The sequence below is a fragment of the Actinoplanes sp. NPDC049548 genome (assembly GCF_040676695.1).
Taxonomy (GTDB): domain Bacteria; phylum Actinomycetota; class Actinomycetes; order Mycobacteriales; family Micromonosporaceae; genus Actinoplanes.
Genome location: NZ_JBFAPM010000014.1, coordinates 1 through 55,505, shown reverse-complemented (window position 1 = coordinate 55,505; position 55,505 = coordinate 1). Strand labels below are relative to the sequence as shown.

Annotated in this window: 56 protein-coding genes, 3 tRNA genes and 1 pseudogene (1 of these 60 running past the window's edge); 31 read left to right on the top strand and 29 right to left on the bottom strand. The window is 70.9% G+C overall.

Going from position 1 to position 55,505, the window contains the following annotated elements; genetic code table 11:
- Together fbaA and AB0J80_RS25715 are read left to right on the top strand one after the other, a co-directional pair.
- Window positions 1-950: the 3' portion of a class II fructose-bisphosphate aldolase gene (gene fbaA, locus AB0J80_RS25720; RefSeq protein WP_364709562.1), read on the top strand. 76 nt of this gene lie to the left of the window's left edge; only the last 950 of its 1,026 coding nucleotides appear in the window; its start codon lies off the left edge, out of view; the stop codon is at window positions 948-950.
- Between the two features lie 69 nt (window positions 951-1,019).
- Window positions 1,020-1,586, top strand: coding sequence for a hypothetical protein (locus AB0J80_RS25715; protein ID WP_364709560.1), 567 nt, complete (start codon window positions 1,020-1,022; stop codon window positions 1,584-1,586).
- 6 nt (window positions 1,587-1,592) lie between these two features.
- On the opposite strand, the gene AB0J80_RS25710 is transcribed toward AB0J80_RS25715, so the two are convergent.
- Window positions 1,593-1,892 (bottom strand): hypothetical protein, encoded by a 300-nt coding sequence (locus AB0J80_RS25710; RefSeq protein WP_364709557.1) that lies wholly within the window; start codon window positions 1,890-1,892, stop codon window positions 1,593-1,595.
- Window positions 1,893-1,968: 76 nt separating this feature from the next.
- Here AB0J80_RS25710 and AB0J80_RS25705 point away from each other — a divergent pair, with 76 nt between their 5' ends.
- The gene (locus tag AB0J80_RS25705; protein WP_364709555.1) at window positions 1,969-2,733 is read left to right on the top strand and encodes an RNA ligase family protein; all 765 of its coding nucleotides are present in this window, start codon (window positions 1,969-1,971) and stop codon (window positions 2,731-2,733) included.
- Here the strand turns inward: AB0J80_RS25705 and AB0J80_RS25700 are convergent.
- Window positions 2,711-3,901 carry a hypothetical protein gene (locus tag AB0J80_RS25700; protein WP_364709553.1) on the bottom strand — a complete coding sequence of 397 codons (1,191 nt, stop codon included), beginning with the start codon at window positions 3,899-3,901 and terminating at the stop codon, window positions 2,711-2,713. The two genes, AB0J80_RS25705 and AB0J80_RS25700, sit on opposite strands and share 23 nt — an antisense overlap.
- 18 nt (window positions 3,902-3,919) lie before the next feature.
- Here AB0J80_RS25700 and AB0J80_RS25695 point away from each other — a divergent pair, with 18 nt between their 5' ends.
- Both AB0J80_RS25695 and AB0J80_RS25690 read left to right on the top strand, forming a co-directional pair.
- Complete coding sequence (locus AB0J80_RS25695) at window positions 3,920-4,921, top strand: ADP-ribosylglycohydrolase family protein (protein WP_364709550.1); 1,002 nt, start codon at window positions 3,920-3,922, stop codon at window positions 4,919-4,921.
- A gap of 8 nt (window positions 4,922-4,929) precedes the next feature.
- Window positions 4,930-5,352, top strand: coding sequence for a DUF3151 domain-containing protein (locus AB0J80_RS25690; RefSeq protein ID WP_364709548.1), 423 nt, complete (start codon window positions 4,930-4,932; stop codon window positions 5,350-5,352).
- 164 nt (window positions 5,353-5,516) lie between these two features.
- On the opposite strand, the gene AB0J80_RS25685 is transcribed toward AB0J80_RS25690, so the two are convergent.
- The 3 genes from AB0J80_RS25685 to AB0J80_RS25675 form a co-directional block, all read right to left on the bottom strand.
- The gene (locus AB0J80_RS25685; protein WP_364709864.1) at window positions 5,517-7,364 is read right to left on the bottom strand and encodes a chromosome partitioning protein; all 1,848 of its coding nucleotides are present in this window, start codon (window positions 7,362-7,364) and stop codon (window positions 5,517-5,519) included.
- A 718-nt stretch (window positions 7,365-8,082) separates the two neighbouring features.
- Complete coding sequence (locus AB0J80_RS25680; protein ID WP_364709545.1) at window positions 8,083-9,096, bottom strand: diacylglycerol kinase family protein; 1,014 nt, start codon at window positions 9,094-9,096, stop codon at window positions 8,083-8,085.
- Entirely contained in the window at window positions 9,096-10,388 is a 1,293-nt protein-coding gene (locus AB0J80_RS25675; protein WP_364709543.1) for an adenylosuccinate synthase, read from the bottom strand. The genes AB0J80_RS25680 and AB0J80_RS25675 overlap by 1 nt, the downstream gene beginning before the upstream one ends.
- A gap of 227 nt (window positions 10,389-10,615) precedes the next feature.
- Here AB0J80_RS25675 and purD point away from each other — a divergent pair, with 227 nt between their 5' ends.
- Window positions 10,616-11,857, top strand: coding sequence for a phosphoribosylamine--glycine ligase (gene purD / locus AB0J80_RS25670; RefSeq protein WP_364709541.1), 1,242 nt, complete (start codon window positions 10,616-10,618; stop codon window positions 11,855-11,857).
- A gap of 57 nt (window positions 11,858-11,914) precedes the next feature.
- Here the strand turns inward: purD and AB0J80_RS25665 are convergent, their stop codons facing one another.
- Window positions 11,915-12,367 carry an SCP2 sterol-binding domain-containing protein gene (locus tag AB0J80_RS25665; RefSeq protein WP_364709538.1) on the bottom strand — a complete coding sequence of 151 codons (453 nt, stop codon included), beginning with the start codon at window positions 12,365-12,367 and terminating at the stop codon, window positions 11,915-11,917.
- Between the two features lie 165 nt (window positions 12,368-12,532).
- Here AB0J80_RS25665 and purB point away from each other — a divergent pair, with 165 nt between their 5' ends.
- Window positions 12,533-13,954 carry an adenylosuccinate lyase gene (gene purB / locus AB0J80_RS25660; RefSeq protein WP_364709535.1) on the top strand — a complete coding sequence of 474 codons (1,422 nt, stop codon included), beginning with the start codon at window positions 12,533-12,535 and terminating at the stop codon, window positions 13,952-13,954.
- Between the two features lie 54 nt (window positions 13,955-14,008).
- Here the strand turns inward: purB and AB0J80_RS25655 are convergent, their stop codons facing one another.
- Complete coding sequence (locus AB0J80_RS25655; protein WP_364709533.1) at window positions 14,009-14,692, bottom strand: trypsin-like serine protease; 684 nt, start codon at window positions 14,690-14,692, stop codon at window positions 14,009-14,011.
- A gap of 324 nt (window positions 14,693-15,016) precedes the next feature.
- Here AB0J80_RS25655 and purS point away from each other — a divergent pair, with 324 nt between their 5' ends.
- The 3 genes from purS to purL are packed head-to-tail and all read left to right on the top strand — an operon-like array spanning window position 15,017 to window position 18,761.
- Window positions 15,017-15,283, top strand: coding sequence for a phosphoribosylformylglycinamidine synthase subunit PurS (gene purS, locus AB0J80_RS25650; protein WP_071808815.1), 267 nt, complete (start codon window positions 15,017-15,019; stop codon window positions 15,281-15,283).
- Window positions 15,280-15,993, top strand: coding sequence for a phosphoribosylformylglycinamidine synthase subunit PurQ (gene purQ / locus AB0J80_RS25645; protein ID WP_364709530.1), 714 nt, complete (start codon window positions 15,280-15,282; stop codon window positions 15,991-15,993). The genes purS and purQ overlap by 4 nt, the downstream gene beginning before the upstream one ends.
- Window positions 15,990-18,761: a phosphoribosylformylglycinamidine synthase subunit PurL gene (purL, locus tag AB0J80_RS25640; protein WP_364709527.1), complete on the top strand. Its 2,772-nt coding sequence runs from the start codon at window positions 15,990-15,992 to the stop codon at window positions 18,759-18,761. Before purQ ends, purL begins: the two co-directional genes overlap by 4 nt.
- Window positions 18,762-19,009: 248 nt before the next feature.
- On the opposite strand, the gene AB0J80_RS25635 is transcribed toward purL, so the two are convergent.
- Window positions 19,010-21,040, bottom strand: a complete 2,031-nt coding sequence (locus AB0J80_RS25635) for a carboxypeptidase regulatory-like domain-containing protein (protein ID WP_364709525.1) — start codon at window positions 21,038-21,040, stop codon at window positions 19,010-19,012.
- 160 nt (window positions 21,041-21,200) lie between these two features.
- On the opposite strand from AB0J80_RS25635, the gene AB0J80_RS25630 reads away from it, so the two are divergent.
- The 5 genes from AB0J80_RS25630 (at window position 21,201) to amcA (ending at window position 26,257) form a co-directional block, all read left to right on the top strand.
- Complete coding sequence (locus AB0J80_RS25630) at window positions 21,201-21,563, top strand: sterol carrier family protein (protein ID WP_364709523.1); 363 nt, start codon at window positions 21,201-21,203, stop codon at window positions 21,561-21,563.
- 78 nt (window positions 21,564-21,641) lie between these two features.
- A complete protein-coding gene (purF, locus tag AB0J80_RS25625) occupies window positions 21,642-23,252 on the top strand; it encodes an amidophosphoribosyltransferase (protein ID WP_364709521.1) in 1,611 nt (536 codons plus the stop codon).
- Window positions 23,253-23,330: 78 nt separating this feature from the next.
- On the top strand, window positions 23,331-24,482 hold the full coding sequence (gene purM / locus AB0J80_RS25620) for a phosphoribosylformylglycinamidine cyclo-ligase (RefSeq protein ID WP_364709519.1): 1,152 nt from the start codon (window positions 23,331-23,333) through the stop codon (window positions 24,480-24,482).
- Between the two features lie 478 nt (window positions 24,483-24,960).
- The gene (gene amcB, locus AB0J80_RS25615; RefSeq protein ID WP_364709862.1) at window positions 24,961-26,064 is read left to right on the top strand and encodes a cyclophane-forming radical SAM peptide maturase AmcB; all 1,104 of its coding nucleotides are present in this window, start codon (window positions 24,961-24,963) and stop codon (window positions 26,062-26,064) included.
- Window positions 26,033-26,257, top strand: coding sequence for a multiple cyclophane-containing RiPP AmcA (gene amcA / locus AB0J80_RS25610; RefSeq protein WP_364709516.1), 225 nt, complete (start codon window positions 26,033-26,035; stop codon window positions 26,255-26,257). Before amcB ends, amcA begins: the two co-directional genes overlap by 32 nt.
- A gap of 782 nt (window positions 26,258-27,039) precedes the next feature.
- On the opposite strand, the gene AB0J80_RS25605 is transcribed toward amcA, so the two are convergent.
- Window positions 27,040-27,255: a DUF3073 domain-containing protein gene (locus tag AB0J80_RS25605; protein WP_364709513.1), complete on the bottom strand. Its 216-nt coding sequence runs from the start codon at window positions 27,253-27,255 to the stop codon at window positions 27,040-27,042.
- 179 nt (window positions 27,256-27,434) lie between these two features.
- Window positions 27,435-28,517, bottom strand: coding sequence for a Glu/Leu/Phe/Val dehydrogenase (locus AB0J80_RS25600; RefSeq protein WP_364709510.1), 1,083 nt, complete (start codon window positions 28,515-28,517; stop codon window positions 27,435-27,437).
- A gap of 165 nt (window positions 28,518-28,682) precedes the next feature.
- Between AB0J80_RS25600 and AB0J80_RS25595 the strand changes: the two genes are divergently transcribed.
- Together AB0J80_RS25595 and AB0J80_RS25590 are read left to right on the top strand one after the other, a co-directional pair.
- The gene (locus AB0J80_RS25595) at window positions 28,683-29,522 is read left to right on the top strand and encodes a hypothetical protein (RefSeq protein ID WP_364709508.1); all 840 of its coding nucleotides are present in this window, start codon (window positions 28,683-28,685) and stop codon (window positions 29,520-29,522) included.
- Window positions 29,523-29,802: 280 nt separating this feature from the next.
- Complete coding sequence (locus AB0J80_RS25590) at window positions 29,803-30,012, top strand: BldC family transcriptional regulator (RefSeq protein WP_014687221.1); 210 nt, start codon at window positions 29,803-29,805, stop codon at window positions 30,010-30,012.
- Between the two features lie 79 nt (window positions 30,013-30,091).
- Here the strand turns inward: AB0J80_RS25590 and AB0J80_RS25585 are convergent, their stop codons facing one another.
- Window positions 30,092-30,463: a PPOX class F420-dependent oxidoreductase gene (locus AB0J80_RS25585; RefSeq protein WP_364709506.1), complete on the bottom strand. Its 372-nt coding sequence runs from the start codon at window positions 30,461-30,463 to the stop codon at window positions 30,092-30,094.
- Window positions 30,464-30,476: 13 nt separating this feature from the next.
- Between AB0J80_RS25585 and AB0J80_RS25580 the strand changes: the two genes are divergently transcribed.
- The 4 genes from AB0J80_RS25580 (at window position 30,477) to AB0J80_RS25565 (ending at window position 33,731) form a co-directional block, all read left to right on the top strand.
- A complete protein-coding gene (locus AB0J80_RS25580; protein WP_364709861.1) occupies window positions 30,477-31,256 on the top strand; it encodes a class I SAM-dependent methyltransferase in 780 nt (259 codons plus the stop codon).
- Complete coding sequence (locus AB0J80_RS25575) at window positions 31,253-31,813, top strand: RNA 2'-phosphotransferase (protein ID WP_364709503.1); 561 nt, start codon at window positions 31,253-31,255, stop codon at window positions 31,811-31,813. Before AB0J80_RS25580 ends, AB0J80_RS25575 begins: the two co-directional genes overlap by 4 nt.
- A gap of 98 nt (window positions 31,814-31,911) precedes the next feature.
- The gene (locus tag AB0J80_RS25570; protein ID WP_364709501.1) at window positions 31,912-32,439 is read left to right on the top strand and encodes a hypothetical protein; all 528 of its coding nucleotides are present in this window, start codon (window positions 31,912-31,914) and stop codon (window positions 32,437-32,439) included.
- A complete protein-coding gene (locus AB0J80_RS25565; protein ID WP_364709499.1) occupies window positions 32,436-33,731 on the top strand; it encodes a PrsW family intramembrane metalloprotease in 1,296 nt (431 codons plus the stop codon). The genes AB0J80_RS25570 and AB0J80_RS25565 overlap by 4 nt, the downstream gene beginning before the upstream one ends.
- A 10-nt stretch (window positions 33,732-33,741) precedes the next feature.
- On the opposite strand, the gene AB0J80_RS25560 is transcribed toward AB0J80_RS25565, so the two are convergent.
- Window positions 33,742-33,990, bottom strand: a complete 249-nt coding sequence (locus AB0J80_RS25560) for a hypothetical protein (protein ID WP_364709497.1) — start codon at window positions 33,988-33,990, stop codon at window positions 33,742-33,744.
- A gap of 80 nt (window positions 33,991-34,070) precedes the next feature.
- On the opposite strand from AB0J80_RS25560, the gene AB0J80_RS25555 reads away from it, so the two are divergent.
- The 3 genes from AB0J80_RS25555 to AB0J80_RS25545 are packed head-to-tail and all read left to right on the top strand — an operon-like array spanning window position 34,071 to window position 35,620.
- The gene (locus tag AB0J80_RS25555; RefSeq protein WP_364709494.1) at window positions 34,071-34,490 is read left to right on the top strand and encodes a hotdog fold thioesterase; all 420 of its coding nucleotides are present in this window, start codon (window positions 34,071-34,073) and stop codon (window positions 34,488-34,490) included.
- Between the two features lie 37 nt (window positions 34,491-34,527).
- Window positions 34,528-34,920: a hypothetical protein gene (locus AB0J80_RS25550; protein WP_364709492.1), complete on the top strand. Its 393-nt coding sequence runs from the start codon at window positions 34,528-34,530 to the stop codon at window positions 34,918-34,920.
- Window positions 34,921-34,939: 19 nt separating this feature from the next.
- Window positions 34,940-35,620: a DUF2786 domain-containing protein gene (locus AB0J80_RS25545; protein WP_364709490.1), complete on the top strand. Its 681-nt coding sequence runs from the start codon at window positions 34,940-34,942 to the stop codon at window positions 35,618-35,620.
- Here AB0J80_RS25545 and AB0J80_RS25540 read toward each other — a convergent pair.
- Entirely contained in the window at window positions 35,598-35,915 is a 318-nt protein-coding gene (locus tag AB0J80_RS25540; RefSeq protein ID WP_364709488.1) for a hypothetical protein, read from the bottom strand. The two genes, AB0J80_RS25545 and AB0J80_RS25540, sit on opposite strands and share 23 nt — an antisense overlap.
- 159 nt (window positions 35,916-36,074) lie before the next feature.
- Here AB0J80_RS25540 and AB0J80_RS25535 point away from each other — a divergent pair, with 159 nt between their 5' ends.
- Window positions 36,075-36,503: an ATP-binding protein gene (locus tag AB0J80_RS25535; protein WP_364709485.1), complete on the top strand. Its 429-nt coding sequence runs from the start codon at window positions 36,075-36,077 to the stop codon at window positions 36,501-36,503.
- 40 nt (window positions 36,504-36,543) lie between these two features.
- Complete coding sequence (locus AB0J80_RS25530) at window positions 36,544-36,858, top strand: STAS domain-containing protein (RefSeq protein WP_364709482.1); 315 nt, start codon at window positions 36,544-36,546, stop codon at window positions 36,856-36,858.
- Here the strand turns inward: AB0J80_RS25530 and AB0J80_RS25525 are convergent.
- The 3 genes from AB0J80_RS25525 to AB0J80_RS25515 all read right to left on the bottom strand — a co-directional run bounded on the left by AB0J80_RS25525 (window position 36,848) and on the right by AB0J80_RS25515 (window position 39,557).
- Window positions 36,848-37,891 (bottom strand): SGNH/GDSL hydrolase family protein, encoded by a 1,044-nt coding sequence (locus AB0J80_RS25525; protein ID WP_364709479.1) that lies wholly within the window; start codon window positions 37,889-37,891, stop codon window positions 36,848-36,850. The two genes, AB0J80_RS25530 and AB0J80_RS25525, sit on opposite strands and share 11 nt — an antisense overlap.
- Before the next feature lie 92 nt (window positions 37,892-37,983).
- Window positions 37,984-39,183, bottom strand: coding sequence for a sigma-70 family RNA polymerase sigma factor (locus tag AB0J80_RS25520; RefSeq protein WP_364709477.1), 1,200 nt, complete (start codon window positions 39,181-39,183; stop codon window positions 37,984-37,986).
- A 2-nt stretch (window positions 39,184-39,185) separates the two neighbouring features.
- On the bottom strand, window positions 39,186-39,557 hold the full coding sequence (locus AB0J80_RS25515; RefSeq protein ID WP_364709474.1) for a YciI family protein: 372 nt from the start codon (window positions 39,555-39,557) through the stop codon (window positions 39,186-39,188).
- 86 nt (window positions 39,558-39,643) lie between these two features.
- On the opposite strand from AB0J80_RS25515, the gene AB0J80_RS25510 reads away from it, so the two are divergent.
- Complete coding sequence (locus AB0J80_RS25510) at window positions 39,644-40,060, top strand: nuclear transport factor 2 family protein (RefSeq protein WP_364709471.1); 417 nt, start codon at window positions 39,644-39,646, stop codon at window positions 40,058-40,060.
- A gap of 3 nt (window positions 40,061-40,063) precedes the next feature.
- On the opposite strand, the gene AB0J80_RS25505 is transcribed toward AB0J80_RS25510, so the two are convergent.
- From AB0J80_RS25505 to AB0J80_RS25465, 9 genes and pseudogenes are all read right to left on the bottom strand, one after another.
- On the bottom strand, window positions 40,064-40,996 hold the full coding sequence (locus tag AB0J80_RS25505) for a hypothetical protein (RefSeq protein ID WP_364709469.1): 933 nt from the start codon (window positions 40,994-40,996) through the stop codon (window positions 40,064-40,066).
- 208 nt (window positions 40,997-41,204) lie between these two features.
- Window positions 41,205-41,281, bottom strand: a tRNA-Phe gene (locus AB0J80_RS25500).
- Between the two features lie 31 nt (window positions 41,282-41,312).
- A tRNA-Asp gene (locus tag AB0J80_RS25495) sits at window positions 41,313-41,386 on the bottom strand.
- Window positions 41,387-41,435: 49 nt separating this feature from the next.
- Window positions 41,436-41,508, bottom strand: a tRNA-Glu gene (locus AB0J80_RS25490).
- Between the two features lie 679 nt (window positions 41,509-42,187).
- On the bottom strand, window positions 42,188-42,931 hold the full coding sequence (locus AB0J80_RS25485; protein ID WP_364709860.1) for a B12-binding domain-containing protein: 744 nt from the start codon (window positions 42,929-42,931) through the stop codon (window positions 42,188-42,190).
- A 381-nt stretch (window positions 42,932-43,312) separates the two neighbouring features.
- Window positions 43,313-43,534: pseudogene (locus AB0J80_RS25480) on the bottom strand (MerR family transcriptional regulator); the annotation flags it as partial.
- On the bottom strand, window positions 43,524-44,099 hold the full coding sequence (gene idi, locus AB0J80_RS25475; RefSeq protein WP_364709468.1) for an isopentenyl-diphosphate Delta-isomerase: 576 nt from the start codon (window positions 44,097-44,099) through the stop codon (window positions 43,524-43,526). The pseudogene AB0J80_RS25480 and the gene idi, both read right to left, overlap by 11 nt.
- Window positions 44,100-44,121: 22 nt before the next feature.
- Entirely contained in the window at window positions 44,122-45,639 is a 1,518-nt protein-coding gene (gene crtI / locus AB0J80_RS25470; RefSeq protein ID WP_364709467.1) for a phytoene desaturase family protein, read from the bottom strand.
- A gap of 102 nt (window positions 45,640-45,741) precedes the next feature.
- Complete coding sequence (locus AB0J80_RS25465; protein ID WP_364709858.1) at window positions 45,742-46,941, bottom strand: polyprenyl synthetase family protein; 1,200 nt, start codon at window positions 46,939-46,941, stop codon at window positions 45,742-45,744.
- A gap of 78 nt (window positions 46,942-47,019) precedes the next feature.
- Between AB0J80_RS25465 and AB0J80_RS25460 the strand changes: the two genes are divergently transcribed.
- Both AB0J80_RS25460 and AB0J80_RS25455 read left to right on the top strand, forming a co-directional pair.
- Window positions 47,020-47,925, top strand: a complete 906-nt coding sequence (locus tag AB0J80_RS25460; RefSeq protein WP_364709465.1) for a phytoene/squalene synthase family protein — start codon at window positions 47,020-47,022, stop codon at window positions 47,923-47,925.
- 1 nt (window position 47,926) lies between these two features.
- Entirely contained in the window at window positions 47,927-49,261 is a 1,335-nt protein-coding gene (locus AB0J80_RS25455) for a deoxyribodipyrimidine photo-lyase (RefSeq protein WP_364709462.1), read from the top strand.
- Window positions 49,262-49,374: 113 nt separating this feature from the next.
- On the opposite strand, the gene AB0J80_RS25450 is transcribed toward AB0J80_RS25455, so the two are convergent.
- Together AB0J80_RS25450 and AB0J80_RS25445 are read right to left on the bottom strand one after the other, a co-directional pair.
- Window positions 49,375-50,208 carry a hypothetical protein gene (locus tag AB0J80_RS25450; RefSeq protein WP_364709460.1) on the bottom strand — a complete coding sequence of 278 codons (834 nt, stop codon included), beginning with the start codon at window positions 50,206-50,208 and terminating at the stop codon, window positions 49,375-49,377.
- 87 nt (window positions 50,209-50,295) lie between these two features.
- The gene (locus AB0J80_RS25445) at window positions 50,296-51,393 is read right to left on the bottom strand and encodes a serine hydrolase domain-containing protein (protein WP_364709458.1); all 1,098 of its coding nucleotides are present in this window, start codon (window positions 51,391-51,393) and stop codon (window positions 50,296-50,298) included.
- A 40-nt stretch (window positions 51,394-51,433) separates the two neighbouring features.
- Here AB0J80_RS25445 and AB0J80_RS25440 point away from each other — a divergent pair, with 40 nt between their 5' ends.
- A complete protein-coding gene (locus tag AB0J80_RS25440) occupies window positions 51,434-52,795 on the top strand; it encodes an NAD(P)/FAD-dependent oxidoreductase (RefSeq protein WP_364709455.1) in 1,362 nt (453 codons plus the stop codon).
- Here AB0J80_RS25440 and AB0J80_RS25435 read toward each other — a convergent pair.
- Together AB0J80_RS25435 and AB0J80_RS25430 are read right to left on the bottom strand one after the other, a co-directional pair.
- The gene (locus AB0J80_RS25435; RefSeq protein WP_364709453.1) at window positions 52,792-53,274 is read right to left on the bottom strand and encodes an ATP-binding protein; all 483 of its coding nucleotides are present in this window, start codon (window positions 53,272-53,274) and stop codon (window positions 52,792-52,794) included. The two genes, AB0J80_RS25440 and AB0J80_RS25435, sit on opposite strands and share 4 nt — an antisense overlap.
- The gene (locus AB0J80_RS25430) at window positions 53,261-54,067 is read right to left on the bottom strand and encodes an MEDS domain-containing protein (RefSeq protein ID WP_364709450.1); all 807 of its coding nucleotides are present in this window, start codon (window positions 54,065-54,067) and stop codon (window positions 53,261-53,263) included. The genes AB0J80_RS25435 and AB0J80_RS25430 overlap by 14 nt, the downstream gene beginning before the upstream one ends.
- 156 nt (window positions 54,068-54,223) lie before the next feature.
- On the opposite strand from AB0J80_RS25430, the gene AB0J80_RS25425 reads away from it, so the two are divergent.
- Complete coding sequence (locus tag AB0J80_RS25425) at window positions 54,224-55,066, top strand: Rieske (2Fe-2S) protein (protein WP_364709448.1); 843 nt, start codon at window positions 54,224-54,226, stop codon at window positions 55,064-55,066.
- Window positions 55,067-55,505 lie beyond the last annotated feature (439 nt).

The following is a 55,505-nucleotide window of genomic DNA, read 5'->3' as shown; positions in this document are numbered from 1 at the left end:
TCAACGTCACGTCCTCGCAGACCCTGAACGCGGCCCTGCAGGGCTTCGCGGAGGCCGGCAGCGACGGCATCATCCAGATCTCGACCGGTGGCGCCGAGTACGTGTCCGGCCCGACCGTGAAGAACATGATCACCGGTGCGGTCGCCCTCGCCGAGTTCGCCACCGAGGTCGCCAAGAACTACCCGATCAACATCGCGCTGCACACCGACCACTGCCCCAAGAACAAGCTCGACGCGTACGTGCGCCCGCTGCTGGCGATCAGCAAGGAGCGCGTGGCCAACGGCAAGGCGCCGCTGTTCCAGTCGCACATGTGGGACGGCTCCGCCGTGCCGGTCGAGGAGAACCTGCAGATCGCCGAGGAGCTGCTGGCGCAGGCCGCCGCGGCGCACATCATCCTCGAGATCGAGGTCGGCGTGGTCGGCGGCGAGGAGGACGGCGTCTCCGCCGCGATCGACGACAAGCTGTACTCGACCGTCGAGGACGGCCTGGCCACCGCCGCCGCCCTCGGCCTGGGCGAGAAGGGCCGCTACATGACGGCCCTGACCTTCGGCAACGTGCACGGCGTGTACAAGCCGGGCAACGTCAAGCTGCGCCCGGAGATCCTCAAGGAGATCCAGGAGGCGGTCGGCGCCAAGTACGGCAAGGAGAAGCCGTTCGACCTGGTCTTCCACGGCGGCTCGGGCTCGCTGCTCTCCGAGATCCACGGCGCCCTGGACTACGGCGTGGTGAAGATGAACATCGACACCGACACCCAGTACGCGTTCACCCGCCCGGTCGTCGACCACATGCTGAAGAACTACGACGGCGTGCTCAAGATCGACGGCGAGGTCGGCAACAAGAAGGCGTACGACCCGCGCGCCTGGGGCAAGCTGGCCGAGAACGGCCTGGCGCAGCGCGTCGTCGAGGCGTGCGAGCACCTGCGCTCCACGGGTACCACCCTCTCGAAGTAACGTGCCGTCAGCGGCCGGTCCCCGTCCGTGGGGGCCGGCCGCTCTCGTGTTGCATGGTCACGCTCCGGCGTGGGTACGATCGTCGTCTCCTGCTCCCCGGAGGCGGTGATCTTGCTCGGCATCGACGGTTACGAACCGGAGTGGCACTACGACGCCGACGCTCTCGCCGCCGTCCACCGGGCGCGGTTCTCCCGCATCATCGGGAGGAAGCTGCTGCACGGCTGGCTCATGTGGGACCTCTCGGAACGCGGCTGGTTCGCCGACGGGCCGGTGATCCTCGGCTTCGGCGGCGCGAACGTCGAGATCACCCACCGCAAGTTCGACGAGTGCGCGATCACCTGGAACCAGGTCGACATGAGCGCCCCGATCGACTGGTACGCGACCGGCATCCAGCTCGACTGGCGAGCCGACCCGCACGCCGCCCTGCGCAACGCCCGCGGGCGGGTCCTGCGCGAGGTCAACATCATCGAACGGACCACCGTCGCGGAGTGGCGGCCCCGGGTCCTGCACGCCGTCGAGTTCCTCTTCGAGGGGGCGCGGCTCGCGGTCTACAACGCGATGGACGAGAACGGGCTCACCGACGTACCGGAAATGGATCTGCCGGTCGCGAGCTGGCGCCGGGTCCACGTCGCCTGACCACGCTCAGTCCCCGCCACCTCCGCCGCCTCCGTCCCCGCCGCCACCTCCGTCGCCGCCGCCGGACCACCCGCCTCCGTCGCCGTCGGACCATCCGCCGCTGTCGTGCGAGCTGCTGTCGTGGTGGCCGTGGCCGTGGTGCTGGCCGCCGCCGTCCCAGACGCCGAAGTCGCCGGTCGAGCTGTCCCCGCTGTAGCCGACCGGATAGCCGCCGCGTCGCCGGGGCCGGCCCTCGCTGCGCCGCGCGGCAACGACGGCGATCACGACCACCAGGAGCAGCATCAGCACGAACAGGATCATCGCCATGGCCGCAGTGTGAGTCATCGGCGCCAGCCCGTAATGGCTTTGTGCGCGGTGGCGTGGCGAGGTTTCAATGCCTGTCATGGATCTCCGCAGCGTGGACCTCCGCGCCCTCAACTCGTTGACGAAGTACCCGTCGATCCCGACCTACCACCTCCTCGACCCGCGCAACGGCGGGCTGCAGGAGGAGGCGGTCGCGTTCTCCGGCGCGGTCCTCGCCACCGAGAAGGTCGACGGCACCAACGCCCGGATCATCCAGGTGCCCGGCGGCGGCTGGGTTCTCGGCTCCCGCGAGGAACTGCTGCACGCGCGAGGTGACCTGATCGCTAACCCGTCGCAGGGCATCGCCGCCGCGTTGAAGCCGGTCGCTGAGCGCCTGCCTCCGGTCGCCGGCGAGATCCGGGTGTTCTACGTCGAGCTCTACGGCGGCAAGATCGGTGCGTCGGCCAAGCAGTACACGAGCGATCCCGCCACGGTCGGCTGGCGACTGTTCGACGTGCTGGTCCTGCGCGACTACGCCGAGCAGCTGACCTGGCCCGCCGAGCGCATCGCGGCCTGGCGGGAGGGCGGCGGACAGACCTTCCTGCCCGAGGACGCCCTCACCGCACAGACTGCCTTCCAGCTCACGCCCCGGCTCTTCACGATGGACGCCAGCGAGCTGCCGACCGGCATCGAGAAGATGGACGCCTTCCTGCGCGACCGGCTCCCGCACACCCTGGTGCCGCTCGACGACACGGCCGGGCGGGCCGCCGAGGGCATCGTGTTCCGCAGCCCGGACCGCGGCGTGATCGCGAAGGCCCGGTTCCAGGACTACGCGCGGACGCTCAAGCGCCGGGCGAAGCGCTGAGGGCGGCCATCGCCTCGTCCAGCGAGTCCGTCACGACGATCAGGTCCGACTGGTCGCCGTGCGGTGATCTCGCCAGCAGGGGGCGGAGCAGGGCTTCCACCGGCAGCTGTGCCCAGTGCGCGACGCCGAGGAAGACGAACGCGCCCGACGGGCCGTCCGTACGGTAGAACGTCTTCGTCGCGGCCTGGAACACCTCCTGCACCGTCCCCGCCCAGCCCGGGGCGAACACGATCCCGCCCCGGGACAGCCGCAGGATCGAGTCCTCGCGGACCGCGTTGGAGAAGTACTTGCCGATCTGGCCCGCGAAGAGGTTCGCCGGCTCGTGCCCGTACAGCCAGGTCGGCAGCGCCAGGCCGCCGTGGGTGAGCCGTCCGACCACGTCTCCCGCGGCGGCGTCCGGCACCGGGAACTCCGCCCGGACGGCGAGCGCCGCCGCCGTGAACGGGTCATGGTCGCGGAAGTCCGGCGTGGGCGCGAGCTTGTCGATCGCCACCGCCAGCTCGGCCTCGCTGCGGGTCGCGAAATAGGCGCCGAGGTTGGCCGCCTCCATGACGCCGGGACCACCGCCCGTCACGATCAGCCGGCCGGCGGCGGCCAGGCGGTGGGCCAGCGTCGCTGCCATCCGGTACGCGTCGGAGCCGCGCGGTTCGGCGTGCCCGCCCATGATGCCCACCGCACCCTGCGTTCCGTGCGCGTCGATCCACGCCGCGAGAGCCTTGCCCAGCGCGTTGTCCACACCGGCGTCGTGCAGCCGCTGGGCGATCGCCTCGCGGAGGTCCGGCGCCGCCCCGCCGTGCTCCAGGAAGTGCTGGTAGACCCGGGTGTCGAACATCCCGGCGAAGCCGTCCTCGGCGAACCCGAACGCGAGGTCGTCCGGCGTGTACAGCAGCGCCGGATGCGTCGGATACGGCCGGGCGTCGAAGGGCGGGATCAGCTGCGCGCCGCGCCGGATGAGGTCCACCTCGACCTCGGCGGAGGCCAGCTCGCACCCGACGAAGAAGGTGCCGGAGACGTCCACCCCGGTGAAGTCGGGCGGATCCTCGTCGAGGCGCAGCCCCAGCACGATCAGGCCGGCCAGCGACCGCTTGGCGAGGTGGACGTCGAACTCGGCACGCGACTCCACCTCGAACTCGGTGGCGTCGAAAGGGTGAGAGAGGTCCCCGAACATCCCCGTAGGGTAGCCACCGTGCGAAACGCCTCAGGATCTCTGTTCGGGCTCGCGTACGGCGACTCCCTCGGCAGACCCACCGAGTTCCAGGACTACGCGACGATCGTGGCCCGGTACGGCCCCGGCGGTCCCCGGGACCTCGAAGGGGACCCGGCCCTGGTGACGGACGACACGCAGATGATGCTGGCGGTCGGCGAAGCGCTGGTCAGGGCGCCGTCGATCACGCCCGGCGGCTACGAGCCGGTGCTGCGGCAGGCGTTCCTCGACTGGGCGATCAGCCCGGACAACGACCGCGCCCCCGGGATGACGTGCCTGCGCGCGTGCGCCGACCTGACGGACGGCCGCCCGTGGCAACGCGCCTCGCAGATTCACTCGAAGGGCTGCGGGGCGAACATGCGGGTCACCCCGCTGGGCTTGATGCCGGGGCTGACCGAGGACCAGCGCGCCGGCGCGGCTCAGCTGCAGGCCGGGTTGACGCACGGGCACGCGACCGGTCTGGCGGCGAGTGAGGCGACCGCTCTGGCCGTACGGTGGCTTGCCGACGGTCTTGATCCGGAAGACCTGGTGGCCGCGCTGCGTGACCGGTGCGCCTCGCAGAGGGGGACATATCGGGCCGACTGGCTGGGTGATCTGTGGCAGCGACCCGGAGTCGACAGCCCGGAACAGTTCATCGCCCAGGGCTGGGACGAAACGGACGCCGCGCTGGTACGGGTCGAGCAGGCGCTGCGTCGCGGGACCCTCGCGGGAGACCCGTGCCTCGCGACGGGAGAAGGCTGGATCGCCGAGGAAGCGCTGGCCACGGCCCTGTACTGCTACCTGATCTCGCCCGAGGAACCGGTCGCGGTGCTCGGCCGGGGAGCGGTCTCGTCCGGCGACTCCGACTCCATCGCCTGCCTGGCCGGCGCGTTCGCGGGCGCGGCGCTGGGCATGGCGGCCTGGCCGACCGAATGGCAGGACCGGATCGAGTACGCGTCCCGGCTGCGTGCCCTCGGCGACGAGTGGGATCTCCGAACGGGTTGAATGGGACCATGCAGAATCTCCTCCCCGAGCCTCCGGCCACGCGCCTGCCCGCCGACGAGGCGGCCGACACGGCGCTCGCCGAGGCGGCGAACATCGGCACCGACGAGGCGTTCAAGGAGGTGGCGGGGCGGTTCCCGGCGTACAGCGGCGGGTGGGCGGCGCTCGCCCAGCTCGCGCTCGCCGAGAAGCAGCCGGTCACCGCGTACGCGTACGCCCGCACGGGCTACCACCGCGGCCTGGACGCGCTGCGCCGCAACGGTTGGAAGGGGCACGGTCCGGTGCCGTGGTCGCACGGGCCGAACCAGGGCTTCCTGCGCTGCCTGCACAGTCTGTCGCTGGCCGCGGCGGAGATCGGCGAGGCGGACGAGGCCGCACGCTGCGCCCAGTTCCTGCGCGACAGCGACCCGGCCGCCGCCGACGCCCTGTCCTGACCTTCGACGTCTTCCGAACGGGCCGGTCGCCGGGCCGGCCCCTCAGCCCCGCCCGGCGACCGACCTCGCCCTTGCCCTTGCTCAGTGTGGCCCCGGCCGGCCTTGCCCTCGCTCGACCGGATCTTGGCCCGCCGGTTTCGTCCGACCTTGCGGCGGTCCGGCCGTTACAGGCCTTCGGCGACCGCCGCGGCGATCTTCAGCCAGGAGTCGCGGGTGCCGTTCGAGAGGTGCCCGTAGCGCAACGGCTCGCCCGAGTCGATGAGCTTCTCGTACGGCGCCAGCAGCACCGCCCGCGTCCGGGCCGCGAAGTGGCGCTGGATCGCCGGCAGGTCGATGTCCTTGCGGGTGGGCGGCATCGTGACAACGCTCACCGCCTGCCGCACCAGTCGCTGCCGCCCGCTCTGCTCGAGATGGTCGAGCATCCGCGCCGCGGTCTCGGCGGAGTCGTTACGCGCCGACATCGTGATCACCAGCTGGTCGGTGGCATCCATCGCCGCCTGCCAGTTCTGCGCGCGCACGTTGTTACCCGTGTCCACGAAGATCAGCTTGTAGAACCGGCTGACGATCTCCCGGATCTCGGCGAACGCACTCGCGGTGAGCATCTCGCCGGCGGTCGCGGACTCGTCGGACGCGAGCACGTCGAACATGCCCTCGCCCTGCGCCCGCACGTACTGCGACAGGTCACCGACCCGCCCGTGCGCCCCCCGGAACAGATGCAGGTCACGCATCATGTCGCGCACCGTGCGGGCGTGGAAGTCCTGCTGCGCCCGCATGCCGAGGGTGCCTTGGGTCTCGTTGTTGTCCCAGGCCAGCACGTAGCCGCCGCGCTTCTGCCCGAACGTCATGGCCAGGAGCAGCACGGCGACGGTCTTGCCCGCCCCGCCCTTGGGGTTGACCACGGTCACCTGCCGCAGACCGCCGAAGTTGCGCCGGACCATCTCGACGTCCTGCTTGTACTCCTGCTCCCGCTTGCCGGGCGCGAGCCGGACCAGCCCCATCGTGCCCTTCTGCAGCATCGCCCGGGCGCCCATGGTCGCCACCGGCTCGGCCGGCTTCGCCAGCCGTCGCCGCGCGAACTCCTCGGCGGTCGGGGTCCCGTCGGAAACCCAGGGCAGCTGCTGGTACGGGTCCACCGGCGGCGGCGGGTTGGGGCCGGGAGGCTGGTTGGCCTGGTTCGGGGGTACGACGGCGGGCGGGTACGGCCCGGGGACCGGCGGGGGCGGCTGCCCGTTGGCGGTCCAGTGCGCTCCCGGCTGCGGCGGGATCGGGCGGGCCGGCTGCGGGCCTGGCGGTGGCGCCTGGTGCGGGCCGGACGGCATCGGTTGTGAGCCGAGCTGCTGTGGTCCCGCCTGGGGCGCTACCTGAAGCGGACCCGGCGGGGTGCCCTGGTGAAGGCCCGGCTGGGTGCTCTGGTTCGCGCCGAGCTGGGCGCCCGGGTTGGGGCCGGGCTGGGCGCCGTGGTTCGGGCCGAGCTGAGCGCCCGGGTTCGGGCCGGGCTGACCGCCCTGGTTCGGGCCTGAGTGAGAGGTCTGATGGGGGTTCGGATCGGCGGCGCCCAGCGGGCCTGGCGAGGACGGGACCGCCGGCTGGTGTAGCCCTGCCTGCGGGTTCGCCTGGTGCGACACCGGGCCGGGAGGCGCGGGGGTCACGGGGCCCGGGCGGTAGAGCGCTCCGCTGCTGTTGGGCTCCGGGGCGTCGGCTTCGGGGCTCTGCCTCGGCGCCGGCGTGGGGTAGTAGGTCGGCGCACCGGAAACCGAGTCCGCGGGGCTGGACACCGGCGCGCCCGCGCCGGACACCGGGCTGCCCGCACCGGACACCGATGCGGTCCCGGAGGCTGCCGAAACTCCGGACGCCCAAGACGCGGCACCGGACACAGGCGCGCCCGGCACCGATGCTGCGCCTGTCGAAAATGCACCCCCCGAAATCGGCGCGGCGCCTGCGACGCGTCCTGCCCCGGACACCGGCGCCACGTTCGCAGCGCCCGAGACGGGTGCCGGCGCCGAGAGGGACACGGGTGCCGGTGCCTTGAGGGAGCTGGAGCGCTGCGGCGGCTGGGACCACGGGGAGTCCCCGCTGTGCGCCTCGGCTGCCCGTGAGTCCGGAGCCTCCTCGGCTCCAGCAGGGTGCGCGCTGACCGGCGCCGCAGCTGAGCCGCGCGCAGAGAGATCGGGCCCGGCAGGCGTGCTCGCCCCGCGGAACAGGCCGGGGTCCGGCGCGCTGCCTGAAAGAGCCGGGCCGGGGTCCGGCGCCCTGCCCGAGAGAGCCGGGCCGGCGGACACCGATGCGGACGCCGAGAAGTGGCCGGCATCACCGGCGACCGCTGTCCCGTGGGACCAGGGGCGGCCCGAATTGTCCGGAGACGGCGGCTGCACCGGCACGTGCGCGACGTCGCCCACGGAGGGGGCGAACCTCGGGCCGGACGGCTGGTAGGGCGGCGTCGGTGGGAGCGGCGGGCGGTCGACCGGCCGGTACAGGCCCGGGTCGCCCTGCTGCTGCGGGGCCGGGGCCGGGGGGAGCGGGAATGCCGGCGAGGCCTCGTGCGGCACCGGCTTGCCACCGTGCACCGGAGCGTTCAGCTCCTCCGGCGGCCAGAACGGCTCGACGTCCCGGTCGGGTGGTGAGCCGTTCGTGCCCGGGACGTAGACGCGGTCGGCGTTCTCGTCCTCCACGGATGCGACCTCCCCAAATGCGCTTTCGTACCTGAGTGCTAGTTCAGACTCGCACAAGCGGTCATGCTGCGTACACCGCCCAGGCGCCGGGCTCGGTCCACCACGAGCGCTTGCGGCTCATGCTTCCCGCCACGCCGTCGTCCAGGAACTGCAGCTCGCCGTCGCGGGGCAGCACGGAGACCGCACGGCCGCGGGCGCGACGCACCTCCAGGCGTACCTTCGGCTTCTGGAAACGCTGTTTGACCACGACCGGGACCGCCACCGCGACCTCGACCCGGCCGTCGGTCGGGTCGCCGTCGGCGAGCAGCCGCAGTCCGTCGAACTCGGCGTAGGCCCCGCCGTTGCCGATCGCGCAGGCCAGGATGCCCTCGCTGCCGTCGGAGAGCACGGCGTCGTCGACCTCGACGCGGCCGCGCCACGGCACCGCCCGCCCGGCGTCGTCGGTCCCGCCGACCAGGGCGCCGTCCACGGTGACCGACCCGCCATCGTTGCGCAATAGGTCGAGGCGGCGCACACTGCCGCCGAGCACGGCCGCGGCCACCTCGGCGGGGTCGCGGGGCAGGCCCAGCTGGGCGGCCAGGTCCTCGCCGTTGCCGGGATCGAGCGGGAGGATGGCCAACGGCGGCAGGTCGGGCACCGTACGGTTGTCGGCCAGATCACTGGGGCGCTTGCTGGGCGGAGGGGCGTACCGCCGGACCAGCCGCCGGACGACGGCCCGCAGCTGACCGTCGGTGGCTGTGGCGACGACGAGGCGCACCTTGCTGTCGGGATCCGGCCAGCTCAGACCGTCGGTCCGGGGTGCGGCGTCGAAGCGCGCGATGACGGCGTCGATGTCCGCGTCGGAGTGCGCGACCACGGTCTCGACGCGTGCGCCGGCCTCGGTGAGAGCGTCCACGCACTTGAGCACCGGCACCCGCGGCTTGTCGCAGACGTCCCTTTCGTCCGGTCCGCATGCGGCGTCGACTGTCGGCGCGCTGCTCTCGAATGCTGAGCCGCACCCGCCGCACGCCGCCCCGCAGGCGCCCGGGGCCGAGCCGCCACCCTCGGCGAGGCTCAGCACGATCACGTCGTACATCAGGCCTCGCTCAGCACCGAGTGCCGCTCGATGACCTCTTCGCGGGCCGGGCCGACGCCGACGATGGAGATGCGGGCGCCGATGCGGGCCTCCACGAACTCCACGAAGCGCTGGGCGTTCTCCGGCAGCTCGTCGAAGTGGCGGCAGCCGCTGATGTCCTTCTTCCAGCCGGGCAGGGTCTCGTAGATCGGTACGGCGTGGTGGAAGTCGGACTGGCTCACCGGCATCTCGTCGTGGCGCTCGCCGTTCACGTCGTACGCGACGCAGACCGGGATCTCGTCCAGCCCGTCGTAATTGTCCAGTTTGGTCAGCACGAAGTCGGTGACGCCGTTGATGCGCTGGGCGTAGCGGCCCATGACGAGGTCCAGCCAGCCGATCCGGCGGGGGCGGCCGGTGGTGGTGCCGTACTCGTGGCCGACCTCCCGCAGATAGTCGCCGGTCGCGTCGTGCAGCTCGGTGGGGAAGGGGCCCTCGCCGACGCGGCTGGTGAACGCCTTGAGCACCGCGACGACCCGGTCGACCCGCGTGGGCGGGATGCCGGAGCCGGTGCAGGCGCCGCCGGAGGTGGCGTTGGAGCTGGTCACGAACGGGTAGGTGCCGTGGTCGACGTCGAGCAGCGTCGCCTGGCCGGCCTCGCAGAGAACGACCTTGCCGGCATCGAGCGCCTGCGACAGCTCCAGCGCGGTGTCGCCGACCATCGGGCGCAACCGTTCCGTGTACGACAGGAGCTCGGCGATCACCTCGTCGGGCTTGATGGCGTTGCGGTTGTAGATCTTCGACAGGACCTGGTTCTTGAACGACAGCGCCGCCTCGACCTTCTGGCGCAGGATCGACTCGTCGAAGAGGTCCTGGATCCGCACGCCGAGGCGGTTCATCTTGTCGGCATACGTCGGGCCGATGCCGCGGCCGGTGGTGCCGATGCGCCGGGCGCCGAGGAACCGCTCGCTGACCTTGTCGAGGGAGCGGTTGTAGGAGGCGATCACGTGGGCGTTGGCGCTGATCCGCAGCCGGGAGGTGTCGATGCCGCGGGCCTCGAGGCCGTCGATCTCCTGGAACAGCACGGCGAGGTCCACCACGACGCCGTTGCCGATGACGGGGGTCACGCCCGGGGTCAGGATGCCGCTGGGGAGCAGGTGCAGCGCGTACTTCTCGCCCTTGATCACCACGGTGTGGCCGGCGTTGTTGCCGCCGTTGAACTTGACCACGTAGTCCAGCCGGTCGCCCAGCAGGTCCGTCGCCTTGCCCTTGCCCTCGTCGCCCCACTGGGCGCCGACCAACACGATCACCGGCACTTGACTGACGCCTTCCGTTGAAACACGTCGTACACGGAGAGGCCCGGGTACTGCCGAAGTTTACGCGACGGGCCCCCTGGCCGCTGCCGGGTTGTCCACAGGTCGGACCGGTTATCCACAGGCTCTGCAAGTTATCCACAGGGTGTCATGTCGCGGTCGCAGCACGTGCACTGTGGACCTGTGGACGACCGTGAGGATGATCGGTGGCGGCCCGTAGGATCTGCCGAGTGCGTGTACTTCTGATCGGATCAGGTGGGCGTGAGCACGCCCTCGCCGTCGGCCTGGCCGCGGACCCCTCGGTGGACGAGCTCATCGCGGCTCCCGGCAACCCCGGCATCGCCTCGGTCGCGACGCTTCGTGACGTCACGGCTACAGATCCTGCGGCCGTCGCCGCGCTGGCTGTCGAGGTGGGTGCCGACCTGGTCGTGGTCGGGCCCGAGGCGCCCCTGGTGGCGGGCGTCGCCGACGCCGTGCGCGCCAAGGGCATCGCCTGCTTCGGTCCAAGCGGGGCGGCGGCGCAGCTCGAGGGCTCCAAGGCCTTCGCCAAGGACGTCATGGCGGCGGCCGGAGTCCCGACGGGCCGCTCCTATACCTGTACGTCCGCAGCCGAGGTCACCGCCGCGCTGGAGGAGTTCGGCCCGCCGTATGTGGTGAAGAACGACGGGCTGGCGGCGGGCAAGGGCGTGGTCGTCACCGACTCGCTCGCCGCGGCGCAGCAGCACGCGGAGGAGTGCGGCCGCGTGGTCATCGAGGAGTTCCTCGACGGCCCCGAGGTGTCCCTGTTCGTGGTCACCGACGGGACGGCGGCCGTTCCGCTCATGCCGGCCCAGGACTTCAAGCGGGTGGGCGACGGCGACGCCGGACCCAACACGGGCGGGATGGGGGCGTATGCGCCGCTGCCCTGGGCGCCGGCGGACCTGGTCGAGCGGGTGATGGCGGAGACCGTCGAGCCGACGCTGGCCGAGATGCGCAGGCGCGGGACGCCGTTCGCGGGCCTGCTCTACGTCGGGCTGGCACTGACCGGCAAGGGCCCGCGCGTCATCGAGTTCAACGCTAGGTTCGGCGACCCCGAGACGCAGGTGGTGCTGGCGCTGCTGGCAACGCCTCTGGGCGAGCTGCTGCACGCGGCCGCGACCGGCGCGCTGGCGGACTTCCCGCCGCTGCGCTGGCACGACGGCGCCGCGGTCACCGTCGTGGTGGCGAGCCACAACTACCCGGGAACGCCGCGCACGGGCGACGTGATCGAGGGCGGCGAGCGACCCGGCGTGATCCACGCGGGTACGGCACGCCGCGAGGACGGCGCCCTGGTGTCGTCGGGCGGCCGGGTGCTGAGCGTGACGGCCACCGGGCCGGACCTGGCGGCGGCGCGGGCGGCGGCCTACGAGCTGGTGCAGGGTGTGCGTCTTGAGGGCTCCCACCACCGTACGGACATCGCCCTGGCTGCGGTCGAGGGTCGCATCACGGTGTGAGACGCGGACGCCGGCCGGGTCGATCCCGGCCGGCGTCCGTGAGCGCGTCGGAGCCGGTCAGCCCTTGGGGATGTCGAAGAGCTTGGCCACCTGGGCCGCCAGGCCGAGGTCACCCTTCGCCTTGATCTTGCCGGTCATGAACATCATCATCGGGTTGCCGTCGCCCGAGACGACCTTCAGGAAGGTCACCGGGTCCATCGTCATGGCGAGCTTGGGCTCCCGGACGGGCTGGTTGGTCACGGTGCAGGCGCCGTTCTCGATCACCGTCTCGTAGGTGTCGGTGCCGCCACCCTGGCCGCCCGTGATGTTCCAGTGGATGACCGCCTGGGTGGAGCCGGCCCGGTCCGCGCGGAACAGCGTGGGCATCCGGTTGAAGACCTCGTCCAGGATCTTGCTGCGGCTGTCGGAGCCCATCACCTCGGCGATCTTCGAGTCCGGGGTGGACTTCACCAGGGCGGCGAACTCCTTCGGACCGATAGAGGCGAGCGACTCGGGGCTGAAATCAGTCATCGGTGGACCTTTCGGGATGAGCGCCAGACCTACTCACGAGTAACCCTAGCGATAACCGCGTCGAACTGCAGTCTCTCAACCTCTCGACATGCGTGGGACAGCGAGCCTGCCGTCGCCGGGACGCGCAGGTGAGGTCCCCGTGAGGCGCGTGGAACAATCGGCGTCGTGAGCATCCCGAACGTCCTCGCCAGCCGCTACGCCTCCGCCGAACTCACCGGGCTGTGGTCGCCCGAGGAGAAGATCCGGATGGAGCGCCGGCTGTGGCTCGCCGTCCTGCGCGCCCAGCGCGACCTCGGCATCGCGGTGCCCGACGGTGTCGTGGAGGCGTACGAGCGGGTCGTCGACGACGTGGATCTGGCGAGCATCGCCGAGCGCGAGCGGGTGACCCGCCACGACGTGAAGGCGCGCATCGAGGAGTTCAGCGCGCTCGCCGGGCACGAGCACATCCACAAGGGCATGACCTCGCGCGACCTCACCGAGAACGTCGAGCAGCTTCAGGTACGCGCGTCGCTCGAGCTGATCCGTGGCCGCGTCGTGGCCGCACTCGCCCGGCTGACCGAGCGCGCGGTCGAGCACAGTGACCTGGTCATGACCGGTCGTTCGCACAACGTCGCGGCGCAGGCCACCACGCTGGGCAAGCGGTTCGCGAGTGCGGCCGAGGAGCTGCTGATCGCGTACGAGCGGCTGGACGACCTCATCGGCCGCTACCCGCTGCGCGGCATCAAGGGCCCGGTCGGCACGGCGGCGGACCAGCTCGACCTGCTCGACGGTGACGCGGGCAAGCTGGCCGAGCTGGAGCGCAAGGTCGCCCGGCACCTCGGCTTCGAGCGGGTGCTGACCAGCGTCGGCCAGGTCTACCCGCGCTCGCTGGACTTCGACGTGGTGTCCGCCCTCGCGCAGGTGGTGGCGGCGCCTTCATCGCTGGCCACCACGATCCGGCTCATGGTCGGCCAGGAGCTCGTCACCGAGGGCTTCAAGCCCGGCCAGGTCGGTTCCTCCGCGATGCCGCACAAGATGAACACGCGCTCGTCGGAGCGGGTCAACGGCCTCGCCGTGATCGTGCGCGGCTATCTGTCGATGGTCGGCGAGCTCGCCGGCGACCAGTGGAACGAGGGTGACGTCTCCTGCTCGGTGGTACGCCGAGTGGCATTGCCGGACGCGTTCTTCGCCACCGACGGGCTGTTCCAGACCTTCCTGACCGTGCTCGACGAGTTCGGTGCGTACCCGGCCGTGATCGCCCGGGAGCTCGACCGCTTCCTGCCCTTCCTGGCGACCACGAAGATTCTGGTGGCGGCCGTCCGCAAGGGCGTGGGCCGCGAGGTGGCGCACGAGGTCATCAAGGAGCACGCCGTCGGGGTGGCGCTCGCGATGCGCGAGAAGGGGATCGCCGAGAACGATCTCTTCGACCGTTTGGCCGCGGACGACCGGCTGGGCCTGTCGCGTGCCGAGATCGATGCGCTGGTCGCGGACCGTGCCGCGTTCGTCGGTGCGGCGCCGGCTCAGGTGCAGGCGGTCGCCGACCGGGTCGCGGAGATCGTCGCGGCGCACCCGGAAGCGGCGGGATACACGCCCGCGCCGATTCTCTGAGGGCCCACCGGGGGTGGCGGAGCCTGCCTCACGCCACCCCCGAGGGAGTCGCGGTCAGACGCCGGCGATCGAGGTGATCCACGAGCGGTTGTAGGCGACGCTGGCGTAGTACTGCCGGCTCGTGCCGTCGGCGGTCGAGGCGACTCCCACCTGCGCGCCGTTGTAGACCTCCGGGCCGCCGGAGTCGCCGCGCCAGGCGTTGCCGTTGATACCGGTGCTGCCGATCGCGCGGCCGCCGTACGCGTCGGTCTGGTTGGTCGACGTGACCCGGACGCTCGCCGTCTTGAGGACCGAGGACGCGTCACAGCCGCTGTAGCAGGTCATGCCCCAGCCGTAGAGCGAGTTCGTCGACCCCACCGGCGGATAGGAGCTGGACAGCGGCATGTAGGACGTCGAGACCGGGCTGCTCAGCCGCATCAGCGCGAGGTCGTTGCGGGTCGAGGTGGAGCTGACGGTACGCGTGACGCCACCCGACGTACGGTTCACGCTGCCGACACGCACCGACATGCTGCCGCTGATGCAGTGGCGCGCGGTGAGCACGTAGTCGGCGGAGATGATCGTTCCGGAGCAGGTGAAGCTGCCGTTGCTGAACACCGCGGCGGCCCACGGGGCCGAGGAGACGGTCGTGCCGCCGATGATGTGCTGCGGGCCGTCGTCTGCTGCGTGGGCGGCGACGGGCACGGCCAGGATGCCGGTCAGGGCGGTGGCCAGAGAGGCGACAGCGATGCGGATGCGCACGCCGGGCTCCTTCCGATTTCGTCGATGCGGGGGATGACATCGAACTTGATCGACTGACCGTAGGATGGCCCTCTGCCTGCGACAAGACCTCAATTCACACCTATCACGGTGTGATGGCAACGATGTCGCCGCAGGTCATCGTCCGATCGCGCAGAGTTCCTACCCGCGTGGTGGAGATCACGGTCGAGAATCCCTGCTCAGCGCGCTCCGCGTCAGGCTGCCGACACCGGCCGATGGGTCGATCGGCGGTCGCACAGGGTAGGCTTTGGCCGCTCGCCCCTTAGAGGGCCACCCAACTGCGCGCCTACACAGTCAGGAGTGCCCGTGGCTCGCGTCGTCGTCGACGTCATGCTCAAGCCGGAGATCCTCGATCCGCAGGGCCAGGCGGTCGCCAACGCGCTGCCGCGGCTCGGCGTCAGCGAGGTCTCCTCCGTACGCATCGGACGCCGCATCGAGATCGAGTTCGCCGGAGAACCGGATCTCGACACCGCCCGTGAGATCGCCGACAAGCTGCTCGCCAACCCCGTCATCGAGGACTTCTCGATCCGCGTCGAGGAGCCGGCCGGTGACGCCGCGCAGATGAGCGCGTGAGCATGCGGATCGGAGTCGTCACCTTCCCGGGTTCGCTGGACGACGGCGACGCGGCCCGCGCGGTCCGCATCGCCGGCGGAGAGGCCGTGCGCCTCTGGCACGGCGACCAGGACCTGCACGGCGTCGACGCCGTGGTCCTGCCCGGCGGATTCTCGTACGGCGATGCCCTGCGCTGCGGCGCGATCGCCCGTTTCGCCGCGGTCATGGAGACCATCACCGACGCCGCTCGCGGCGGCCTGCCGGTGCTCGGCATCTGCAACGGCTTCCAGATCCTCTGCGAGGCCCACCTGCTGCCCGGCGCCCTCACCCGCAACCAGCACCTGCACTTCCGCAACCGCGACCAGTATCTGCGCGTCGAGAGCACCGCGACGGCGTGGACCAACACCTTCACCGACGGCCAGGAGATCCTGATCCCGGTGAAGAACGGCGAGGGTTGCTACGTCGCCGACGACCGCACCCTCGACGAGCTGGAAGGGGAGGGCCGGGTGGTCGCGCGCTACATCCGCGGCAACCCCAACGGCTCCCAGCGCGACATCGCGGCGATCACCAACGCGGCCGGCAACGTGGTCGGCATCATGCCGCATCCGGAACACGCGGTGGAGGCGCTGACCGGCCCGTCCCTCGACGGCCTCGGCTTCTTCACCTCCGCCCTGCGGCACCTGGCCGGGACGGCCGCGGGCGGGCAGCTCACAGGGGGAGCCCACCGATGACCACCCAGCCCGACACCGCCACCAGCGGCGCCGCGGTCTCCCGGGGCGTGCCCAACCAGCCGCCGGCGTCCGCGCAGCCGGGTAAGCCCAGCGGCTTCGCCGCCACCGACGTGCTGGTCAACCAGTTCGACGGCGGGCCCGACACCGTCGAGCGCGCCCGCACCACCCCGGAGGAGCTCCAGCCGCACACCGAGCTGGGCCTCAAGGACGACGAGTACGACCGCATCCGGCAGATCCTCGGGCGCCGCCCGACGGCCTCCGAGCTCGCGATGTACTCGATCATGTGGAGCGAGCACTGCTCGTACAAGTCGAGCAAGGTGCACCTGCGCCAGTTCGGCGAGAAGGCGCCCAAGAACACCCGCATGCTCGCGGGCATCGGCGAGAACGCCGGCGTGGTGCAGATCTCGGACGACCTCGCGGTCACGTTCAAGGTCGAGTCGCACAACCACCCGAGCTACGTCGAGCCGTACCAGGGCGCGGCGACCGGTGTCGGCGGCATCGTGCGCGACATCCTCGCCATGGGCGCCCGCCCGATCGCGGTGATGGACCCGCTGCGCTTCGGCGCCGCCGACCACCCCGACACGGCACGCGTGCTGCCCGGCGTCGTGGCCGGCATCGGCGGGTACGGCAACTGCCTGGGCCTGCCCAACATCGGCGGCGAGATCGTCTTCGACCCCTGCTACCAGGGCAACCCGCTCGTGAACGCGCTCTCCATCGGCGTGCTGCCGGTCGAGCGGCTGCAGCGCAAGGAGGCGGCCGGCGTCGGCAACGTCGTCGTGCTGCTGGGCGCGCGGACCGGCCGTGACGGCATCGGCGGCGTCTCCGTGCTGGCGTCCGCCACCTTCGACGAGGGTGCCGAGCAGCGGCGGCCGTCGGTGCAGGTCGGCGACCCGTTCATGGAGAAGCTGCTCATCGAGAGCTGCCTTGAGCTCTACGATGCCGGCCTCGTCGTCGGCATCCAGGACCTCGGCGGCGCCGGCCTGACGTGCGCGCTCACCGAGACCGCCGCCGCGGCCGGCACCGGCATGCGGGTCTGGCTCGAGCGGGTGCCGCTGCGCGAGGCCTCGATGTCGCCGACCGAGATCCTGGCCAGCGAGTCGCAGGAGCGCATGCTGCTGATCGTCGCGCCGGAGAAGCTCGACCAGGTGCTCTCGGTCGCCGAGAAGTGGGGCGTCTGGGCCACCGCGATCGGCGAGGTCACCCCGCGCGACGCCGAGGGCCACCCCGGCCGCCTGGTGATCAGCTGGAACGACCACATCGTCGTCGACGTGCCGCCCGGCTCGCTGGCGGACGACGGCCCGGTCTACGCGCGCCCGATAAGAGAGCCGGCCGACCTCATCCTGCTGCAGGCGGACCGCGCCGAGACGCTGCCGCGTCCGACCACTTCGGACGAGCTGCGCGAGACCGTGCTGCGCATGATCGCGTCGCCGAACCTGTGCGACAAGACGTGGGTCACCGAACAGTACGACCGGTACGTCCTGGGCAATACCGTCCTGGCGCAGCCCGAGGACTCCGGCGTGCTGCGCATCGACGAGCGCACCGGCCTGGGCGTCGCCCTCTCCGTCGACGGCAACGGGCGGTACGCACGCCTCGACCCGTACGAGGGTGCGCGGCTCGGCCTCGCGGAGGCGTACCGGAACGTCGCGGTGACCGGCGCCGACCCCGTCGCCGTCACCGACTGCCTGAACTTCGGCTCCCCCGAGGACCCGGCGGTGATGTGGCAGTTCGCGGAGGCCGTTCGCGGCCTCGCCGACGGCTGCCAGGAGCTCGGCATCCCGGTCACCGGCGGCAACGTCAGCTTCTACAACCAGACCGGCGCCGCCGCGATCCACCCGACCCCGGTGGTGGGCGTCCTCGGCATCCTGCAGGACGTCGCCCGGCGGGTCCCCATGGGCTTCCCGCCGCCGCCGAACGCGGACGGCGACCTGCTCTTCCTGCTCGGCACCACGTCGTGCGAGCTGTCCGGCTCCGAGTGGGCGTGGGTCACCCACGGCCACCTCGGCGGCCGACCGCCGAAGGTCGACCTGGCCCACGAGCAGCGGCTCGGCCGGCTCCTGGCCCAGGCCGCCGAGCGCGAGCACGTCGTGGCGGCGCACGACCTGTCGGACGGCGGCCTGTCGCAGGTGCTCGTCGAGTCCTGCCTGCGCCGCAACGTCGGCGCCCGCGTCACGCTCCCGGAGCAGGACGCGGCCACCACGCCGTTCGTCTGGCTCTTCAGCGAGTCGGCGGGCCGGGTCCTGGTAGCGGTGCCCCGCGGTCACGACAAGGCCTTCGCGGCGCTGGCGGCAGAGCACGGCGTGCCCTGCACCGCGATCGGCGTCACGTCGCCGGAGCCGGTCCTCGAGATCCAGAACCAGTTCTCGATCGGGCTGGACGAGCTGCGCGAGGCGTTCACGTCGACGATGCGCAACCTCTTCGGCGGCCCGGCCGAGCTCGGCCCGCGCCCGGCGGCGGTGTCGCCGGTGGCGGAGCCCGCGGCGGCCTCGTCAGCGGTCGTCGCGGCGACCGAATCTCCCGTCGACGATGCCCCGGCTCCGGCAGGCGAGGACGAGCCTCGCTCGGTCACCCTGAAGATCAGTGAGCCGCAGTCCCCGGGACCGGAGGCGGAGACCGCCGACGCCGCGAAGCCGGATGGCTCCGCGACCGCGGACGTACCGGCCGAGCCGGCAGCGTCGCTTCCCGGCGGCCCGGTCGACCCGGCACCGGCGGAGGCTCCCGCACCGGCCGCCAAGACGGACGACGCCGAGTCCGGCGAGCCGAAAGCCTGACAACACCCGATCGACCCGAGAACGCCACGGCAGCAACGCTGCCGTGGCGTCTCTGTCTCCGGCGCGCGGCGGAACCCGAGGTCCGAGGCCGGCGGTCCCGCCGCGGTGGGGCCTGACTCGATCTCGACCCAGCGCGACGTCTTGGGTTCCGGCGATGAAAACGAAAGAGCCGGCCCTGTCATCAGACAGGACCGGCTTCCCTCGTCGCTCAAACGGCTCCGCGGTCGGGCGCCGACCGGATGCGGGAGCTACTGGCGGGGCGCGCCGCCGTAGGTGCCGCCGCGCTGGTCGTAGCCGCCCTGGTCGTAGGGCTGCTCGTAGTCGCCCTGGTCGTAGCTGCCCTGATCGCCGCCGTAGCCGCCGGCCGGGGCCCCGCCGCCGTAGGTGCCACCACCCTGGGCGCCGCCGTACGTACCGCCGCGCTGGTCGTAACCACCCTGGTCGTAGCCGCCCTGGTTGCCGTAGCCGCCATCGGCCGGTGCGCCATAGGCTGCTCCGCCGCCGTAGGTGCCGCCCTGGGCGCCACCGCCGTACTGCGCGCCGCTGTAGGCACCGCCGCCCTGCGCGCCGCCGTAGGTGCCGCCGCCCTGGGCGCCGTACGTGCCGCCGCCGGCCGGAGGCCCGTACGCGTTGCCGCTGTCGATGCCGCCGCCGGGGCCGTCCCACGAGCCATAGCCCGGGTCGCCCTGCTGCTGGTCGTAGCCGCCGCCCTGGTAGCCGCCCGCCTGATAGCCGCCCTGGTCGCCGTACCCACCGCGGTCGTCGAACGCGTCCTCCGGGCGGTACATGCCGGTCGGCTCGTCGAAGCGCTGCTGCTCGGGAACGTTCTGGGCGTACCCGGCCTGGTCGTAGCCGCCCTGGTCATAGGCACCCTGGTCGTCGTAGCCGCCGCGGTCGTCGTACCCGCCGTAGCCGTTCGCGGGCTGGTCGTAGCCGGCGCTCTGGGCCGGCACCGGGGCGCCGCCGTACTGCGTGGCCGTGCCGTACGCACCGGCAGCACCGGCAGCACCGGCAGCACCGGCCGCGCCGGCAGCGGGGGCCGCGCCCCAGCCACCGGGAGCGTTGTACGCGCCGTTCTGCGGCAGCGGCGCGCCGTACGGGTCCGGGAACTCGTCGACCGGTGCCGGCGCGAGCGGCGCGCGCTGGATCATCGTCGGGGCGTCCGCCATGGACGGTGCCCCGGACCGCGGCGCGATCATCGTGGCGTCGTTCGCGCGGCCGCCGACCGGCGCTGCCAGGCGGGTCTCGTCGGCTCCCGCGAAGCGGCCGGCGCTCGCCGGCACGACGCCGCCGGCGCCCTTCGCGTCGGCGTCCTCGAAGTCGTCGGGGTTGTTCTTGCGGCGCATCAGCACCAGCACGATCGCGCCGATGCCGGCCGCGACCAGCAGGCCGCCCAGGATGATGAAGAGCAGCGAGCCGGAGCCCTTGTCCTCGCCCGAGGTGTTCTTCGTGTCGGGGGCGGCCGCCACACTCTCTTGCTGGGTCGCGGCCTCCGACGCCTCGTCGGTTGCTTCCTCGCTCGGTGTGGCGCTCGGGGCCGCCGTGGAAGGCGTGGCCGAGGTCGGCGCCGCGAGCGCCTTGATCGTCAGCGGCACTCGGATGGACTTGTCGGCGGCGCCCTGCGCGGTGACGGGTTCGCCCTTGTAGCCCTGCTTGCCGGCGATGACCAGCAGCGATCCCACCGCGATGGGCGCGCCGTCGGTCGACCGGAACGAGTACCCGCCGTCGTTGCTGGAGGTCGCGTTGAACGTGCGGCCTGTGCTGTCACGCATGGCCACCGACGCGCCGGGGACCGCCTTGCCGTCCTGGTCCTTCACCTCGCCGCTGACCTGGCGTACGGACTTCGGCTGCTCCGGGCCGTGCACCGTGGTGCTCGCGGTGGCGGTCTTGTCCTGCGTGCCGATGGTCGCGCTGACCTGGATCCGGATCTTCTGCTTCTGTCCTGGTTCGACGGTGCCCGCGACGAGGGTCGCTGTGTACTGCTTGCTGGTCTGCGGAGGGATGAGGTCACCCTGCACCGAGCACGAGCCGCTGCAGGTCATCCCGTCCGCGATCACCGTCGCCGAGGTCTCGGTGGCTTCGCCGAGCGCGTTGGCGTTCTTCACGGTGTAGGTCAGCGTGATCTTGCCGCCGGATGGGATGTCGGGCGGCACGCTGCCGATCGAGACCTGTGGTTCCGTCTCCGCGAGCGCCACCGAGGGGGCGGCGGCGAGGATGCCACCGACCACGGCCAGGAACGCACCGGCCTGGAGAGCCCGGGCTCGTAGGTGCGTTGTCACGTCCACCGCCTTCCGGTCGCGCGGTTCCCGGGGTGCCTTGCAGTTACTCCCTGGATTCCGCGACGAGTACACACCGTCGGCCACTATGCCCTGTCGGACGACGTCTGCGCGAGTCAGGGGCGACGGGTTGTCATGTTTAGCCGGGTCGTATTGTCCCGACGTGTCTCCTGCGCACAATAAATCCGAGTCCGTCGGCGCGGCGTTGGACGCGCTGGACGTCGGTGACGAACCCGAACGTTCCGTGCTTCGTGACGCTGTGCGAGCGCTGCTGGCGGAGCTCGCGCGTACCGCGCCGGGCCGATCGGTGGAGGTCCGTATTCCACCTTTCGGTGCGATTCAGTGCGTCGCCGGTCCCCGGCACACCCGCGGCACACCGCCCAATGTGGTCGAGACCGATCCGATGACCTGGCTTCTCGTCGCAACGGGCCGCCTGAACTGGGCCGATGCGGTGAATTCCGGGCGCGTGCGGGCCAGCGGGATACGCACCGATCTCGCTCCGTACCTCCCTGTGCACCCGAGCTGAAGATCCGTCTCCTCGCGTACACTGGGCGGTCGGTACAGACCAGCTAGTCCGAGCAGATCAGCATGAGGGAGCAAGCGCGTGCCCCGAGGCGACGGCCTGTTGACCGACGATCTCGACCCCCAGGACCGCGGACCCCAGGATGCCTGCGGCGTCTTCGGCGTCTGGGCCCCCGAGGAAGAGGTTGCGAAACTCACCTATTTCGGCCTCTTCGCATTGCAGCACCGCGGCCAGGAGGCCGCCGGCATCGCCGTCAGTGACGGCTCGGGTGTCGTGGTCTACAAGGATCTCGGCCTGGTCTCCCAGGTCTTCGACGAGCCGACGCTGGCCAGCCTGCGCGGTCACCTCGCCATCGGCCACACCCGTTACTCCACCACCGGTGGTTCCAACTGGGAGAACGCGCAGCCGACCATCCGTGCCACCACGGCGGGCACGACGATCGCCCTCGCGCACAACGGCAACCTGGTGAACACCGCCGAGCTGGCCCGGGAGATCGCCGAGCGCGGCCTCGAGGCCGACAGTGCGACCTCGGACACCGCCCTGGTCACCACGCTGCTCGCCAGCCGCCCCGATCTCTCGGTCGAGGCCGCGGCCATGGAGGTGCTCCCGCGGCTGCGGGGCGCGTTCAGCTTCGTCTTCATGGACGAGGGCACCCTGTACGCAGCCCGCGACGCGCAGGGTGTCCGTCCGCTGGTGCTCGGCCGCATGGAGCGCGGCTGGGCCGTGGCGAGCGAGACCGCGGCCCTGGACATCGTCGGCGCGAGCTTCGTGCGCGAGGTGGAGCCCGGCGAGATCCTCGCGATCGACGAGCACGGCCTGCGCTCGACCCGGTTCGCGGTGCCCGAGCCCAAGGGCTGTCTCTTCGAGTACGTGTACCTAGCGCGTCCCGACACCACGATCGCCGGCCGCAACATCTACGCCGCGCGCGTCGAGGTGGGCCGCCGGCTGGCCAAGGAGCACCCCGTCGAGGCCGACCTGGTCATCGGCGTTCCGGAGTCCGGCATCCCGGCAGCCATCGGCTATGCGGAGGAGTCGGGCATTCCGTACAGCGCCGGCTTCATGAAGAACGCGTACGTGGGCCGTACCTTCATCCAGCCCTCGCAGACGATCCGCCAGCTCGGCATCCGCCTGAAGCTCAACCCGTTGCGCGAGGTCGTCCGCGGCAAGCGCATCGTGGTCATCGACGACTCGATCGTGCGCGGCAACACCCAGCGCGCGCAGATCCGCATGCTCCGGGAGGCCGGTGCGCTCGAGGTCCACGTCCGGATCTCCTCCCCGCCGGTGAAATGGCCGTGTTTCTACGGCATCGACTTCGCCACCCGGGCCGAGCTGATCGCCAACGGCCTCGAGATCGACGGCATCCGGCGCTCGATCGGCGCCGACTCCCTCGGGTACGTTTCGCTGGACGGCCTGGTCCAGGCGACCGAGCAGCCGAAGACACGGCTCTGCATGGCCTGCTTCGATGGGGAGTACCCGATCGAGCTGCCGGCCGGCCACCTGATCGGCAAACACCTGCTCGAGAGCGTCGGCAAGCGGGCGACGATGCCCGACGCCTCACCCGAGGCGGCCACCGCAGCGGTGGCCGAACTCGAGCAGGAGTACGAGGATGAGCAGTACGCCGAGGGCGAGCGCGAGCCGGCGCAACCGCTGGTCGGCAGCCCGGGCGGCGTGGACGCCCTGCACCGCCCGTAACCTGCGGAACCACCGACCACCTTCCGACGTCGAACCAAGCGGCCCAGCCGAGCAGCACCACCACCAAAGGGGAGAACCGTGACGCACGTGTCCGAGCGCAGCAGTGCCGGATCCAACGGCGCCGAGGGCGCCGACCGCCAGCCGTGGTCGGCGGGGTCCGGCCGCGGCGGCCGGAAGCGCACGGTGACGTATGCCGACGCCGGCGTCTCGATCCACGCCGGCGAGCGCGCGGTCGAGCTGCTCAAGAGCAAGGTCAAGAAGACCACGCGCCCCGAGGTGATGGGTGACCTGGGCGGCTTCGCCGGTCTGTTCAAGCTCAACACCCAGAAGTACAAGAGCCCGATCCTCGCCTCGTCGACCGACGGCGTCGGCACCAAGCTGGTGATCGCCCAGCAGCTCGACATCCACGACACGATCGGCATCGACCTCGTCGCCATGGTGGTGGACGACCTGGTCGCCTGCGGCGCCGAGCCGCTGTTCCTGCTCGACTACATCGCCTGCGGCCAGGTCGTGCCGGACAAGGTCGCCGAGATCGGCGCCGGCATCGCGGACGGCTGCCGGTACGCGGGGTGCGCCCTGCTCGGCGGCGAGACCGCTGAGCACCCGGGTGTGCTGCGCCCGGATGAGTACGACGTGTCGGCCACCGGCGTCGGCGTGGTGGAGGAGAGCGAGATCCTCGGCGCCCACCGGGTCGAGATCGGCGACGCCGTGATCGCCATGCGGTCGTCCGGCCTGCACTCCAACGGCTACTCGCTGGTGCGCCACGTGCTGCTGGGCGCCGGCCGCATGCGCCTGGACACCGTGGTGGAGGACTTCGGCAAGCAGCGCACCCTCGGCGAGGAGCTGCTCACCCCGACCAAGATCTACGCCAAGGACTGCCTCGGCCTCATCGAGGAGACGGAGGTCCGCGCCTTCTGCCACGTCACGGGCGGCGGGATCCCGGGCAACCTGGTCCGGATCCTCCCGGAGCACGTGGACGCGGTGGTGGACCGGTCGTCCTGGCGCCCCCAGTCGATCTTCGACCTGATCCAGGCCAAGGGCCGCATCGACGACACCGAGATGGAAGCCACGTTCAACATGGGCGTCGGCATGTTCGCGATCGTGTCCGCCGACGACGCGGACCGCGCGATGGCGTACCTGACCGGCCGTGGCGTGGAGGCGTGGCAGGTCGGTGAGGTCATCGAGGGCAGTGGCCAGGTGCAGATGATGGGGCAGTACACCCGCGGCTGATCTCCGCGGGCGTCGTCGCCGTCACGTTCTGTTGTCGGCCTGCGCCGCTCCTTGTTAGCCGTCCGTGGCGGTCATCCGGGTCCGGTGACCGCCGGCGACGCCCCGCCGGCGATGCCGACGGTCGGTCCTGCGATGGCCGACGGGCTCTCCTCCGCATGAACACCAGGTGGGTGAGGGGCTCGGCCGACCGCATCAAACGCCGTGCTCGCTCGCGGCTCGACGGGCGGATCGGCTGCCCCGATCAGCGGCCAGGCGTCGCCGATCAGCGCCTCCCGGGGGTAAGGTTCGCCTTCCGAGTGCGGCGCTTTCTCGTGCTTCGTGTGAAATGATCCGCGTGTGTCGATGTCGCGGCACACGCGGATCTTTCGGTCATGAATGCGAGAGGCGAGGCACACTCGGGTGGACGTCGGCACTTAGCCTGGCCTGAGCCGACGGCAGCGCGGACGGGGAGGTGGCTGTGGGAGATCGCTGGAGCGGCATGCGCGGGATCGCCACGGTGCCCACCTACGTGGTTATGCAGCCCACTACGCTCTGCAATCTCGATTGTTCCTATTGCTACCTGCCGTTACGGCGGGTGGACCGGAAGATGCCCGTCGACGTCGCCGGCGCGGTCGCCGCGTCCGTGAACGGCTGGGCCCGTACCGGACGGTTCTCGGTGGTGTGGCACGGCGGTGAGCCGCTGGCAGCGGGCCGGACGCACCTGGCCGCGTTGATGCGGCCGTTCGCCGAAGGCGTCGAACACCACATCCAGACCAACGCCACGCTGATCGACGACGCCTGGTGCGAGTTCTTCGCCGAGCGCGGCATCCGGGTGAGCGTGAGCGTCGACGGCCCCGAGGCGCGTAACGGAGAACGGGTCACGGCCGGTGACAAACCGGCGTACGCCCGGATCGTGCGCGGCATCGACGCCCTCCGGCGGCACGGCATCCCGTTCTCGGCCCTGTGCGTGGTCGGGCGGCCGGTGCCGGGGCTGGCCACCGAGCTGTACGACTACTTCCTCGACCTCGGCTGCGACGTGCTGGGCATCAACGTCGAGGAGCTGGAGGGCGTGAACGTCCGCGCCAACCGGCATCCCGAGCAGGACGTGACCGCCTTCTGGGCCGAGCTCGTCAGCGCCTGGCGCCGCGATCCCCGGATCCACCTGCGCGAGATCGAATGGTCACTGCGGTACGCGGCGGCGGTGCTCGACGGTACGGCCGACGACGTGCTGCCCCGGCGCCTCGACCCCATCCCGACCGTGGCCCACGACGGCAGCGTGGTCCTGCTCTCCCCGGAGCTGGCCGGCTTCTCCGACCCGCGGTACGGCGACTTCAGCAGCGGCAACGTGCTCACCACCCCGCTGGCGGAGATCCTCGCCGGGGCGACCGGGACGCCCTGGATCCGCGAGTTCCTGGACGGGGTGGAGGCGTGCCGGGCCGAGTGCCCGTACTTCGGCTTCTGCGGCGGCGCCCACGCGGCCAACCGCTACTTCGAGCGGGGCCGGTTCGACGTCACGGTCACGGAGCACTGCCGCAACAGCAAGATTCGCCTACTGGAGGGAGTGCTGGACCATGCCCGAGATCACGAGCCCACGGCCGTCTGACCGCGTGGAGACGGATCCCGTGACGGCGCGGGTGCGCGATACCCGCACGGGTCTGGCCGCCCTCATCCAGGAGGCGGAGGAGGCACGGGAGCAGCGCGCGGAGACGGCCGCGAAGGAAGGGTCGGCGGTATGCGCCTGGAACCACTTCGAGAACATCCCGACGTTCTACAACTGGAACAACAGGCCGCGCTGAGGGGCGGCCGCTGACCGAATCTGGACATGCCGGCCGGGACCGCGCGTCGGTCCGCGTCGCCGCCGTCGAGGGCACCGCACGACCGATCACGGGCGGAGCGGGGAGTAATCAGTTCGAGGCGGCAGCGACCCACGGTGGCGCTGCAGCGGGATTGACGGCGGCCAGGCGGCTCACCTGCCCGGCGGCTCGGCGGCCGACTGGGCAGCGAGTGGCGATGCGCGGCGTCGCAGCAGCGAGTGGGCGACCGCTGACCCCATGGCCGGGCCCCCTGTGCGTACCGGCGACCCGCGGCCGTCGCATCTTTGTAAGCGGCGACCCCGTCCCGCCGGCGAGCAGCAACGAGCGGCCGTCGGAGGCTGCTGCGGTGAGGGAATCGACGGCCTCACAGCGTTCCCGCTGGTGGCGCTCGACGCGACCGGCGAGCCCGGTGCGCTGAGCCCTTAGGTCAGGGGAGCGGCCAAGCCGAGCACCGAGCCGCCATCCCGCAGCGCTGAGCGCAAGCGATGGCAGCCCGAAGAGCGGAATGGCTGGAAGGGCCGGGCCCGCACAGCACCGATGACTCCGGGGAGCCCGACGCCGTCCGTGACTCCACCACGCCGGCCGGGCGCCCGGAACCCCGAAGGGCAGCCGGAACGCCACGCCCTCGGCGTGGTGGAAGGGGGTGAACGACTACGAGCAGACCATGATGCCCACGCGGTCAGGCTGCGAGGGCATCATGAACTGCCGGAACGACCGCGACACACGGGAGCACGCGGGAAGCCGCGTGCTCTGTGCAATACGGGTCAGCGCCTTGAAGGCGACCAGCTGTCGTGCTCGTCGTCCGCATCGTCATCGTCATCGTCGTCGACGAAATCGTTGTCGTCGTCGTTGAAGTGATGGTCGGACTTACCAGCACCCGCCAGTTCGCGCTGCAAGGCGGTGAGGTCGGTGTTCGGGGAGTGGTACTTCAACTCCCGGGCCACCTTTGTCTGCTTGGCCTTAGCACGGCCGCGCCCCATGGCTCGACCCCCTCGCACAGAATTCGGGGCAGCCCGAAGGCGGGCCCCGATGACGTCAGGCATCTCTCGTGGGTCTTACGGTACATGGACGATGCCGCCTTCGGCACCTCGGGTTACGTGTACCACCGTCGCGCGTCGCGACTGGCTGGGGACGCGCCGCGCGACGGTGTACAAAAGCCTCAACCCAGGTAGATGCTGCGGAGCCGTCCGACTTCGGCCATCCGGCGCTCGGCGAGGCGGTCGGCCGCGACCGCCGGGGGCACTCCCTCGTCGTCGGCGAGGCGCAGGATCTGGCTCGTGGTGTCGAAGATCTTGGTGGCGCGGAGCTTGGCGCGTTCGAAGTTGAAGCCCTCGATCTCGTCGGCCACCTGGATCACGCCGCCGGCGTTCACCACGTAGTCCGGCGTGTAGAGGATGCCGCGCTCCTCGAGCAGCTTCTCGATGCCGGGGTGGGCGAGCTGGTTGTTGGCCCCACCGGTAACGATCTTGGCGCGCAGCACCGGCACGGTGTCGTCGTCGAGGGCGCCGCCCAGTGCGCAGGGGGCGTACACGTCGATGTCGCTCGTGATCAGCGCCTGGGTGTCCTCGACAAGATCGATCTGGGGGTACGTGGTCCGGGCCCACTCGAGCGCGGCGGAGCTGACGTCGGTGGCGACCACGGAGGCACCGTCCTCGATCAGGTGACCCGCGAGATATTTGCCCACCTTGCCGAGGCCGGCGATGCCGACGCGGCGCCCGGCCAGCGTGGGGGTGCCCCAGGTGTGCTCGGCGGCCGCGCGCATGCCCTGGAAGACGCCCCAGGCGGTCAGCACCGACGAGTCGCCGGCCCCGCCGTGCTCGACGCTGCGGCCGGTCACGTACCGGGTCTCGCGGGCGATGACGTCCATGTCCGGGACGTACGTGCCGACGTCGCAGGCGGTGTAGTAGCGGCCGCGCAGCGACTCCACGAAGCGCCCGTACGCCCGCAGCAGCGCCTCGGACTTGTCCAGCGCCGGGTCGCCCCAGATGACCGCCTTGCCGCCGCCCAGGTCCAGCCCGGCCAGGGCATTCTTGTACGCCATGCCGCGCGAGAGGTTCAGCACGTCGGTGACGGCCGCTTCCTCACTCTCGTACGGGTAGAACCGGGTCCCGCCCAGCGCCGGCCCGAGGGCCGTGGAGTAGATACCGATGATCGCCTTCAGACCGGTGTGCCGGTCCTGACAGAAGACGACCTGCTCGTGCCCGGCGGCGTCGGTGCCGTCGCTGCTTACGAACACGCCCATGACTGCTCTCTCCTGAGTGTGTGGGGCGTACGCCCTTGTGGGGCGTACTTCTTGCGCCGGCCGGGGTGGTGTGCCGGACTCCAGCGATGCTAGTCGGGATCTACGCCACCGGATTGGCCGCGCGCGGGAAGTCAATCGGCGGCGATTTCGTGAAAGGATCGCGCCGTGCCGTCACTGTTCGCGTCGTACCTGCGCGTTTACGAGCCGCTGACCGCCTTCGACCGGGACCGTCAGCTTTTCTGGCGCCGTTATGCCCGGGAGGGGCGGGCTCTGGGCCCCGCCGAGGGGCCGGTCCGGCAGCGCACCGCTGTGCTGGAGGCGCTCGGTGCCGGCTGGACGCGGCTGCCCGACCTGCCCGACGAGGCGTACGTCATGGAGTGGGGCGACTCCCTCCTCGTGTGCCCGTGGAACCTGCGGCTGCGCGTCGCGGAGGCGGCCCTGAACGCCCGTGACGGCGTGCCCAGCGTGCTCGCCGACGCGTTCGTGCCGCCGGTGCTGGCCGGGCAGGCGAAGGCGGTCGTCGAGGACTGGCGCAGCGGCGCGAAGGTGCTGGAGCGCGGGGTGCCCCGGGTGCACGAGCAGATCGCCACGTGGGGGGTGCCGCTGCGCTGGTTCGTCTTCGTGGACCTCGACGAGCGGGAGATCGATCTGGGGCGCTCCGGGCGTACCCTGCGCTACCGCACGGAGATCTCGAAGGCTCGCCGGCGGGCCCACCGGGGGGTGTCGGTGTTGCGCAAGTCGCTGGGCGACGCCCCGATCACCGAGGCGGTGGAGGAGGGCACGCGCTGGCTGGAGGAGTTCCACCCGCGCTCGATAGTCGAGCTGGACTACGGCGGTCTCACCGGCCTTTTGAAGGATGACGACCTGAAGGACGACGATTCACCCGGACTGGTGGCCGCCGGCCTGTCCGCCCTCTCCAGGGGTGACGCCGACGCGGCCACGGAGGCGTACGAGAAGCTCGTCGCTCGCTGGCGTGCGGTGCAGTTGCTCGAGCGGTGCAATTGATCGACAGGTGTAAGCCTCTGACCTGCGAAAAGCGGATAAACGGGGCCCGCAGAGGCGAATACGCTTCGTGATCGTGACTCCGCGAAGCGTGATTTTCGGTCCAAACAAGACACTTTCTGGCGTATAAAGCCGGGATAAATCGGGCATGCTTCAACCGTCTATCTAGGGACGTTCGGCCGTTCGGCCCATGTCGGACATCGGGGACTAGCCGGACCATGAGAGACGCACCGGCCGGCGGGACCCCGGCCGATGTCTTTAGGTACCTGTGGAGGAGTGACCGATGGCATCGCGTACGCATGATCCTGAGCCGCTACTGACACCGGCCGAGGTGGCGTCGATGTTCCGAGTCGACCCGAAGACCGTCACCCGGTGGGCCAAGGCGGGCAAGCTCAGTGCAATTCGCACCTTGGGCGGGCACCGTCGCTACCGGGAGTCGGAGGTTCGAGCCCTGCTGCAGGGACAGATTCCCACGCAGCGTCAGGGCGACTGAACGGACCGCAGTCGACCGAGAGATCGAATGAAGGGGCGAACGCCGGGGAAGGCGATCGCCCCTTTTTCGTTGTCCAGGTTCAGGACACCAGGATGGTCGTGGTGCCGTGGAGGCCCCGCCGGAGGCGGCTGCCGAGCAGGGTGAGGCGGCCCATCACGCCGTACTTGCGTTTGAGCAGCTCTCCCACGCGTACCCGATCGGCCTCGTCACCGATGCGCGCGGTCGCCTCGACCGCCTCTCCCTTCGGGTTGCCGCGGACGTCGCAGGGGGCGAGCGTGACACGTCCGTTGTTGCGGATCCGCTTGAGCTTGCCGGTGCCCTTCGGCGTCCAGAAGGCCACGCCGGCACCGTCGGGCACGACCCACAGCGGGGTCGCCACCGCCCGCCCGTCCTTGCGAAACGTCGTGAGCAGGACGTATTTCTCCGCACCGAGTTGCTCGAGCGCCGCCATGCCCACAAGAGTAGTGACAATGGATCCCGCAATCGGTGACGTGTTCGGCGAGTTGGTGCGGGACGCGTACGCCGTGCGCACCGGCATCGGCCCGCGCCCCCTCGCCGGCGGACGGGTGCCGCGGCCGGTCATCGAGATCATCGAGCGCGACGACGGCCTGATCAACGGCGCTCCCGCCGACCCCTACCTCGCCGAACCGGCCGAGTGGCAGCCGCACGACGTCCGCGCGCTGCGGCTGTGCCGGGGTGCCGTGCTGGACATCGGGTGCGGGGCCGGGCGTACGGCGATCGAGCTGCAGCGACGCGGCATGGCGGTGACCGGGCTGGACACGTCGCCCGGCGCCATCCACGTCGCGCGCGAGCGGGGGCTGCGGGACACGGTCGTCGCCACCGTCGACGAGTACGCCCGCACGACGACCCGCTACGACACGTTCCTGCTGCTCGGCAACAACCTCGGCCTGCTGGAGGGCGCCGAGCGTGCGCCCACCTTCCTCGCCGCCCTCGCCGCCCTGGCGCGGCCGGGTGCCCGGATCGTGGCGCAAGGTACGGACCCGTACGGCACGACCGACCCGGTGCACGTGGCCTACCACCGCCGTAACCGCGAGCGGGGCCGGCTGGGCGGGCAGCTGCGCCTGCGGCTGCGGTACCGCCTGCTCGCCACGGAGTGGTTCGACTACCTGAACTGTTCGGTGGACGAGCTGGAGAAGCTGCTCGAGGGCACCCCGTGGCGGCTCAAATCCGTCGACAGCCAGGACCGGCCTTACTACCTTGCGGTCATGGAGCTGACGTCATGACCGCCCTGACCCGGGAGCAGGTGCGGCTCAGCAAGCGCCTGTCGCTCGTGCTGCGCCACCGGCCCGAGGTCGCCGGCCTGACCCTGGACCCCCAAGGCTGGGTCCCGGTCGCCGACCTGCTCACCGCCCTCAACATCACCCGCACCGAGCTTGACGCTGTGGTCGCGGGCAACGACAAGTCCCGGTTCGCGGTCGTCACCGGTGCCGACGGCGTCGACCGCATCCGCGCCAACCAGGGTCATTCCCGGCGGGTGGACGTGGACCTTGGTCTGCCCCCGGCGGACCCGCCCGCGGTCCTGTTCCACGGCACCCCGCGAGCCAACCTCCCGTCGATCATGCGTGAGGGGCTGCGGCCGCGGAGCCGGCACCACATTCACCTGTCCCCGGACGTGCCCACCGCCCTGGTCGTCGGGCGGCGCCGGTCCGCGGACGTGGCGGTGCTCGAGATCGACGCGGCCGGCATGGCCGCCGCCGGGCACGTCTTCCATCGAAGCGCGAACGGTGTCTGGCTGACCGCCGTGGTGCCGCCCGGACATTTCCGCGAACGTTCCGAGTAAACGGACAAAACGCTCTCCATCCGAAGCCCGTGCGCGCGGACCGTTAGCGTATGGGGATGGGGAGGGTCACTCGGAGTCAGCGAACGAATCTCCTCGGTGTGATCGCCCTCGTCGTGGCCCTCGGTGGTCTCGCCTTCGGCCTGCCGGCGCTCAACCACATGCTTCCCTCCGATCGTGCGGTGCCGACGGATCGCCCGTACAGGATCGGGGGTGGGGTGACCGTCGTGCCGCCACCCGGCGCCCGGATCGACGTCACCGAGACCCGTCCCACCGCCACCTCCGGAACCGTGCTGTTCCGGCTCGGGCCCGTGCGCTACCTCGTCAGCGTCCAGCCTTTCGACGGCACCCTGCAGAGCGCCGTGCTGCGGCTGCGGCAGCGCATCACCGGCACCTCCGGCTACCAGGTCACCGGCACGGAGCTCACCGTCGCGACGGCCGGCGGCCTGGCCGGGATCCAGGGCGGCTACAGCGGACCCGGTCGCGGCGGCCGGTACGCCGTCTTCGTCGCCGACGGCCGCACCATCGAGGTCACCGTCAGCGGCGCCGACCTCGACCTGGGCCGGACGCTGCCGGCCATCGACGCCAGCACCAGGACGCTCCGGTACGCGCCGGAGCGGGCCGGATGACGGCGGAGCCCCGGTTGCGCAGCGCCCGATCCGCGCCCGTGCAACCCGGCCCGCACCCTGAGCTCGGGCTCGTACGCCGGCCCGCGTTCTGGCTCGTGCTGGCACTGCTCGTCGCCGGCGCCGCGCGGATGGGCGTGATCACGGCGCAGTACGCCACCGCGTACCCGTGGGCGCTGATCGCCGCGACCGGCCTCTTCGCCCTGCTGGCCGTGCCGTTCTGGTTCGTCGTCTCGGAGCTCGACTTCCTGGAGCGTGAACCGCCCGCGCTGCTCGTCCTGGCGTTCGCCTGGGGCGGGCTGGTGGCCACGACGGTCTCGATCCCCGGCAGCGCCGCCCTCGACGACATCATCGCCAAGCTCGGCTCGCCGCACCTGGCGGCGGACTGGGGTGCCGCGCTGGCCGGCCCCACCGTCGAGGAGGTCGCCAAGACCCTCGGCGTGGTCGCCATCGTGCTGATCGCGCGCGAGCAGATCAACAGCGTGCTCGACGGCGTCGTCTACGGCGCGATGGTCGGCCTGGGATTCCAGATCGTCGAGGACATCGTGTACGCGATGGGCGCCGTCGCGCTGGCCGGGCGCGGCGACCACATCGAGCCGGTCGTCACCACGTTCCTGCTCCGCGGCTTCCTGTCCGGCGTGTGGAGTCACACCCTGTTCGGTGCGCTGGCCGGCGCCGGCGTCGGCTACCTCGTCGTGCGCGGCGACCGCACGCTGCGTACCCGGCTGGGCGTCGCCATGCTGGCCGTGCTGGGCGCCTGGGCTTCGCACGTGCTGTGGAACTCGCCGCTGCTGCGCGACGGGCTCGGCAACGGCGCGTTGGCCCTGCTCGCCGTCCTCGTCTTCAAAGGGCTCCCGCCGCTGCTGCTGACCTGGCTGCTGGTGCGGACCGCGCACGACCGCGAGGCCGAGTACTACACCGCACAGCTCGCGACCCTCGACGATCCGGAGCTGGTCACGGCCGCCGAGATCCAGGCCCTCAAGTTCGGCTCGCGCCGCGCCAGCGCCCGCTGGCACGCCCGGGTCCGGGCGGGATTCCGTGCCTGGGCGGCCGTACGCCGCCTGCAACGCGCGCAGGCCCGGCTGGCGGTCGAGATCAGCCGCGGCTCACCCGACCTGGCCCGCTGGTGTCACGAGGTACGCCGGCAGCGCCGCACCCTCACCCGGCTGGGACATCCGGAGGCGATCGCACCCGACGGCAAGGGGCCGTGGCGGCGTACCGCCTCGGCGGTCTTCTCCACGGCCCTCGCCGTCGCGGTGCTCTGGGCGGCGATCAGCGCGCTCGGCGGCGCCTGAGCCGGCGCTCTCAGACGGTCGGCGGCAGCCCGCCGTCCCCGTCGACGATCGTGTCCGGGTTTCCGTCCTGGTCCAGGTCGACCATCGTGATGTCGACCTTGCCGTCGTTGTCGGTGTCGAACTGGTAGAGGTCGGCCTTGCCGTCGCCGTCGGTGTCCGACACCCAGACATCGGGCTTGCCGTCGCCGTTGGTGTCGGAGGCGAGCAGGTCGACGCGGTCGTCCCCGCGGGTCTCCACGATCTCCTGCGGCTCGCTCATGGTTCTCTCCTCGCTGGGGTGCGGACGTGAGTCCGTATCAACGTAGGGCCTCGGTCAACCCGCCGGTAACGTTGCCGGACGTGAGTACAGCGGCGGACGGTATGCAGGCCCTCCTCGGCAGCGGGGGCGCCGGCGCCCTCGGCGAGCGGATGGGCATCCAGATCACCGAGGCGGCCCCCGAGCGGGTGGTGGCCACGATGCCCGTGGAGGGCAACACCCAGCCGTACGGGCTGCTGCACGGCGGCGCCTCGTGCGTGCTGGCGGAGACCCTCGGCTCCATCGGGGCGGTGCTGCACGGCGCCACCGTCGACCGGCCGTTCGCCGTGGGCGTGGACATCAACGCGACCCATCACAAGGGCGTCCGCTCCGGCATCGTGACCGGCGTGGCCACCCCGGTGCACCGCGGCCGCACGGCGGTCACCTACGAGATCGTCATCACGGACGAGGACGGCGACCGGGTGTGCACCGCGCGGCTCACCTGCCTCCTGAGGGGTGCTTGAGCGGCGCCGGTTGACGAATCCGCGTACCTTTCTTGACGTGACCGACGTACCACAGCATGCACTGGACGACGCTGCGCAGGTGCTCCACTGCGCGCTCAGCGGCGACAGCGACGCTGTGGTCGGCACGTTCGACGCCGTGGTGGACCGGTCGGGCGTCGTGGGGGCGTACGACGTGGCGTGGTGCCTGGCCGCGACGATGGTGGGACAGAACGTGCCCACCGGCGGCGCATGGACGCTGGACTTCCCCGGAATCGACGACGCGCGCTACGACAAGCGGTGGGTGGCGCGGTTCGTCAGCGCGTACGTGAACGGCGACATCCCGACCGGCGAGGCGCTCTTCGGCGCGGCCATCGCCGACGGCCAGCTGCCGGACTGCCTGCTGGCGCTGGCCGGATCCACGATCGCCACGCTCCGCCACAGGGCGGCATGACGCTCCGGCACAGGGCGGCATGACCGAGGATCCGCTGCTCGCCCGCGTCCGCAAGCTGCTCGCCAAGGCCGAGGACCCGGCCTGCACGCCGCCCGAGGCCGAGGCGTTCATGGCGAAGGCGACGGAGCTGATCGCCAAGTACGGCATCGACCAGGCGCTGCTCGCCGGCGCGGATCCCGCCCTCGACCCGGTCGGTGACCGGGTCCTGACGGTCGAACCGCCGTACTCCAGGGACAAGGCGGCGTTGCTCGGTGCCGTCGCCATCGCGCTGCGCTGCAAGGTCGTGCACCTCGACCGCAGCGGCACGGCGCGGGTGCATCTCTTCGGGCACGCCGCCGACCTGGAGCGCGTGGAGCTGCTCTTCACCTCCCTGCTGATCCAGGCGGCGCACGGCCTGGCCGCGGTGCCGGTCCCCGGCTACGACCACCCGGCCGCGTTCCGCCGCTCCTGGCTGGCCGGCTTCACCGAGGCGATCCGGACCCGGCTGACCGCCGCGGAACGCGAAGCTGCCGCATCCGCACCCGGCGCGGAACTCGTCCTGGTCGACCGCACCGAGCTGGTCGAACGCCGGCGTGACGAGACGTACCCGAGGCTCACCCGCCTGGGCCCGCGCCGGCTCGCGGGGACCGGCCGCCACCAGGGCTACGCGGCCGGCCGCACCGCGGACCTGGGCGGCGCTAGAGGCCTTCGCAACTCTTGAGGTAGAGCGCCTTGGCGTACTGTGCGGCGGCCGCCTCGTTGTACATCGAGGCCTGCGACATGTACCAGCCGTTGTCGGCGAGCGCCTTCTTGGCCTGCGTCATCCCGGACCAGCGGATGTCGGCGTCCACCTCGGACAGCCCCCGCGCCTTGAAGTTGCGCCGCATCTGCATCTTGCCGACGCGGAAGTTCTCCGCGGCCTGCTCGGCCTCCCGCATGCACGCCATGCCCTTCTCACTGAGCGCCTCGGCGAGCGTGTAGGCGGCCTGCTCCTCCGCGTTCTTGAATTTCAGCACGTCGCTCCTCCTGCGAATCCGTTCCCGGATAGAGGTACGTAAGACGTGCCGCTTGCGCTAGGTCTCTGCAAGAAAGGTCAAACTGGCTTCGTCGGCCGGATCTGCTCTGATGGCGTACCCGCATACATGATCGTCGGGCGGGGCGGGCATAAACGCCGCATGGCTTTCATCAGCGCGCAGAGCCCGCCGAGCATGACCGAGATCCAGAGTTGGGTGCTGGACAGCCCCCGGCAGCTCAAGATCCTCCGGGCGTCCCTGCACAAGGCCATCACCGGCGAGGTGCTCGCCGAGAACGCCGCCCTCGACGAGGTGCCGGAGAAGGTCGTCCTGGTCGCCACCGAGCTCGCCACGAACGCGCTGCGGCACGGGTTGCCGCCGACGATCGTCCGGCTGGGCCGTGCGGGGGACCGGTTCTTCCTCGACGTCGCGGACCACTCGCCCGACTCGGTGCCCGAGTACGCCGAGGGGCGGCCGCTCGGACAGGGCGGCCTGGGTCTGCAGCTCGCGGCGAAGTTCTCGCTGGAGATGGGCTGGTACGTGGAGGAGGACACCAAGCACGTCTGGGCGGAGTTTCCCGTGCCCGGCTGACTTATGATCACGCCAACGACCGGCCCGACCAGAGGTGTCCGTGACCGACGCTTACTACCAGATCACCCGGCAGGCGGGCGCCGTCCGGCTGTCCGGTGACTTCGACATCAACGCCAGGGACGAGTTGCGTGCCGTCCTGGCGCAGGCCGTCGAGGAGGACAGCACCGGGGCGCTCGTCGTGGACTTCGACGGGGTCGTGTTCCTGGACAGCGAGGCCTTGAGCGCGCTGATCGACGGGTTCGTCGCCGCGCGCGCCGCCGGCGTGAAGCTGTCCATCGTCAACGCGCACGGGCTCGTCCACCGGGTGCTCGAAGTGTCCGGCGTCCTCGAGATGTTCTCGGGCCCTACAGGTTGAGCAGGTTGCCCGGGCCGGTCCAGCGCCGGACGACGCGGGTGCGGGTCTCGAGCCTGCCGTCCACCCGTACCCGATAGGTCTGGGTGGTCTCGCGCAACGTCTGCCAGGCGCGTACCCGACGGTTGACGCCGTTGATCTTCACCGTCGCGGTGCGAAGCGTCCAGGTGCGGCACTCGGTGCGGTGGTGCTCCTCGCCGTCGATGACGACCTTGGCGGCCAGGCAGCGCACCGTGGTGCGCATCCGGTACGGGTTCGGCCCGGTGTCCCCGGAGGTGCCGAACACCCGCGCCATGGAGCGGTACCAGTTCCAGGCCATCTTCGAGTAGCCGAAGTCGTTCGGGTGGTGCAGGTCGTGCAGGTCGATGCCGGCGACCGAGGACTGGTCGACCACCGTGATGCGCTCGTCCTGCTTCTTCGCGACGAGCTTGGGGATCAGCCGGTTGTAGACCCGGTCCTGGGCGGCCTCCCGCGGCACCCGCGAGCGGATGATCTTGGCGACGAAGATCTGCGCATCCGGCCGCGCCGCGCGGATCTGGTCGATCATCGCCGACAGCTTGCGCGCAGTGACGTACGGGCCGTCGCCCTGAGTGATGTTGTTGGTGCCTGCGTGCACGAGCACCACGTCCGGGCGGTACTGGTCAAGCCAGCCGTCGAGCTCGGCGGAGAGCTCGTCGATCGTCCAGCCGCCGTGCCCCTCGTGGTCGGTGTCGGAGCCGGTGCCGTCGTTCTGCGAGCCTACGTAGTCGATCTGCATCCCGCCCTTGATCAGCCGCTCGGAGAGGGCCATCCGGTACGAGCTGCGGGTCGGGGAACCGGTGCCCCGGGTGATCGAGTCACCCAGCGGCATGACCCGGGTCGCCTGGAACTCCTGGATACGCGGCGTTCCCGCCTGCACCACGGCGGGAGCCGAGGCCCCGGCGGAGGCGATCTGGGGTGCCCCGCAACCCACGACCAGGCCCGCGGCGAGCACACCGGTCATGGTCTTGACGCCCAGCCGGCGCGCGCCGGCCCACCCCTGCCCACGGAACCCCACGACGTATCCCCCGATCGTCAGTCATCCAGACGCCGGTCAGATCGGTCATCGCGGGCCGGACACGATTAGCGCCCGGTAGCCGTGGGTTGTGATCAAGGTGCGAGCGCGACCGCCCGCTGGGCCAGGTAGCGCTGTTCGGGTGCGCTCAGGGTGCGCCGGGCGGCTTCGAGATAGGCGGCGCGGGCGGCGGGCAGATCGCCGGACTTCTCCAACAGGTGCGCCCGCACGGCCGCGACCCGGTGATGGCTGCGCAGCGCCGGTTCGCCGTCCACCTGGTCGAGCTGCCGCAACGCCGCCCCGGGCCCGTGCACCTCGGCGACGGCGACGAGCCGGTTCAGCGTGACCATGGGGCCCGGCGCGAGGACGTCCAGGATCTCGTACAGGCGCAGGATCTGTGGCCAGTCGGTGTCCTCGGCCCGCGCGGCCTCGTCGTGAACCGCCGCGATGGCAGCCTGGATCTGGTACGGGCCGATCGGCGCCCGGGCCAGCGTCTCGGTGATCAGGGCGACGCCCTCGGCGATCGCGGCGCCGTCCCACAACGACCGGTCCTGCTCGGCGAGCGGCACCAGGGCACCATCGACCAGGGTGCGCGCCGGCCGCCGGGCGTCGGTCAACACCATCAACGCCAGCAACCCGGCCGTCTCACCGTCGTCCGGCAGGCGGGCCCGCAACTGCCGGGTCAGCCGTACGGCCTCAGCCGTGAGCTCCACCCGTTGCAGCCGGACGCCGGAGCTCGCGGTGTACCCCTCGTTGAAGATCAGATAAAGCACCTGCCGTACGGCGACCAGCCGCGCCTCGCGCTCCTCAGGCGGCGGAAGGCGGAACGTGGCCCCCGCGTCCCGGATCCTCTGCTTCGCCCGGCTGATCCGCTGCCCGACGGTCGCCTCCGGAACCAGCAGCGCCCGGGCGATCTCCCCGGTGGTGAGCCCGCCGACGGCCCGCAACGTCAGCGCCACCTGCGAGGCGGTGGTCAGCGCGGGATGACAGCACAGCAGCAGGAGGGTGAGGGAGTCGTCGACCGAGGGCACCAACCCCGGCGACGGCTCGTGCCGGGCGGCGTCCTCCTCCCGGCGCCGCCGCGCCGCCTCGCTGCGCAGAAGCTCGATCCGCCGCCGGGCCGCCACGGTGATCAGCCAGTTCCGGGGCCGCTCCGGCACCCCCTCGACCGGCCACTGCCGGGAGGCGGCGAGCAGCGCCTCCTGCACGGCGTCCTCGGAGGTGTCGAAGTCCCCGTACCGCCGCACCACAGCCGCCAGAACCTGCGGCGCGCATTCCCGCAGCAGGTCCTCCACGGTCAGAACTCCCAGCCGCTCATATCGAGCACGGGCCGGACCTCCACCTGCGTGTACGCGGCGTCCGGCACCTTGGCTGCCCACTGCACGGCCTCATCCAGGTCGGCGCAGTCGATCAGGTAGAACCCCGCGAGATGCTCCTTGACCTCGGCAAACGGCCCATCCGAAGCAACGGTACGCCCGTCCCGCACCGAAACCCACCGCGCGAGCGAGGGATCGGCCAGCCCCTCGGCCGCGACGTGCACCCCAGCCTCGATCATCTCCTCGGTCAGCTTGAGATGCCCCACCCCGAAGTCGGTGCGCTGCTGATCGGTGAGGGTCTCCCACACGGCAAGGGACCGCTCGTTCGACTGGATCAGGATCAGATACTTCATGACGCCTCCTCAGCTCATCCTTCCCGGAGACGTCGAAACCGCGAAGACTGCTTCTACATCCTTGACGAGAGCTTCGAGGAGGAATCATGGAAGAGATCCGCGCCATCGTCCTGGACCGCGCCGCAGCCGTGGCGGACAAGGACGCCGCGGCGATGCTCCGGCACAACGCCCCGGACCTCGTCGGATACACGCTGGCCCCGCCACTGCGCCAGCCGGCCGCCACGACCGAGTCGGTCACGGCCTGGCTCGACACGTTCGAAGGCCCGATGAGCATGGAGGTCACCGACCTGGACATCACGGCGGGCGATGAGGTCGCGTACTGCACCAGCCTCAACTGCCTGACGGCGACGCCGCTGGGCCAGCCGGAGAGCTTCAGCCTGTGGTTCCGGTCGACGCTGGGCCTCTGCAAGAGGGACGGACGATGGCTGGTGACCCATGAACAGACTTCGGTGCCGTTCGAGATGGACGGCTCCTTCCGGGCGTCGACCGACCTGAAGCCCTGAGCCTCAGTCGGCACTCCGGTCTCCGCCGGAACCGTTGCTGGGGACCGACGCCGACACATGGGCCTCGCCGCGCGTCACCGAGTTCGACCTGCCCGTCGACGAGGCGGCCGGCTTCGCGCGCCGGAGCCGGCCCAACTCGGCGGCCTGCGGGTCGAAAAGCACGAGGGTCTCACCGTCGAACCCGGCCAGCCGCGCCGACGACAGCCACTGGCCGACCGGCACGTTGTCGCAGCCGATGAGCGTGCTCACGCCGGCGGTGGCCAACACGGTGCCCGCCGGCTTCACGGTCCAGCCACCCCCCGACCCGTTACAGCCGTCCCAGGCCGCATACCGGCCATCGCCCCGCAGCTCCAGGTGCGCCGGCTTGGGCGAAGCCTGAACGCCACCGACCGGTACCCATCGACCGACCAGCTCCGCCCGCCCGGCAGGCCGCAGATTCGACGGAAGGGTAGCCGTGTCGGCGAACGAGCGGCGGAACTCGTCGGTGATGGCGAACGACTCCCGATCGGGTCGCGGCGGCTCGCTGGCGGGAACAAGGAGAGCAACGGTCCGGCCCTCGACGTCGAGCAGCGCCGCATTGCCGTCCTCCAGCCGGTAGGCGGCGGTCTTCTCCAGCCACGCGACGGGTGCCAGCGGGTCACAGTCGCCGCTGGAGCCGCTGATGTCACCGAGGAACGAGCCGTGCACGTCGGCGTTCCAGGCGGCCATCAACTCACCGCACGGCCGGTAGATGATGAGCTCGCTCGGGGTCAGGCCCACGATGTTGCCGTTGTCCGCGACCGCACCCGTGACCTTCCACATGCCGACAAGGCGGGTCGGATCGGAGACGTCGGGCCGAGACCCGGGTGCGGCGGTCCGCTGCGCGGCGCAGCCCGCGAGGGCGACGGCCAGCACGATCACCAGCGTTCCCGTCCAGCGACGGCTGAGTTCCGACATCCGCATCACGTCCCTATGAGCTCGCTGATGCTTGGACGTGACCGAGGTGGTGAAAGGTTCCGCCCACTTCGTCTTGCGCGGCCGCCGGCGGTCACCGCCGACGAGAAGCACGAGGAGCTGTGGGCCTGGCTGCTGCGCGGGCCGGGAAATGACGAAGCCCTCAGCCGCGTCTCCGCGGGTGAGGGCTTGCCTACCCAAGCTCGGGTAGTGGTGGCCAGGGGCGGGGTCGAACCGCCGACCTTCCGATTTTCAGTCGGACGCTCGTACCAACTGAGCTACCTGGCCGTGCCGCACGAACTTCACGGCTGGGCACTTGCGGTCCTGACGGGACTTGAACCCGCGACCTCCGCCTTGACAGGGCGGCGAGCACTCCAACTGCTCCACAGGACCTTGCTGATGTTGCTCATTCTTACCACGTGCTCTGACCGAGGTCGGTCCGTACCCCCAACGGGATTCGAACCCGTGCTACCGCCTTGAAAGGGCGGCGTCCTAGGCCACTAGACGATGAGGGCAACTCCGCCATCATTGCACATTCGCAATTCCTGCGGTGTGGGCCCCAACCGGCCCCGCTTGAGGCTTGGAAAGCATACGTGATGGCGTGCCCGTCATCCAAACCGGTATCCCCCTCCCCGAGTCGCCGCCCTGACCAGCGGAAACGACTCGGGTGCGGGAGGGCGGGAGTTGAGGTGTGCCGAGCGCCACTTCCTCCCCCGCACGTCCGGCGCTACGAGATCACCGGGTCCATGAACCGATCTGGGCGACGTTGTGTCCCCGGCGGCGTCGGCTCCGGGGGTTGCGTCGTGGAGGACGAACTCGTTCAGCGGCTGCGGCACCGTCACCGCCTCCGCCGTCATTGCAGTTGAGGGATGGGTGACGTCGTGGCCGGCAGCGTCAGATTGCGCGGGGGATCCAGCAGAGCCACCCGCTTGGGCGGCGAAACCGCTGCAAGATTTGCGTCGCCCGCCGGAGGAGGCCCGGTCGGCGCGTCGCCGATGACGCCGCTCTGTCACACGGCGCTGGCGCGCCAACCAGTGCCGCCATTGCATTTCGCTGTCCGGGTCGCATGTCGCAGATGCGCCGAGGCGACTCGCGCGGCGCGGTGATGGCTGCTCGGTCAGTCGTAGTGGTGATGGCGGCTCGGTCAGCCGTAGCGGTGATGGCGCCTCGGTCAGTCGCAGCGGTCCTGTTCGCCTACCGGTGTCGCGGCGTCTGCCCGGCGGGCCGCGTTCCGGGCACGTCGGGGGCTGCGACCACGGTCAGGAGCTGGACGGCCTCCTCCAAGCTGCCGAGCCGCACGACCCCCTCCGGCAGGCGCTCGGCAGGCCATCCGGGCCCGGCCGCCCCGGCGAACAACGGCCCGTTTCCCGACGACAGCAACCGCACCCACTGCGCCGGGTCACCGGTATCCGGCAGCTGCGACCACAGCACGACGGCCGCTGGTCCCGTACGCGCCACCGCATCGTTCAGCGCCTGGGGCGGCACTCGCGCACCCAGCAGCCGGCTCGGCACCCCGGCCTCGGCCAGAGCCGCCGCGAGGGCCTCGAGGGGAAGCGTGTGCTGCTCCTCATCGGCTGCGGCGAGCAGAAGCCGTGGGGTCCGGTTGCTGGGCGGGCGGGGGACGGCACCCAGCACCTCCGTCACGCTCCGCGAGATGAGGTGCTCGACTTCGATGAACCGCCTGGTCGCCTCGTACCGGTCGCCGATGCCGATCAGCACCGGCATGATGACCTCGTTCCACGCACCGATGACACCCCGGCTGACCACGGTCATCTCGAGAATGTCGCGCATGGCGGGCCCGTCGAGACGCATGGCGGCACGGGCCAGACCCCGAGCGGCAGGACCGGCCCTTCCGGTACGGATGGCGTGCCCGCCGCCGTCACGCGTGGTGACACGGAGACGCCCCGCCACCTCGGGCCACACGGCGTCGATCGTCATGCCACGGCCGGACGCGGCCGTTGGCGGGAGCCCGAGGTCGGGATCGCGGGGGTCCGGCTCGCTGTGCCACTCGTTCGGGTGACGCCCGGCGGCCCGAGGGTCCGTGTCGGACGACTCACTCCCACCCGGCAGAGCCGCGTAGGTTCTCTCGTCGCTCGGCGCTTCAATGCTCTGCGTTCCGCCGGACCACGCTGTGCCGCGAGGCGAATCTCTCGACGGCGCCCCGCCAGAAGCCGGCTCGCTCGCCGCCGCCCCACTGCCGGTCGCCGCCTCATTGCCGGTCGCCGCCCCACTGCCGGACGGCTCACCGTTGGGCGGTGCCTCGCCGTGCGGCGGCTCGGAGCCGGTGTGGGGCCAGGAGGCGTTGATCGGCATGGGTACACGCCGCGCCCATGCTGCGGCCTCGGCCGGTGCGACGCCCTGGGCGGTCAGCCGGCGCATGACCTGCAGGCGTTCCATGTCCTCCGGGGTGTACCGGCGGTGTTGCCCGGGCACGTGCTGACTGGGCCCCAGCCCGTACCGCTGGTGCCACGTTCGCAGTGTGGTGACGGCTACCCCCAGACGGCGCGCCACCGCCCCGGCCGTCAGGGCCTCATCGGCCACCTGACCGCTCCGCTGTTTTGGTGGGGTTGACGTGCTCGTGGAGGCGGTCGGTGACGCCGGACAGCCATGGTGCGTAAGCCCGCGGCTCCCGGGACATGGCGAGCCGCAGCTCGTCGAGCGGTACCCAGCACACGTCGGCCACCTCGTCCGGGTCGGGTAGGAGGGTCGTGCCGGCGTCCAGGTGGCCCACCAGCACGTGGTCGTACTCATATTCCACGCGGCCGGTCGCCGGGTCTTCCGCGTAGTAGGAATACACGCCCACCTCGGTCAGCTCGACGCCTTCCACACCGACTTCCTCCGCCAGGCGACGCTTGGCCGCCACGTCGAGGGGCTCCGCGGGCAGGGGATGGCCGCAGCAGGTGTTCGCCCACCGCAGCGGGAACCGCGTCTTGGCGGCCGCCCGCTGCTGCAGCAGCACCCGTCCGGCGGAGTCTTGGAGAAACACGGAGAAGGCGCGGTGCAACAGGCCGGGGGCACGGTGCGCCTCGTCGACGGTGCTTTCGCCGACGGCCAGTCCGTCGGGGTCGACGAGCTCCACAAGGTGTGCTTCCCGGGACCTGGTCATGTCGGCGCTCTCCCTTTCTGACTCACTCATTGCGTCCGCCCACGAGCTCCCCGGTGGTCGTCGCGCCGACGATCCGGGAGGCAGCCAGCTTTCCGGAGATCAATACCATCGGTACGCCCACCCCAGGCTGCGTGCCGGAGCCGGTGAACACGACGTTGGGCAGGGACGGGTGCAGATTGCCCGGCCGGAACGGTCCCGTCTGCGCGAAGGTGTGCGACGACGCGAACGGGGTGCCGGCCGCCATGCCCTGCGCCGCCCAGTCGTCCGGCGTGATGATCCGTTCGACCTCGACGCCGTCGCGGAAACCGATGTATCCCCGCTGCTCCAGCACGCGCAGCAGCTCGTCCGCATAACGCCGGCCCAGCCCGCCTCGCCAGTCGAAGGGCGCCGCGTCGAGGTTGGGAGTCGGGGCGAGCACGTAATAGGTCTGCCGGTCGGGCGGCGCCACGCTCGGGTCGCTGCGGCTGGGATTCGTCACCAGCAGTGACGGGTCACTCATGAGCAATCCCTGCCGGATGACCTCGTCGAAGGTGCCTCGCCACGCCGTACCGAAGTGGATGTTGTGATGGGCGATCTTCGAGTAGGCGCGGTCGGAGCCGATGTGCAACACCACGCACGAGGGCGAGTAGCGCAGTTTCCTCGCCCGGCCCGCTTGCGCTGGGAGCAGTTCGCGATAGGCGACGGGCAGGTCGGGGTTGAGGACGACGACGTCGGCGGCGATGCGGTCACCGGCGTCGGTGATCACGGCGGTCGCGCGCCCTCCGCTCGTCTCGACGCCGGTGACGGTGGTGTCGTAACGGAACTGGACGCCGTGCTTCTCCGCGGCACCGGCCAGCGCCTTGGGCACGGCGTGCATGCCACCGCGCGGGAAGAAGACCCCGGCGACCGAGTCGAGATAGGCGATCACCGCATAGATCGCCAGAGCGTCGTGCGGCGCCAGGCCGGCGTACATGGCCTGGAAAGAGAAGATCCTCTGGGTACGGGGGTCACGGAAGTACTCGTTGATCTTCGGCTGCAACCGGCGGAACCCGCCCATGCCGAGCAGCTTCACGAGGTTGAGGTTGAGCAGGTCGATCGGCGTATCAAGGTTGCGATCGATGAAGTTGTCGCGCTCGAGGCGCCACAGTCGGCGGGCGAAGTCGACGAAGCGGAGGTAGCCGTCGGCCTCCCGTGGCCCGCAGACGCGTGAGATCTCGGCTGCCATGCGGACGGTGTCGGTCAGCACGTCCAGTGTGGAGCCATCGGGGTAATAAGCCCGGTATGCCGGATCGAGCGGTGTCAGCTCCAGCCAGTCGGAAAGCTTCTCGCCCACCGCGGCGAGCGGCTCGGCGATCAGCTCGGGCATGGTGAGCACGGTAGGGCCGGTGTCGAACTCGTACCCGTCGACGGAGAGCCGTCCGGCCCGCCCGCCGGGGACCGGCTCGCGCTCCACGACCGTCACCTGCCGACCGGCCGCGGCCAGGTGCAGTGCGCAGGCCAGGCCGCCCAGTCCGGCACCGACGACGACCACGTGGTCGCTCGGTCCGTTCACTGTCCGCACGTCACCAGCTCCAAACGGTCGGGGGGAGGCCTGGTCGCCTCAACCATGATCGACAGCATGCGCAGGGCGAGTGCCCTCCGCTTGATCGGGTCGGCGACTCCATCATGCTGGCCGGTGGGTGGCGGTAACCGCCAGGTCTGTGAGCGCGGCGCGCGCGTCGGGGTGGATGGGCGCACCGCTCAGCGCGGCGACCGCGTGATCGACGCGCTCACGAATCATGGCTTCGACCTCGGCCACGGCCCCGGTCTCCGCGATGATCTCCGCCTGCCGGGCGATCTGCGCCTCCGAGGGCTCGGCCCGGGCCGGCGCCGGCTGTGGGGACCCGCCGCGCGATTGCGGGGAGAGGGGCCCGCCGGAGCCGTCGGCGGGGATGACGGCTCCGGCGGGAATCTGTGCCAGCTCGGCGCGCTGGGTAGGGGTCGCGAGCTGCTGGGCCAGCATCAGCAGAGCGGTCGGCTTGCCGGTGCGCAGGTCGTCGCTCGCCGGCTTGCCGGTGACGGCGGGATCTCCGTAGACCCCGAGAAGGTCGTCGCACAGCTGGAAGGCTTCGCCGATCGCGATGCCGTAGGTCTGGTAGGCGTCGTGGATGGCGGGTGCCGCGCCGCGCATCGGTCCGGCGAGAGCAAGCCCGAACTGCAGCGGACGCTGCACCGTGTAGCTTGCCGTCTTGTGCCGGGCGACCACCAGCGCCCGGTCGAGCGACCACTCCTGCGGCCGGGTCTCGCCCAGCACGTCGAGATACTGCCCTGCGACCGTCTCGACCCGCATCCGGTCATAACAGGCGCGCACCCCGAAGAGGGTCGCCGTGGTCACCGCCGTCTGTGCCAGGAGCTGGTCCGCCCACACAAGACAGAGGTCGCCGACGAGGATGGCCGAGGTAGTCCCGAACTGGTCGGGGTCGCCGGGCCCGCCGGCGCCTACGTGCTGAGCGGCAAAGATCCGGTGTGCGGTGGGACGGCCCCGACGGGTCGCCGATCCGTCCATCACGTCGTCGTGCACCAGGGCGAACGTGTGCAGGAGCTCCAGTGCCGCCAGGGCGGGGAGAACGGAGTCGACGGGCTCCCGGCCGCCGATCATGCCCCGCCAGCCCCAGTAGGCGAAGGTCGGCCTGAGTCGTTTTCCGCCCGCCAGCACCAGGTCACGCGTGGTCCTGGCGAATCGGCCGAGCGCCGGGTCGATGGCGTCGAGGGCGGCGATCTGGCCGGCTAAGAACTCGGCCAGCGTCCCCTCGACAGCGTTCACCAGGCCGTCCGCGGGGATCGGCTGGTAGGGGATCCCGCAGCGGCGGTTTCCCTCGAGGATGTCGTTGGCCACGACGAGGAGATTACCGTAGGCTGCGTGTTGCGTCGATTCCTGAGTCGATTCTTTTCGGGAGGCCCGGTGGAGACCGATCTTGCAGCGGCCTATGAGCGCTGTCGTGAGCTGCACCGGCGCCACGGCCGCACCTACTACCTGGCCACCCGGCTCCTACCCGCCTGGAAGCGTCGTCATGTGCACGCGCTCTACGGATTCACCCGCTACGCCGACGAGATCGTCGACCGCACCGAAGATCTCCCGCCGGTCGCGCGGGCGGAGCGGCTGAGGGAGTGGTCCGAGCGGTTCCTGGCCGGCCTGCGCGGCGAGCGGGTCGACGACCCGCTGCTCCCGGCGGTGCTGCACACGATCGCGGTGTTCGACCTGAGCGTGGACGATTTCGACGCGTTCCTGCGCAGCATGGCGATGGACCTCACCGTGACTTCTTACGCGACCTACGCCGACCTCCTCGACTACATGGAGGGCTCAGCAGCGGTCATCGGCACGATGATGCTGCCCATCCTCGGCTCGAGCGACCCGGCCGCCGCCCGGGAGCCTGCCCGTCAGCTGGGGCTCGCGTTCCAGCTCACCAACTTCATCCGCGACGTCGGAGAGGACCTCGACCGGGGACGCACGTATCTCCCCGACGCTCACCTGGCCGAGTTCGGTGTCACCCGGGACGACCTGGTCGAGGCGCGGGCGCGCGGCCGGTCGACCCCGGCCATCAAAGCGTTGATCAGGGCCGAGGTGGCTCGTGCCGACGAGCACTACGCGGCCGCGGCGCCCGGCATCCCACTTCTGCTACCGGGCTCACAGGCCTGCATGAGAACCGCGTTCCGCCTGTACGCCGGAATCCTCGACGAGGTGGTCGCCGCGGACTACGACGTCTTCCTGCGCCGCGCAACCGTGCCCAACCAGCGGCGCGCCCGAGTGGCCGTGCAATCCCTGCTGACTCGCGCGGGCACCCCGGTGCCGGACCTGGTGCGAGGCTGACATGCAGACGGCGATCGTCCTCTTCACACGCGACCTGCGGGTGCAGGACAACCCAGCACTCGCCGCCGCCTGTGCCAACGCCGAGCGGGTCGTGCCGCTCTTCGTGCTGGATCCGCGCCTACAGACCATCTCCCCCAATCGGGCCCGGTTCCTGCACGAGAGCCTGGCGGATCTGGCTGCCGCCCTCCGCCGGCTTGGCGGCGATCTGGTGATCCGCGAGGGAGATCCGGTCGGCGAGACGCTCAAGCTGGCGCGCGACGTGAACGCCGACGGCATCGCGCTGGCGCAGGACGTCAGCGGCTATGCCATGCGGCGGGAGCAGCTCTTGGCGCACGAGTGTGAACGGCACCGGATATCGCTGCGTCTCTTCCCCGGCACGACGGTGGTGCCGCCCGGGGACGTGAGCCCCGGGGGTGGAGGCGGCCACTATCGGGTCTTCTCGCCGTACTTCCGCGCGTGGGAGTCGGCGAAGTGGCGCGACGAGGTCGCAGTGCCGACCCGGATCAGGCTGCCGGAGCATCTCGTGATCGGCCGCCTGCCCGCCCTTCCGCCCGGGGAGTCGCCGGAGGCGCTGCACGGGGGCGAGACCGAAGGGCAGCGACGGCTCAAGACCTGGCTGCGTCACGTCGGGCCCTACGACGAGCTGCACAACGACATGGCCGCCGATGGGACTTCGCGGCTCAGTGCGTACCTTCGCTTCGGTTGTCTTTCGCCGCTGAGCGTGGCGAACGCGGCGCAAGCGATGGACGGTGAGGGACCCGCGGCGTTCGTCCGCCAGCTCGGCTGGCGTGACTTCTACTACCAGGTCACCCAGGGTTTCCCGAAGATCTCGACCGAGGCCTACCGGCCGGCCGGCGACGGGGGTTGGCGCCCTGACCAGGACGCGTTGCAGCACTGGCAGGACGGGCTGACCGGGGTGCCCGTCGTCGACGCGGGGATGCGGCAGCTGCGAGCCGAGGGCTACATGCACAACCGGGCCCGTCTGATCACCGCCTCGTTCCTCACCAAGCACCTGGGCCTCGACTGGCGCGACGGCGTGAAGTGGTTCTTCCGCTGGCTGAACGACGGCGATGTCGCCAACAACTCGGGCAACTGGCAGTGGGTGGCGGGCACCGGCAACGACACGAAGCCCTACCGCCGGTTCAATCCGATCCGTCAGGCCGAGCGCTTCGACCCCGACGGCGTGTACGTTCGTCGCTACGTACCGGAATTGAGAGCGATCGACGGCAAGGCCGTGCACCAACCCTGGCGCTTGCCGGATACGGTGCGTGCAGGCCTCGACTATCCGGCGCCGCTGGAATCGCATCGCGATGAAGCCGTCTGGTTGAGGCCGTGAGGTTTCCACCTGGTTCGCCGGGTGGAGAGCGGGTCCTGCCGACCCGTTGCGTTCGTCCGTTGAAGGCCGGCAGGACCCGCGACAACCTGCCCGCCGGTCCTGGGCCGGAAACTTCAGAGGGGCAGCGCTTGCCAGGCCCCGTAGTGGTGCACCGCGATGCCTGCGAAGGCGGCCGTCGTGCGCGTCGCCGCGTCCACTTCAGCCAGTTCCTCCTGAAGGCGAGCCTCGCCCTCTTCGGCGAACGTGCAGTACGAGCAGTCCGTCAGCGGGCCGGTCTCCGCGCCCAGGCGGACCCGCTTGCCCGCCGCCTTGCCGCGCGCCAGCCAGTCCTGGCTGATCGACAGCATGGAGTTCACGCCGGTTCCCGTGTCGCGGTAGCTCATGACAGTCACGGCGTTGACCCGCCGCAGCACCTCGTCCGCCAGATTCTTGCGCCCGACCTTGTAGTCGCCGAACCAGAACGGCACGTCGGCCTCGAGGGGGAGGGTGCTGGCGAGCCGCATCCTGTCCAGCAACTTGAGATAGGCGTTCTGCGTGCCCTGCAGATCCGAGGTCCAACCCGGGGCGAGGTAGGGCTCCACGTCGAGGTGGATCCCGGAGAACAGACCGGTGGAGACGGCTGCACGCTGCCAGGCCAGAGCCGCCGCCTGGTCCGTGACCCACCCGGGGTCACCGCCGAGCGCGCGCAGCTTGATCTTCCTCGCAGTGGCCAGCTCGTGCATCTCCTGCAGCCGGGCCAGGTCACCGTTGGTGAGGACGGACGGCGAAACGTAGACGAAGATCTCCGACACGTTCTTGCGGACGGCCCAGTCCACCACCTCGGTGGCGGGGTCGTCGTCCCAGAGCCACATCGCCCGGGTCCCCACCGGTGCCGCGGTGAGGCCGGCGCTGCCCGCGGACGATGCCCCGGGCAGCGCCAGGGCGGCGGTCATGAGGATGACAGACACCAGCCCTGCCTGCCATCGCCCCCTCATGACCGCCCCCTTCTCGGTGATTCCTCTTCCGCGGGGGTTCAGATTCGGACGTGGCGGGGGCTAGTTGAGAAGTTCCACCGACGAGATCGCTGTGTCGATCGCGCCGACCCGCTCGAAGTCGCCGAGTTCCCGCGTGACGTAGGCGATGGCGTGTCCCCGCGCGGGATCGGCCCATCCCGCATTGCCGCCGAGGCCACCCATGCCCCACGTGCCGTCGGTCTCCAGCTGCACGCCGAGTCCCCAGGTGGTCTCGCTTCCGATGAAGCGGTCCAGGCCGGTGAACTGGGCGGCGGTCAGCTCCGCGACCAGCGACTCGCTGAGCAGGCGATGCCCGCCCAGTTCCCCGCCTGCGAGAAGACCGGCATAGAAACGTGCGACCGCCTCGGCGGTCGAGTGCAGATTGACAGCCGGCACGACGGCGGTGCGCCACATGTCGCTGTTCACCACCGCAAGGTCGCGGGCACCGGCGGGATTCGCGACGGCCCGGGCGTGCACCGATTCCGGCTCGCCGAGCATCCGATCGGGCCAGTCCGGGCTGCTGAACTCCAGGTCCGCGCAGCGCTCGAGGTCTCGGGCGGCCACACCGAAGGAGAGATCGAGCTGCCACGGCCGGGCGATCTCCTCGGCGACGAAGGCACCCGGTGGTCGCCCGGTGACCCTGCGGACGACCTCGCCGAGCAGGTGACCGTAGGTGAGTGCATGCTCGGCCGCGACCGTGCCCGGAGGCCATTCCGGATCCGCGGACGCCAGATCACCGCAGAGCAGCTCCCAGTCGCTCCACGCCGACTCGTTCCGGGGCACGGGGAATACAGGCAGGCCCGCCGTGTGCGTCAGCACGTGCCGTATCGAAGCCTCGGTTCTGAAACCCGGCCAGTACTGCGCAACCGGATCGTCGAGAGCAACCAGGCCGCGCTCGACCAGCAGCAGGACCGCCATGGCGATGACCGGCTTGCCGACCGAGTAGACGTTGACCAGCGTCTGCGGGTCCCAGGGCAGAGTGTGCGCCGCGTCGCGCCAGCCCTCGCACAGGTTCACCACCACCTCGCCGTGGCGCAGCACACACAACGCCGATCCACCACTCCGATGCAGGGCGAACGCCTCCCGCACCGGCTCGTATCCGGGGGCGACCGATCCGGTTGTCCACAGCTCGTCAACCACGTCGGGCACCGTACCCGCCGATGGTGGGAAGCTGACCGGCATGGCTGAGACGCAGCAGGTGGACGTGGTCGTGATCGGGCTCGGCGTCGGCGGCGAGGAGACCGCCGGCAGACTCGCCGAGGCCGGCCTGTCGGTGGTCGGCGTGGAGCACACGCTGGTCGGCGGCGAATGCCCCTACTGGGGGTGCATCCCCACCAAGATGATGATTCGCGCCGGCAACGCGCTCGCGGAGGCTCGTCGTATCCCGGGTCTGGCGGGCACCTCGCAGGTGCAACCCGACTGGGCTCCGGTCGCCCGCCGCATCCGCGAGGAGGCGACCGACACCTGGGACGACAAGGTCGCGGTCGATCGCTTCGTCGGCAAGGGCGGCCGGTTCGTGCGCGGCCGTGCCGAGATCGCCGGGCCGGGCCGGGTGCGGGTTGGTGACCAGGAGTTCATGGCCGGCCGGGGCATCGTCATCGCCACCGGCACGGCTGCGGTCGTCCCGCCGATCCCGGGGCTGGCCGGCACGCCTTACTGGACGAACCGCGAGGCCGTCGAGACCGAGAACCTGCCCGCCAGCCTCGTCGTGCTCGGCGGCGGCGCTATCGGAGTCGAGCTCTCCCAGGTCATAGCCCGCTTCGGCACCAGCATCACCATCATCGAGGGCAGTGACCGGATCCTCGCGATGGAGGAGCCGGAGAGCTCCGAAACCGTTGCCGCCGCACTTGCGAAAGACGGAATCAAGATCCACACAGGGGTACGCGCACAGCGGGTCGACCACTCGGGCGACCTGTTCACCGTCACGCTGTCGGACGGTTCGACGGTCAGCGGCGAGCGGATGCTCATCGCCACCGGCCGCGCCGCCCGGCTCGACGGGCTGGGCCTGGAGAAGATCGGACTCGACCCGGCCGCACGCTTCCTCACCACGGACGACCGGATGCGTGCCGCCGACAAGGTCTGGGCCGTCGGCGACGTGACCGGCAACGGCGCCTTCACCCACATGGCGATGTACGAGGCCGACGTCGCCGTTCGCGACATCCTCGGCCAGGGCGGCCCGGCCGCGGACTACCACGCCAGGCCGCGGGTGACCTTCACCGATCCCGAGGTAGGGGCGGTCGGTTTCACCGAGAAGCAGGCCCGGGACGCGGGAGTCGACGTGCAGGTGGGCTACTCCAGCCTGCCCTCGTCGTCGCGCGGTTTCATCCACGGGCCCGGCAACGAGGGCTTCATCAAGGTGATCGCCGACCGTTCCCGCGGCGTGCTCGTCGGAGCGACCAGCGCTGGCCCGTCCGGCGGCGAGATCCTGGGCGCCCTGTCGGTGGCGGTCAAGGCCGCCGTGCCGATCGCGACGCTCCAGGCCACGATCTGGGCCTATCCGACGTTTCACCGGGCGATCGGAGACGCGATGCGGCAGCTTTAGGTCAGGGAGACGACCGCCGTCACCGTCGTCCCGGAGTCGCCGGTCGAGATGTGCAGGTCCGACATGTGGCGGGCGATCCACAGGCCTCGCCCGCCGGCGTGGGCCGGCGTCGGCAGCTGACGGCCCGCGTCGCCGGGGTTGGTGATGCCGGGCCCATGGTCGCTGATCTCGCAGTGCAGATTGCCACCGGCGACCCAGAGGCGCAGCCGTCCGGCGCCGCCGCCGTGCCGCACGCAGTTGCTGGACAGCTCGTGGGCGATGAGCACGACCACGTCCGCGGTCTGCTGATCCGCGACGGCCTCGGCGTGCGCGGCGACGGCGGAGCGCAGGGCGTGAAGGCCGGTCCGCTCGAAGGTCCGGTCGAGCAGGAGACGCGGTGCGTCCGGTCGTGGACGGCGGACCTCGCGGGAGGCGGCGCGCGGCGGCCGGTTGCGAGTGGGCCGGCTCGGCGCCGAGCCGGCGAGGTCAGCGCTCACCATGGCGCACCAGCATCCGTAGTGCGGGGACGTCGGCCGCGCCCGCGGTGGTCAACGTCCGCTCGATCGGTTCCGCGCAGACCACCACCATGCGTCGCTGCGCCGGCAGGGTCGCCGCCGTACGCAGGATGACCGCCGCGGCACCCGTATCGAGGTAGCGCAGCTGGTTGAGGTTCAGATGGATATCGGGGTCCAGGCGTACGGCTTCGGCGAGGGCGTCGGTAAGGACGCCGGCGCGGGCCTGATCGAGCTCGCCTGCCACCCGTACGCCCGGGGGCACGTGCTGTCGGCATATCCGGAGCACGGGATCTTCGTAGTAGACCGTCGCCGCGACCGTACGCCGATGAACGCGCGCCGCGTACCCCAGCGTGACCGGGTCGAAGCTCTCCCGGTCGTACTCGCAGACGGCCGTGAGCTGCCCGTCCGCGAACAGACGGCCGATCTCCGACTCGAAGACGAGCAACTGCTCGGCGTTGGCCTGCGGCCGCGCGGCCCAGCACATGTCCGCCGTGATTCGCAGGCCGCTGCGGCCCTCGCCGAGCGCCTTCCGTACCTCCTGAGCGAGGACCTCGACCATGGTGGCCGCCTCCGGTGCCGCGGCCCCGCCCCATAACCGGTCGACCCGGGCCACGTGGACGTCCGGCCCGGAGTCGAGTCCTCGTTCGAGGAGATCGGCACGCAGCTCGTCGACGCTTATCGCGTCCGTGAAACACATGACCTTGTCGCCCCGTTCGCGGCCGGCGGCAACGAACGCGGCGAGGATGTCGAGCCGCTCGTGCGGATCGGAAAAGGTCAAGCACGCGTGATCGCCGGGACGCAGCCGGTCCACCGGCATCGTGGCGGCCATATGTCCTCCCATGTCGCGGGCCCGGTAAGTACCCGTCCGATTCGACCTTCATGCGCCGGCATGGGCGCCGCCCGATAGGGGTACCCCTCTCGCATGTTGCGGCAAATGATCTCCCGGCTCGAGAAGGCCACCGCCCTGGACCCGATCAGCGGGCGCCTGCAGAGCGCCGTCCAGAGCGTGGTGAAGCCCCAGCGGCTCCGCGACCTGCTGCACGGAACCTGGCTCGGCCATCCGTTGCACCCCGTTCTGGTCCAGGTCCCGGTCGGCGCCTTCATGAGCGCTGCCGTCCTGGACGCCGTGCCCGGTCAGCGCAAGGCCGCGACCACCCTGATCGCCGTCGGTACGGCTGCCACGGCTCCGGCCATCGCCGCCGGCTGGGTCGACTGGTCGTCGCTGGCCAAGGATCAGCGCCGGGTCGGCCTCGTGCATGCGACGGCCAACGCCGTCGCCCTGGGGCTCTATGTGGGGTCGCTCGCCGCGCGCTCTTCCGGACGGTACGGGCTGGGCCGCCTGCTGGCGTACGCCGGGCTGTCCGTCGCCGGTGGCGGCGCCTACCTGGGTGGTCACCTCTCCTACGAGCAGGGCGCCGGCATGAACGTGGCGTCGCCGGAGCTCTTCCGCCTGCCGGAGGACTGGGCCGAGGTGGGTGAGGTCGCTTCGCTTCCGGAAGGCCGCCCGACGGTACGCACGATCGACGGCGTCCGGGTTCTGCTGTACCGGCTGGGCGACGAGGTCACCGCCATGGTCGAGCAGTGCGGGCACCAGGGCGGGCCGCTCGGCGAGGGAAAGGTCGACGGCGACGGGGCGGACGCGTGTGTCGTCTGCCCGTGGCACGGCAGCACGTTCCGTCTCCGCGACGGCTTGGTCATGCACGGGCCGGCCGCCGGAGATCAGCCGACGCTGCGCACCCGCGTCGAGAACGGCGTGCTCTCGATCGCTACACCCTGATCTTCATTTCCGCAGGTCAGGGCGCTGTGGTGCGGGACACCGGGGGCCGATTTGGCGCTGCGGGAACGACCGGGTAATGTTTTGCGAGCCGGCAGGGAAACGGGCGAGGCAAGCGAACGACCTGGGAGACCAGGGAGTTCAGCTACCGGCCGTCCTGCCAAATCCTTCGAACTTCGGGATCGTAGCGATGCTGCCCTGTGCGGTGCCGCCCCGGGCCCGGGACGAAGGGTGCGCTAGGAACGAACGGCACGAACCGGGAGATACCGGTTGACAGGGCCTGAAGGACCTAGTAAAGTTGAACGAGTGCCCCGGGGGCGGGTCGCCGAGTGAGGCGGCAAGTTTCTCGGTGTGTGGTTGTTCTTTGAGAACTCAACAGGGTGCTTGATAAGCCAGTGCCAAGAATGATTTACCCCGGCCAGATGCTTTGTGTGTCTGGTGG

Excerpts from the sequence above, each read along its gene's own strand:
- AB0J80_RS25710 (WP_364709557.1), bottom strand. The coding sequence starts at position 1,892 with ATGGCGATGATCCTGTTCGTGCTGATGCTGCTCCTGGTGGTCGTGATC.
- AB0J80_RS25705 (WP_364709555.1), top strand. The coding sequence starts at position 1,969 with ATGGATCTCCGCAGCGTGGACCTCCGCGCCCTCAACTCGTTGACGAAG.
- AB0J80_RS25700 (WP_364709553.1), bottom strand. The coding sequence starts at position 3,901 with ATGTTCGGGGACCTCTCTCACCCTTTCGACGCCACCGAGTTCGAGGTG.
- AB0J80_RS25690 (WP_364709548.1), top strand. The coding sequence starts at position 4,930 with ATGCAGAATCTCCTCCCCGAGCCTCCGGCCACGCGCCTGCCCGCCGAC.
- AB0J80_RS25680 (WP_364709545.1), bottom strand. The coding sequence starts at position 9,096 with ATGTACGACGTGATCGTGCTGAGCCTCGCCGAGGGTGGCGGCTCGGCC.
- AB0J80_RS25665 (WP_364709538.1), bottom strand. The coding sequence starts at position 12,367 with ATGACTGATTTCAGCCCCGAGTCGCTCGCCTCTATCGGTCCGAAGGAG.
- purL (WP_364709527.1), top strand. The coding sequence starts at position 15,990 with ATGACCACCCAGCCCGACACCGCCACCAGCGGCGCCGCGGTCTCCCGG.
- amcB (WP_364709862.1), top strand. The coding sequence starts at position 24,961 with ATGCGCGGGATCGCCACGGTGCCCACCTACGTGGTTATGCAGCCCACT.
- amcA (WP_364709516.1), top strand. The coding sequence starts at position 26,033 with ATGCCCGAGATCACGAGCCCACGGCCGTCTGACCGCGTGGAGACGGAT.
- AB0J80_RS25605 (WP_364709513.1), bottom strand. The coding sequence starts at position 27,255 with ATGGGGCGCGGCCGTGCTAAGGCCAAGCAGACAAAGGTGGCCCGGGAG.
- AB0J80_RS25600 (WP_364709510.1), bottom strand. The coding sequence starts at position 28,517 with ATGGGCGTGTTCGTAAGCAGCGACGGCACCGACGCCGCCGGGCACGAG.
- AB0J80_RS25590 (WP_014687221.1), top strand. The coding sequence starts at position 29,803 with ATGGCATCGCGTACGCATGATCCTGAGCCGCTACTGACACCGGCCGAG.
- AB0J80_RS25585 (WP_364709506.1), bottom strand. The coding sequence starts at position 30,463 with ATGGCGGCGCTCGAGCAACTCGGTGCGGAGAAATACGTCCTGCTCACG.
- AB0J80_RS25575 (WP_364709503.1), top strand. The coding sequence starts at position 31,253 with ATGACCGCCCTGACCCGGGAGCAGGTGCGGCTCAGCAAGCGCCTGTCG.
- AB0J80_RS25565 (WP_364709499.1), top strand. The coding sequence starts at position 32,436 with ATGACGGCGGAGCCCCGGTTGCGCAGCGCCCGATCCGCGCCCGTGCAA.
- AB0J80_RS25560 (WP_364709497.1), bottom strand. The coding sequence starts at position 33,990 with ATGAGCGAGCCGCAGGAGATCGTGGAGACCCGCGGGGACGACCGCGTC.
- AB0J80_RS25545 (WP_364709490.1), top strand. The coding sequence starts at position 34,940 with ATGACCGAGGATCCGCTGCTCGCCCGCGTCCGCAAGCTGCTCGCCAAG.
- AB0J80_RS25535 (WP_364709485.1), top strand. The coding sequence starts at position 36,075 with ATGGCTTTCATCAGCGCGCAGAGCCCGCCGAGCATGACCGAGATCCAG.
- AB0J80_RS25515 (WP_364709474.1), bottom strand. The coding sequence starts at position 39,557 with ATGAAGTATCTGATCCTGATCCAGTCGAACGAGCGGTCCCTTGCCGTG.
- AB0J80_RS25510 (WP_364709471.1), top strand. The coding sequence starts at position 39,644 with ATGGAAGAGATCCGCGCCATCGTCCTGGACCGCGCCGCAGCCGTGGCG.
- AB0J80_RS25505 (WP_364709469.1), bottom strand. The coding sequence starts at position 40,996 with ATGTCGGAACTCAGCCGTCGCTGGACGGGAACGCTGGTGATCGTGCTG.
- AB0J80_RS25485 (WP_364709860.1), bottom strand. The coding sequence starts at position 42,931 with ATGACGATCGACGCCGTGTGGCCCGAGGTGGCGGGGCGTCTCCGTGTC.
- idi (WP_364709468.1), bottom strand. The coding sequence starts at position 44,099 with ATGACCAGGTCCCGGGAAGCACACCTTGTGGAGCTCGTCGACCCCGAC.
- AB0J80_RS25455 (WP_364709462.1), top strand. The coding sequence starts at position 47,927 with ATGCAGACGGCGATCGTCCTCTTCACACGCGACCTGCGGGTGCAGGAC.
- AB0J80_RS25440 (WP_364709455.1), top strand. The coding sequence starts at position 51,434 with ATGGCTGAGACGCAGCAGGTGGACGTGGTCGTGATCGGGCTCGGCGTC.
- AB0J80_RS25435 (WP_364709453.1), bottom strand. The coding sequence starts at position 53,274 with ATGGTGAGCGCTGACCTCGCCGGCTCGGCGCCGAGCCGGCCCACTCGC.
- AB0J80_RS25425 (WP_364709448.1), top strand. The coding sequence starts at position 54,224 with ATGATCTCCCGGCTCGAGAAGGCCACCGCCCTGGACCCGATCAGCGGG.